Below are 57,671 nucleotides of genomic sequence, written 5' to 3'. Positions count from 1 at the left end.
GACGTCGCCCCAGCGCTCCATGTCGATCTGTTCGGTGCCGATGTTGAACACCGGACTGGGGCGCTCGATCCGCTGGTAGTTGTAGGAGTGGATATCAAACACGATCACGTGTTGGAACATCGACTCCAGCTTGGCGATCAACGCCTCGTACAAGCGATAGAACTGGCAGTGCTTGTGCTGGCTAAGATCCCGCTGCTTACGGCTCAGAGGCTTTGTCCACACCCGCTTGCCCCAGGCCGACTTATAGTAGGTCGACAGGGTCATGGAGCGGTTCAAGTCATACTCGAAGCGTGAATCGCAGCCCAACAGGGTAATGGGCTGGGAGGCCAGCATCTCGTCGGTGAAGGGATCCTCCTCGAAATAGCGCTCCTCCTTGCTCAACAAGCAGTTGGGCAGCAGATCATCTCGCAGCCGATGGCCGGCGTGGATCGCCGTCGCCACCACCGGCAGATAGGCGTCGATCTTCAGGTAGAAGCTGCCCTCCTCGATGTGCCCGGCGAAGATCTCTCCTTTGCGGATCAGGCCAATGGCCTGCTCCAGGCTATAGGTTGGCATCTTCTACCGCGCGACGGAATTCGGTCTTACGCTGGGCCAACAGCTCCCGGGACTGGACAATGTTCTCGGCAAAATCGATCACCGGACGCTGCAACTTGACCCGGTTGAGTTTGTTGATCCGGGCAATGCCGCCGGGGCTCAAGACATTCACCTCAACCAGCTTGGAGCCGATCACGTCCAGGCCGACAAAATAAAGGCCATCGCGCACCAGCTTGGGCCCGATGGCAGCGCACAGTGCCTTCTCCTCTTTGGTCAGGGTGTGTTTCACCACTGTCCCACCGGCGTGCACATTAGAGCGGATATCGCCCTTGGCCGGCACCCGGCGCATGGCACCGATGGGCTCACCGTTAAGCATCAGAATGCGCTTGTCGCCCTGCTCCGCCCCTTCGATGTAATCCTGCAAAATCACATAGTTGGAGTTGCCACCATGACCGATGTAGAAATCCAGCAAAGAGCTGAAGTTCTGCATCGCGCTCTTCTCGATAAGGATCACCCCCTGGCCACCGTAACCGTTGAGCGGCTTGAGGATCATCTTCTCCTGTTCGCTCTCCTCCAGCACCTTCATCAGGTGTTCCTTGTTCTTGGAGACGTGGGTGGTGGGGATAAACGCCTTGGCCGCGCCGCCCATGGAGGCGGTGTACAGCTTGTTGTTGGCCAGGCGCAGCCCCTCCAGATCGTTGATGATCAGGGTGTCTTCCTTGACCGAGTCAAGGAAGTTCAAAGCCAGTGCATCCAACGGCGGATCGCTGCGCATAAAGATGCAGTCGAAACCGGCCATCGGTAGCATCGCCTTGCGAAACTGCACCTGACTGTAGAAGGTAGGGATCTTTTCGTGGATCTTCTGCCCCTTGGTGATCACCTGACAAAAGCCATACACGGTGCTGTCACGGATGGTCAGGCCGGAAGGGGTAGTGATGGCCACGGTGTGGCCACGCAGGGCGCACTCATGGACCAGGCGCAGGGTGGAGTCGTGCTCCGGCTCCACCTTGTCCCAGGGGTACATCATAAAACAGATCCGCATCGTCAATATCACTCGCAAAAGGGGCCAAGGCAGCGGGGCTGCTGCGCTCGACCAGCCCGGCACTCCAAACAGAGGGGCCAAATTAGACTGTCACGTCTTCTTGGGGAGAAAACGGACTAAGAACCGGAGAACTTCCGTTAAAACGCGGTTTATAGTCCACTGTGAGGATAAAGAGAAACCAGAAGTTTTTGTCGAAAAGGCAATTGCCATTTATCATTCCTCCGTCACCGTTTTTTCCTTTGGTAAAGCCATGGATGTCAAAGTTTTCAAAACCTTTTTAACCGTTGCTAAGCAGCGCCATTTCGGCCGTGCCGCCACCGATCTCTATATCACCCAGGCGGCGGTCAGTGCCCGTATTAAGCAGCTAGAAACCTTCTTCGACACCCAGCTGTTTGTGCGCGATCGCAATGCCATCAAACTCACCTCCGCCGGTGAGCGGCTGATCGATTATGCCCGGATCATGGTCAGCACCCTGGAGCAGGCAAAATTGGAGCTGGCACTGGAGAGCAATAAGACGGTGCAACTGGCCATCGCCGGCACCCCCAACATCTGGGACGCCTACCTGCAGCACTGCCTGAGCCTGATCACCGATGCCTTCAGCGGCTACGGCTTCAATGCTCAATCCCTGGGGCGAGAGCAGATCAACAACGCCCTGCTGGACCGAACCCTGGATCTGGGGCTGATGTTCGACCCAATGAAGTCGGATGATCTCATCTGCAAAGAGGTGGCGACACTGGAGCTGGTGTTGGTCGCAACCGCTCCCACCGACGTCGAGCAGGCCCTCTCTGGCCGTTACATCTATGTAGACTGGGGGACTCGCTTTGCCTCCGAGCACGCCCAACGCCATTCGCGGATCCCGGCCCCCTTCCTACGCACCTCGACCGGTCGTATTGCACTGGACTTCATCCTGGAAAAGGGCGGCGCCGCCTACCTGCCCCTCTCCCTGGTCCAGCCACTACTGGACTCGAACCAGCTATTCACAGTGGAAGGGAGCGAACTGTGGCAACGCCCCATCTTCCTGAGCTATCGCAAGGGCACCTCGGCGCTGGAAGCGATCGAGCGGATCGAGGCCTTGATCAGTGATACGGACCCCGCCTCCGCCTTTACCCTTCAGCAATTGGGGAATTAGTATCGAGGACTGGAGACAGGTAAGGATAGCGAAAATAGGGAAAAGCAGGGGAAAACAGAAAAGAGCAGAAAAGAGCAGAAAACTCCCGCTCTTTGCTCTTCCTGCAATCAGTAATCTTTCAGCGCTTTGTCTTATGATCTGTACTTTGCCAAGCCAGCCTCCTGCTGTTGGCACCGACCTATGCCTTCGCAAGAACCTGCGTTGAACCCTTAACTTTATCTGACCTCAAGTGCCAAAAGGCGAACCAAATGGTTCGCCTTTCTCATCTTCTTACTCCATGCCCGCCGGTGGTTCCGCCAGGGCGACACCGCTATCGCTGATACTCTGAACCAGCATATAAATACTGGTCGCGGCAAAGATCACCCCGAAAAACATCGGCAGGGACGTCAGCTTAGTGGCCCCCCCATTGGCTAAAAGTGGGCCGCTGACCGATCCGACGCTGTAACACAGCAACATCAACTCGGTAATGGAGACGATCTTGCTATTGTCTTGGCCCTGACAAGCCTGAGCGATGGCGATGGGATACAGGGCAAAAGCTGCCATGCCAAGCAGCACCAAGGCCAGGATCAGCGTTGGGACGGTCGCCGCCGCCAACAGCGCCAAAGCGCCCACCATACCCAGCAGGCTGAACATCGCCTGCAGCCAGGTGCGGCTAAAGCGGGCCGACAAACTGCCGACCAGAGGCTGCACTAACAGGCCACCGAGGATCACCATGGCCATCATCAGTCCAACCTCGGAGCCAGCTATTTGATGTTGGCGCAGATACACAGGCAGCAGGCCATAGAGGGGTCCCAGTACCAACCCGGACACCAGGCATCCGATCACTGCCGGGCCCTTGAAATGTTTGAGTGAAGCCAGCCCTAAACGATGATGCTCGGCCAGGCGCGGAGTGCCCCGACGCACCAGCATCGGTGGCAACATCGCCAAACTAAGCACCCCGGCAACGAGGAGAAAGGGCATCAACCCTTGGGTACCCATGGCGCCGATCAGAAGCTGGCCAAGTGCGTTACCCCCGTAGAGGGCACTCATGTACAGAGCGAGCCTGCGTGCTCGAGCTCGCTCATCATCCACCAGCAACAACCAGGACTCCACCACGACAAACACGCCGGCAGTTGCGATCCCTGCCGCCAATCGTGCCACCAGCCAGAAACCGACATGAGGCAGTAACGCCATGGCCAGTACCGTCATCACCAGCACACCAAGAAACAACACAAAGGCCCGCCGGTGGCCGAGACTGCGCACCACAGGCTCGATCCTCAATGCCCCCAGCAGCAGACCGGCATAATACGCACTGGCCACCCAGGCCGCCAAGCTGGCTGGCAGCCCTAGGGAAGAGAGTGATAGAGGCAGCAGGCTCATAAGAAAACCTGCGGCAACGGCAAATAGGGACAGTCCCATCACAGGAACAAGGATCCCAGTGGCGGGTTTCACAACAGCACGGGTAGGCACTGCAGACTCCAGATAAAAAGGGTAAGCAACAGATCCGAAGGGGTCGGACACTCTGATCGAAAAATCGGCGCGATGGTGAAGGGAAATGAGATTCGGGTAAAACGAAGATTTCTTATCGTAAAGATCACGAAAGGTATTTAGTTGAAGTAAAGCCATGCCGCAATACGCAGGCATGGCTTCAAAGTCCCCATCTAAATGGTGAAAAGCACGGTGTTGTCAGTCCATGGGCCTCTGCTGAGCCAACTGCTCACACGCCTGGATCACCGCATCATCACTGCTGAGGTAGAGATCCTGCTGCTCGGCAGGATCCGCCAGCAGGTCGTAGCAGGCGGCACTGCCCTCCTGGCTCAGGGCCTTGAGTTCCCCGGTACTGACCGCCCAGCGATCGATCCCGGCGCTGTCACTATAAAGCTCTGAATAGACACTACTGCGCGGCTCCGGCAGGAGGATCCCGGCATTGAGGTAGCCAAGCAGGCTTTGCCCATCGATGATCGAGGCCTTGGGCGTGGCGTTACCCACCTGGGCCAGGGTGGCAAACAGATCCTGAACTTGGACCGGTGCCCCCACCTCGGCGCTGCGGATCCCCAACCGATCGCCACCGGCAATAATCATGGGCACCCGAACCCCGCCCTCATAGACGGTCCCCTTACCATGATCCTTGGCAAAGGGCAGGCCCGCCTCTTCGATGATGACACTGCCCGGCGTGCCGTTATCACCAAACACCACCACCAGAGTATTGGCCAACACCTCGGGAGCCATCCGGTCGAGTAACTCCCCCAGATAGCCATCCATGGTGGACACCATGGCGCGATAACAGTCTGCTACCTTGTCCTGTCCCTCTTTGCACAGGGTGCCTGCCGGATCCTGCAACTCAACGCCTGTGTAGCGCCCCGCCGGAGGGACCTGGAAGGGATCATGGGGCGCATTGAACGCCAACTGCACAAACCAGGGTTGATCCGGCTCCTGCGCAGCGATCCACGCCTCGGCCATACGAGCCTGGGCAGCGGTGGCATATTCCGTGGTCGTAACCGCGATCGGCAATTCACCGGCATCAGCCTGTAACAGTTCCCACTGGAAATAATCACTGACGTTGCCTGCCGTCCAAGCGGCATGATCGAAGCCTCGATCCGTGGGATAAAAACCTTCACGATTGCCCAGGTGCCATTTACCAAACAGCGCGGTGGCATAGCCCTGTGGTTTCAACGCCTCGGCCAGTGTCTGTTCGGACAGGGCCAGGGTCCCGACGCTGCCTCCTGCATGGGTCACGCCATGGCGGAATGCGTGGCGACCGGTCAGGAAGCCAGCCCGAGACGGCGAGCACATGGGATTGGCCCAGGCGTAGCGAAACAGCACGCCCTGTTCGGCCAGGGCATCGATGGTGGGGGTCTGGGCACTGTGGTTGGGTTGCTCACCATAGCCACTGACATTATCGACACCCAGATCATCGGCGATCACCACCAGCAGGTTGACACTGCCTTCGGTGGGCACCACCACGGACTCGGCCTGGCGCACGCAACGAATTGGGTTGGCATGACGCAGGATGTCGCCCTGGGGGCCCTTGTAGTAATAGGTGCCCGTGGCTCCACTGCCCTGGCTGACACCGCTTGTGGTGGCAACATCCAGTTTATCGTTGCTGCGCTGGGCACCGGCGCCATGCACATCCTTGAGCGCACCATTGTGGAACCCCATGGCCTGACCGAAGGCGTGATACACCCCGTTGCGGCCCAAACCTTTGAAATTTTTGTGCGTCGTGCTGCTCCAGTAGTAACCCCAGTCGGTCTGACCCGCCTCATTGGTGATCGCCATCGCGCTAAAGAGCGGATCGATTGCCGCACTGTTGTGGGTCTGGGGCGAGCGGGAGTAATCCAGGATGCTGTGCAACTCCTTGGCATCGGGCAGGCGCCAGTCCCTGTGGCCGCCAGTCTGCGCCGCCGCACATTGGGCCAATGCATTCTCCCAACTCGTGCTCTGACTGTCGGCTTGCTGCCACATCAGGCCGGTGGCCCTGTCCGTCACCGTACCATCGCCGTGATCCACCAGATCATTCACGCCATAATCAGGCTCTCCCGCCACACAGCGCACATAGTACGCCTTGTTATTGAGCGGATACCCCTTGATCCGGCCATCAACAAAGTTAACCCCGAACAGGGTCGGGCTGTCGTTCATGGTGGTGCCACTGTAGACGGTACTGGTGACATACTGGCCGTCGATCACCCGTTCACCGGCATCGAGATCCCCAAAGGCCCAGTCAAACTCCGGCGCCAGGAAAGGGTTAAGGATCGAGGTGTCCGTGCCTTCGTAGCCACTGGCATCCTCCCCGGTGAACAGGATCAGCGAATACAGTTCCTTGATACCGGGCAGGCGCCAGTCTTCCCGACCATCCAGGCTCAGGCCATCGCAATAGCTCAGCGCTTCGGTCTGGGTCAGCTTGTCCGACACATTGACCACCCCGTTGCCATCGAGATCGCTACTCTGCTGCCAAATAAGGCCGGTCACAGCGTCAGTCACCGTCATACCACTGGCGGAAACCTCATAGCTTGGTCCCCTGCCCAGGTGATCACCATCCTGCCCCTGTCCACTGCAGGGCACCACCGCACCGCTGGCGGAATCAAAGCAACTCTCCTGACCTGTGCCGACGATGGCATAGCTCAGCCTGAGATCCGCCTCGGCGGCGGTGATCCTCACCGTCACGGGTGCACTGTCCTCGGTGCCATCGTTCACCACCAGGCTGACCCGATACTCGCCCGGTTGATCCGCCCGGAAACGTACCTGTACGCCGCTCGCCGCGGACAAGGCGGCGGAACTGCCCTGGGGCCTGATATCCAGAGTCCACCGGAAGGTGAGGGGATCGCCATCCTCGTCGCTGCTACCCAACGCGGACAGGGACACCCACTGTCCGGAATTCACTTCCTGATCGTCACCGCCATCGGCTATCGGCGCTGTATTCACCGGCGGAAGCGGTTCTGGGGACGACTCGGACGACTCGGACGACTCGCCGCCACCGCAGGCGGATAACAGGGCCAAACTGATGGCAATACAAAGGGGGGAATGAAACTGGGGCTGCGACGCCATGACAGGCTCCTTCTGAACGACGTGGTGCTTCGACTATGACACGCAGTCCCCCTAGGGTGTGTAATGCTTTGTATCAAACATTCATTCGAACGTAATCAGGCCTGAAACCCTTCCTTTGAGCTCTCCCATTCGCGACAAAGCGGTGTGTCAACCAACGTCAAGAGATTGCAACCAATGCGTAACACAGACTGAAACTTTTTATCCTGCCTATTCGCTTATGCATGGTCATAACCCACTACAAATACAGTTTTGCTGATTATTTCACGCCAAAGTCCCCGCAGGTTGACGCCGGTCACATTGCAACAAAATAAAACGCCCAAAATTGATAGCGGAATAATTCAATAATAGGGACAACATTATGAAAAATCGGTGGCTAATCGCAGCCTCGGCAGTGGGAATTCATATCTCCATTGGCTCGGTCTACGCCTGGAGCGTATTCAACCTGCCGCTCGAAAACGCCTTTGGCTGGTCCAAGAGTGAAGTGGCAACAACCTTCAGCCTGGCCATCTTCTTCTTGGGCCTGTCCGCCGCCATCATGGGCCACTTCGTTGAGAAGCACGGTCCACGCCGCTCCGGCCTGGTGGCCGCCAGCTTCTTTGGCCTGGGGATGATAGGGGCAGGCTTTGCCACCAGTTTGGGCAGTCTGCCACTGCTCTGGCTCAGTTACGGGGTCTGCGGCGGGATTGGCCTGGGGATCGGCTATATCACCCCGGTTTCGACCCTGGTCAAATGGTTCCCCGACCGTCGCGGTTTGGCGACCGGGCTGGCCATCATGGGTTTTGGTTTTGGTGCCATGATCGCCGCACCGGTATTCAGTGAGCTGATGCAACAAGTGGGGATCCCCACCACCTTCTTCTCCATGGGCACCCTGTATCTGGTACTGATGTGCAGCTCTGCGCTCTATCTGCAACGTCCACCGGAAGGCTGGATGCCCGACAAGATGCGTGCGGAGATCCAGTCTGGCGAGCGGGAGCAACCCCAGGATCTGTCCCAGATGACCGCCAACGAAGCGGTAAAAACTGCCCCCTTCTGGGGCCTGTGGCTGATGATGTTCATCAATATCAGTTGCGGGATCGCGGTGATCTACGCCGCCTCGCCCCTGGCCCAGGAAAGCATCGGCCTCAGTGCCACCGAAGCCGCTGCCATCGTCGGCCTGATGTCCCTCTTTAACGGCATTGGCCGTTTGGGCTGGGCCTCCTTATCCGATTACCTGGGGCGCCCCATCACCTACATCGCCTTCTTTCTAATTCAGATCGTCGCCTTCTATCTGCTGCCCAATATCACCTCTGTGCTGGTATTCCAGGTGGTTCTCTACCTGATCCTGACCTGCTACGGCGGCGGTTTTGCCACCCTGCCCGCCTTCATCGGCGATCTGTTCGGTACCAAGCAACTGGGCGCCATCCATGGCTATGTGCTCACCGCCTGGGCCTGTGCTGGCCTGGCCGGCCCCCAGATCGCAGCCTACGTAAGGACCACCACCGGCAGCTACTCCGCCACCCTCTACCTGTTTGCCGGCGTCTTCTGCGTGGCCCTGCTGATCTCACTCCTGATGCAGCGATACGTCGCCAATCAACGCAACCAAGTGGTACTCAAGGAGCAGACCGCCTAACGCCATCCGGACCCCACGACCGTGGGGTCCCCGTGCTCAACGCGAAACCCGCTCTATCTTCCAGCCTGGAAGCTTCTCGCTCAGATCCATCTCGATGCGATCCGCATCCCCTCGCAACACGATCACCGGTACCGGGCCGAGCAACCTGCGGGCGGTCTGTTGCAGTGACTGAGGGGTCATCGTTTGCAGATAGTCCGGCCACGCCTGGGCCGCCTCGCCTTTCTCCCGAGCATTGAGCCAATGGGTTTCGATCCCGGATGAAGAACTCTGTGCTAAACGCAAACGGCTCTGCTCGTAGCGTACCAGGGCCTCAAGCTCCGCCTCGGACACCGCCTGCTCGCTGGCCAACGCCAGATGATCCAGGACCCCCTTCACGAACGCCCCCGTGTGTTCCAGACGTGTACTGCCGTAAAATTTCAATGTTGTGGAAAGGGGATGATCGAAGCAGCGGCCATAGATCCCATAGGTCAGCCCTCGAACTTCACGGAGATCGTAAAACAAACGCCCCGAGTAACTGCGCCCCAACAGGCTCGCCAGGCTACGGCAACCCATGCGTGTATCACTGGATCGATCCAGCCCATACCCGATCCGAACCTGGGTCTGTACCGCCCCCGGTACATCCAGCAGCCGGATGAGCGGCGTCACGGGCAACACTTGGGGAAGAGCAGGCGCGGCGGCCTGATCCGGTTCAGCCAGGGCAGCCAACGACGACGCCCCCTCGTCCGGCCCAAATGGACTGAGGACCAGCCAGTTCGACTGCGTCTTAAGCCGTTGCTGCAGGGCCTGCAAGTCAGACAGGACCAATGACTTGAAGGCAGGCTCAAGCGCTCGACTGTAGGGGTGGCTCTCTCCCAACACACTGTGCATCCAGAGTCGCTCAATCTCGGTGCCACTGAAGGCTCGAATGTGTTTATCCAGCTTCAGCTCTCGCCGAACCTGGGCCAACTCGATGCCGTCAAAGATCCCTGGCTGCCAAAAGGAGACCAGCCAGGCGAGGACCTCGGTGAACGGCACGGGATCGGGGCACGCCACCCCCAGGCTCAGCCGATGCAAGCTGGCCGAAAACGTCAGGGTCTGGGCACAGGGGGGAAGATCCGACGTCGCCAGCCAGCGGATCCGGGCCAGCTCCAACGCCTTGAGTAGCGTCTCCACCTGGTCGAGGGGCTGCTCCGGGCTCAGGGCCACCAGATGGATCCGATGTCGGTTGCTGGCCCCCCCTGGCAACCCTACCCACTCCACCCCCTGTGCCCAAGACACCTCGGGTTCAACCTGTGCCAAGGGGCTCAAGGGGCCCACCTCGGGGGCCTGCTCGAGTTCGGTAAAGATCGGCAGGCTCGGGGGACTGACCGGGGTAAAATCGACAGAGGTCTGCTGGCAGCCTGACAACAAAATAAGACACCAGGCCGTTGCCGCAAAAGGCCGAATCAACCAGCGCCATGCCTTGTGTCGCTCGCTCATAACAGCGCCGCCTCCAGAGCATCGGCCCAGGGGGCGGGCAGCCATTGCGCCACTCCCTTAGCCAGGCGGAGATACCAGGGAGGGAGCAGGGCTAACTGCACCGATGGCTGAGCAAAATATTGCTGAGCAACCCGCTGCAGATCCGCCGGGGTGACCGCCTCAATCCGCTCCCAGGGCGCGGTCAGGGGGTGATACGTATCTTGTGGCCGCACCGCTGCCAGCATTTTTGCCAGGGCCTCGGGCTGCTCCAGTGATGCAATGGTTTGTTCCAGCCATATCCCCTTGAGTTGATCCAGCTGGGCCGCTTCCAGCCCTGATCTGCGCAGCGGGACCAGCAGATCCTCGACACTCGAGGCCAGCTCCTTCAGGGAAGTCCTTGCCCTGGGCACCAGAACCAGATTGCTGATCCCATAAAGCTCTGCGGAAACCGGCAGCGACAGGGATAGCAGCTGATCCGGATCCCGCAAGCGGGTCTGGGCCAACAGGCTATCCAGGTTGTGCAACAGATGGGCCTCCAGCAAGCTCACGGCGGCGGCATCGGGGTGGTCGATCCCCACAGTTTGCCATCCCAGCACCAGTGCGGGCCAGGGCGCGCGCCTGTCCACCACCCTGCCCCGAACCTGTGCATCACCCAAGGATAAAGTGACGAACTCCGGCTTGGCCAAGCCCGGCACCGGCCAATCCCCCAACTCCCTCTCGATCCAACCTTCGGCCTCATCAGGTACGGCACCCACCAGGCTCATCTGCAGGCCATCGGGCCGGTAATAACGGCTATAAAACTCACTCAAGGAGGCCACACTCGCCCCTCGAATATCCTCTTTGGAGCCAATCACTGCGTGGCCATAGGGCGTCCCTTCCAGCAGGGTCAGCAGGAAGCTCATCGCCTTGCGCACATAAGGGGGCTGCTCGATGGTTTGGGCCATCTCCTCAAGCACCGCCGCCTGCTGATTCCGCACCGTTTCATCGGTCAACAACGGCCGACGAAAACGATCCGCTTCCAGCCATAGCGCCAGTTCCAAGGCTTCGGCGGGCACTATGGCGTGGTACAGGGTGTGATCAAACCAGGTCTGAGCATTGAATCGCCCCGAGTAGGCCCCAAGGCGCTGCACGTAACTGTCCCCTGGAGCGCGTTCGCTGCCTTTAAACAGCAGATGTTCAAACAGATGGGCATAGCCATGCTGCCCCGCCCCCTCGTTACGAGAGCCCACTTCAAATTGACTGGCCATCGCAACCGTCTGACTCTCGGCCAATGGCAAGATCCGAAGCACCAATCCGTTATCCAGTGTCCGAATACGGATCCGGGACTCCATGACATACAGGGGATCAGCTTGCTGCGCCGAGAACCCGGCGTGTACTGGCGACACACTGCCAGCCAGCAATACCAAGCCCAATGCTCCCAGTCCTGTCGGGCACACGCTTGCCATCCTCACTCCCGTCCCGTTCCTTGTGCTTCATGTATATCAGGCAGCCAAGGACGCAACAAGGCATGATACGTCTCAGCCAGCGCCAGGCACTACAGGGAAAGGGAAGCAGGATTGGCACAGGGCAAAGCGGAGAAGGGGATCGAGGTTCGCTGGCAAAAACGAACGACCCCGGTATCGAGATCGATACCGGGGTCGTATTAAAGGAGACAACAGCTCAAGGTTCAGTCTTCACTGCCCTGGATGCGATCCTTCTCGCGCAGTTGATCGAACTCGCCGATCCGCTTGATCATGGACTCCACCACTTCCGGGTACTGCCTGGCGATATCATTCTGCTCGGCAATGTCCTTGGACAGATCGTACAGCTTGGGAGCCAGGTAAAGATCTTTACGATGGTACAGGGGCAGGTCCTGCTTACGCTGCTTGCGACCGTGCTCCTGTTGGAACGCCTTCTTCAATGCGTTCTTGTCCGACTCCCAGATCAACTTGAAATTGCCGTCACGCATGGCGTGTCCACGGCTGGCCCGCCAGTACATCGCAGTACGTGGCGAGCCATCAACCTCACCGGTCAGGAAAGGGACAAGATCGGTGCCATCGAAGTCACGATCCGTCGGCATCTTGGCACCGGCTGCGGCAACGGCCGTAGGGAAGATATCCAAGTTGGATGCAATCCCATCCTTGTAGACTTGTCCGCCCTTGAGCTTGGCCGGCCACTTGACGGCGAAGGGCATGCGCACGCCCCCCTCGTTGAAAGTGGCCTTGCCACCACTGAAGAGGCCATTGGGGTGGAGCTTGGTGCCGCCGTTATCATTGGTCAGAATGATGAGCGTGTTATCTTCCAGTCCCAACTCTTCCAACTTGTCGGTGATTTTACCCACCTGGGCATCGAAGGCTTTGATCATGGCGTCATAGACGATCTGCGCATCGGCAACTTCCTGGCCCTTACCGGAACTCTTCGCCTTCTTGGACACCTTGACCTTGGTCTTGGTAAAACCCTCGGGCAGATATTCGGCGCCGACCTGGTAAGGCGAATGGACATTATAGGTGGCGAAGTACATAAAGAAGGGCTCGTCCTTATTGTCCTCGATAAACTCGACCGCCTTATCCCCCACGGCGTCTGTGGTGTAGCCCGAGCCCTGCACGGGTTGGCCATTTTCCGCCAACTTGCTCCAATCCGTGTAGCTGCAGCGGCCGGGGAAACCGAAGAAGTAATCGAAGCCCCGGTTATTGGGCTGGAACTGGTCGTTCAGTCCCAGGTGCCACTTGCCGAAAGCCCCGGTGGTGTAGCCGGCATCCTGCAGCACGTCAGACAGGAAGAGCTCCTTGGTGGAGACGCCATGATCCAGCTCTTTCGCTTCCTTGTCATCGCCACTCAAGGTCTCGTAGCCAAAACGGGCCTGGTAACGACCGGTCATCAGGCCGGCACGAGACGGCGCACAAACATGGTGGGTCGCGTAGGCTTGATCGACGAACACACCGTCGTTGATCAACTTATCGACATGGGGGGTATCGATATTTTTGTTGCCGGTATAGCTGTAGGCGGCATAGGTAAGATCGTCGGTGATCATCACCACGATATTGGGCTGACTGGCCATAACAGCCGGGGCAAAACCCGTCATGGCCAAGGTGGCATATCTAAACGTATTTGAGTTCATTGCACATCCTGTCACTGGACAAAGCTATCCGTAAGAGTCCTTCTGTTATTCGGCGCTCACTGTGACAAAATTCTCAGCCGCACCTTAACCAAAATGCTACCTTCTTGAACAATTGGCGTAACCGAGCTTTGCGCTCATTTACCCAGCTAAACATGAAAAACCTTCATCAAGGGGATGATGCACTGTATTTCTCCCCCTTCCTACGCCCTTGTAAATTACCGTCATGAGCGAGTCCATCTTGTCGTGATGGCTTCCAAGCCACGCCATAAGTCACGTGGGGATCCGACCTGGGGCCGAACCAAGCCCAATAGAGCCGCCAGACTCCGGCTCCAAGAGACAGCAAGAGAGGAAGATCCCTGTCGTGGCTGCAGATGGATGAAGTGAGACAAACGACAAAGCTCCCTTGGGCACTGGCACGATCTCACGGCACCAGAACCCACGGGAGCTTTTATGACGATGACGCCTTGGACCAACGGGCCTCAGCCCTGCACGGAGTGCCTGTCTCCAGGCACCCACATGGGGCTTAGCCTTTTAAGGGAGTCGATCCACCTTACCCTTGAAGCTACCCCAGGCTGCCGGTCCCACCTCGGCACTGATCTCGCGCCAGGTTTCACGCATCTGTTCGGCACGTTCTGGATACTGACGTAGCAGGTCATTCTGCTCCCCAACATCCTCTGCCAGATTAAATAACATCATGGGGCTACGGCCGGACTTCATCAATTTCCAGTCCCCTTCACGCAAGGCCCAGTGGCTACCGAAACGCCAGAACAGGCGATCGTGGGGGCTGATCTGGCTCTCCCCGCTGAGTACCGGGAGGATATCCTTGCCGTCCAACTGCCAATCCGGATCCAGGGGCTGACCAGCCAGTTTTACCGTGGTGGGGAACAGATCCAGGGCACTGATCATCACGTCAGACCGGCTGTCCGCCGGGATCACCCCAGGCAAGGTCGCGGCAAATGGCACCCGCAGAGCGCCTTCGAAGGTACTGGCCTTTTGACCACGCAGCACCCCATTGGTCCCACCGGTAGAAAACTTGCCACCATTATCCGAGAAGAGCACCACCATGGTGTGCTCGGCGACACCCTGCTCCTCCAGAGCATCCAGGATCAGACCTATGTTGTCGTCCATGCTGGAGATCATCGCCGCCAGCTTCTGGCGCTCGCCCAGGTGTTCAAACGCCTTAAGCTTCTCCTGGGTCGCTTCCATTGGTGCATGGGGGGCGGTAAAAGCCACCTCAAGGAAGAAAGGCTTGTCGGCATTACGCTCGATAAACTCAACGGACTCCTGGCCAAAAGCATCGGTCAGATAACGCTCTTCCCGCTCGATCAACTGATCATTACGGTAGAGGAACTCCTCTTCGTTGTCGCCAACCCAGTAGGTCAGGGCACCGTTGTTGAAACCATAATATTCATCAAAGCCCCGGTTCCAGGGCTGATATTTCTCCGCCTTACCGTCGTGGAACTTGCCCACCAACCCGGTGCGATACCCCTGAGTCTGCAGGTACTCCTGGATCATCAACTCATCCAGCGGCGTTCCCATACCACTTTTACCCACCAGATCCTCGTGACCGAAGCGGTGCTGGTAGCGGCCGGTATGGTACCCGGCCCGGGAGGGGCCACAAACCGGCGCCGACACATAGGCGGTGGTCATGGTGACACCGGATGCCGCCAAGCGATCCATATGGGGGGTCAGGATCTCTTCCGATCCATTAAATCCAGTATCCCCGTAGCCCAGATCGTCCGCGACGATCCAGATAAAGTTCACCGGTGCCTCGGCTGCCTGAGCGGGGGTTGCCGCCATCATGCCCAGGGCACAGGCCGATAAGGCCATGGATTTGCTTTTATTCATTCTTTGTCCAGTTCGGTTCAACAACGCTTTGCCAAGCTTAGCGTTATGAGCGACCGGCAAAGAAGGCCCCCGTCTCGCAACTGTGATGCAGAGCGAGGATCTCCATTGTCTATCAAGCACCTGGCCGAATTTGACGGTTAGCACGAGTCACCATATAGATACCGGTTCGGCGGTGGATAAGCCCATCGACGTACCTAGACTCAACGGAAACAAAAAAGGGCTGCAGGTTTCCCTGCAGCCCTCGGTACCCGCTCAGCGTTACAGCAGGTAGGGGATCAGGGCGCGACGCTCCTGTGGGTAGTCATCGAAACGCTTCAGGTACCAGCGGTGGGTCGCCAATGCCCTGGGACCCAAATTGGCAATGGTGATCAACAGAATGAACACCCCGGCCAGTGACCAGGTCAAGATGGCAAAACCCAGCCAGGAGAGCATCTCACCCAGATAGCTGGGACTGGTAACCAGGCGATAACCGCCCCCCTGGGGAATGCGGTAACGGGGGGCGTTGGGGTCCGGCTGCTTGGGCCGCAGATTGCGCAATACAGAGTCAGAATGAACATTGAGCACAAAGCCACACAGGTAGATACCCAGGCCAATCAGGAAACGGGGATCGGTCAGCCAGGCCTGGGTGAAGTGTGCGCCCCACTGACTGATGAACGCAGCGCTGAAATATCCGTGAAGCCCGGTGACGATCCAGCCAAACAACACGACGGAAATATTAAAGGAGGCCTTGGTGCCCGGATAGACCCGCATCAGCAGGGGGTTGATGAAGCCCCGGTTGCTGTAGTGCACCAGCCATAAGCCCAAGAGGAGCATAGGCACCAGTTCGGCCCGATTGTCCCCTTGGAAAAACACCAGCACGAAGACCAGGGGCGCGGGCAACTCCATCAGCATCCAACCGAGACGAGGTGGGAAACTCACCCCCTTGGCTTTACTGCCAAACCGGCCGTAGGCGGACTGGCCGAACAGAGAGCCAATAAAGATAAAGCCCGCCAGGACAAATCCGCCCAGCAGCAGCGTGTCATACAGAGGATTGCCGGTATACCAAGTGATCATGCCAAGTCCCTTCCATCATCGTGAATTGAAACCATCGTCCCTCTATGGACGGTGTCTCACAGGGTGTCACACTCCCTTGGGGCTGGCATGATCAAAAAGGACGATGCGAAAAATCGCACCGCTCGAGGCAGTCCGTCCCAAACCCTGCTATCAAGCGGTATTGAGGCGAAAAAGAGGGCGAAACGAGATCCCCTATCGGACCTTAAAAACGCTCCAGCCACTCAGGCTGGAACTGTTCAGGAGCAATCGTCAACGACAAGGCGTCGATCTGAGCCTTCAGCTCTGACAGAGCTTTATCCAGGGTGGACAGGGTCAGGGTATTGTTGTCCAGCAGGTAGACCTGCTTCTGACTGGTGTAATAAAACATAAGGATAGTGAGCGCGGACGCATCACCCCGGGCCGCCGCGGCCTGGATCGGCTTGAGCTTACGATAGATACGATTGTGCAACTGTTTGAGCCGCCAAACATAATACACCTCATGCAACCAGGGATGATGACGCAGTCCATGCAGTACCGCAGTGCAAAAAACCAGGGCCAGAATCACCCCGGCCAGGTTCAGGTGAAAATTTCCGGTGGGCTCGCCCGCAACGCCCTGTGTCGAGCCAAACAGGGCGATCAGCGCACTGCCTAAGCCCACCGCCAGCGCGGCCAGGCTGCCGACGAAAACCATGATCACCCGGTTTACCCGTTGCCGATAGCGTCCCTTATCGATCTCAATCAGGGTCATAAAATGCCTTCCTAGTGCTTGCCGCGAGGCGCCCATCATGGCCCAAGTCGCAGTCGGCATCAAGATGACGACTTATTTTACCGAAAATCATGTAGTTAATTGGAACTCCACCAGCCAGACAACCCCTTATGAAGCGTCATGCACACCCCGACCCCAGACGTTGTCACCGGCACCCGTTGCAACCGAAAGTCCGCTCAGTGACCGGCTTGAGCCGTCTTTCGGATCCCGCGCATGCCCAGCAATCTGCTCGGTGAAAACCGCTCATTGCTTGAACCGGCCACAGAATCAAACATGAATGGCAGCACCCGATTCTTGGAATCAAGGTTTCGATATACTGCCCACTCTCCCGGTTGGCATCATCCCGTCAGCCGGCTCCCACGATAAAAGATGAAGGATGGACCCCTTGCTCAAAAAAGTAACCCCTCACGTTCCCGCCCTGCTTGGTGCCGGGATCGCGACCCTTATCGCCCTCAACAGCTTCACTATCGTTGCCGCCGGCACATCCAAGGTGCAAAGTACCCTGGGCACGGTTAACCCGGTCCATTACGGTGAAGGATTTCACTTCCCCGTTAATCCCATCTCCAGCTTCGATGTGTTCGATACCCGAAACCAGCGCTACGAGGTAAATGGGCTGAATATCCCCACCCAGGATCGCTTCAACAGCACGGGAAATGTGACCGTGCTCTACCGAATTGATGATGCTCGGACCCCCTATATCAAGCAAAACTACGGCTCCGCCACGGAGTTCATTGATAAGACGCTGCGCCAGCATCTGCGTTCCATCATCCGTGACGAAGGCCGTCGCATTGCAGACAGCCGAGGGCTGGCTCAGTCCGCCAACATCACCACCATGCAGGAAAGTGCCAGGGTTCGTCTGATCGAAGCCCTGTCCGGCACCGGCATCGATGTCCAGGAAGTGCTGGTACAGGACATCACCTTCGATCCCCGCATTGCCGATCAGATCCTGCAGACCCAGCAACGGATCCAGCGCGAAGAGGCGGAAGCCTCTCAGCTGCGGATCATCGAAACCCAGGCCCAACAGGTTGCCGCGGAGGCCGCCGGTGCGGCAAATGCCGCCCGTGAACGCACGGATGCCGAAGCCTACAAGGTCCAGGAGCAAGCCAAGGCGGAAGCGGCGGCCACCCTCGCCAGGGCCCAGGCCGAGCGGGATGCCATGATCGCCATCGCAGAAGGCAACCGAGCGCTGGATGCCTCTTTGACCCCATCGGTACTGCGCAAGCAGGAACTGGACAACGAAGCGATCCTGTTCCAGCGCAGCCAAGGCAAGGTCCCGCACACCATCATCGGGGAGACCAATCTGCGCGCCTATGGCATGCCTCTGCTAAACCAAAGCAAATAGGCCCATACGGGCTTCAAAAACGGCAGCCCTGGGCTGCCGTTTTTCTTTTCAAGGAGTCCCAACGCCGACGGCGGCATCAACCCCAGCGATGGGCATTAACCCCAACTTGCCCTATGTTAATAACGGTTAGTGAACAGGATTTATCGAATGACTGGCCAGGATGGCCTGGACGGCGATCAGCAAGGATAGCGCGATGGATAAGGTGCATGGGCCACAAACGCCCGACTCGACTCTCCCCCCAAGGCCCCAGGACCCTGAGGGGAACTGGACCCGACAAAGCCTCTACGAAACCCTGACACTAGCGGGACAGGTCGAGGCAGAGCGGAGGCAAGCTGGTGCAGCGGCCTCGGCCGATGATCCCCGACCCGTTGAACCACCGCCCCGGACAGCTCGGCCAATGACGGCTTCCCAATCCCCGGTCAAGCCAGGAGCGCTACTCGAACACCTGGAGCGGGAGTGCCAGGCCATGGCGCGCCATGCCTACTCCAAGGGGGTTAACGTCCCCGCCAACATCGCGCAGATCCTGGCGGCCAAAGAGGCCTACCTCGATGTCCCGCTCCATCAAAGGCACCAGGCGATCAGCCAGCGAGCAGCCAGCCTGAGCAAGATCCACGGCCGGTTGAGCCAACTGGTCGCCCCCGCAAAACCCGAAACCATCGCACTGATGGCGGACGAAGTACAAAGAGGCTCCCTGTTTCTCTTTATGGGCCGGGTACCTTTGATCAGAAGGATGATGTTGGTCGCCGTGGCTTCACTTGTCACCCTGATGACCCTCAGCCAATCCCCACTGATCAACAATCAGAATATGGTGGCCAGCATGTTCGATATGGAGGGCCTGACTCTGATCCTGGTGCAAACCGTCCTGCTGGCTTCGGCAGCCATCGGAGCCTCCTTTGCCGCCCTGTTCAAGGCCAATCATTATGTTACCGCCGGACTCTATGATCCCAAGTATGAAAGCTCCTACTGGGTGCGCTTTGTCGTTGGTCTGATCTCCGGCATCATCCTGACCCAACTGATCCCCATTAACCTCAAAGAGGTCGCCCAGGTCGCAGGCGAGATGGCCGATACCGGCAAATCCAGTCATGCGGCGATCCGCATCACCCTGGCTCTGCTTGGCGGGTTCTCGGCCGATCTGATCTACAAGCTGCTCGATCGACTGGTGGAAGCCTGTCAGTCCTTTATTGCCCCCAAGCAGCAGGCCGATCCCCTGATGGCCCAAGCCGCCCTCAGCAACCAGTTCGAGCGGGCCCGGCAACAACAACTGGGGGAGTTGCAGGACGATCTGAGCCAGATCCAACAACGCCTGCTCAAACAGGAGTCGGTCACGCCTCAGGAGATCCAGGCCCTGCTGGGCGAGTTTGCCAACAAACTGCACAACCGCAGGGACTTGGACTGAATCCCGTAACGCCTTGGGGGCATCAGGCTATGCCGGGCATTTCAATGGGTCGAGACACCTAAGGTTTCAGATAGACATAGCCTTCCTGGCTCTGTAGCCGAATGATCTCGAAGGTTCCGGATGGAACGAACTCAATGCCAGGCAGAACCCGCTCCACGTCGATCTCTCGAAAAGCCAGCGTCGCTGAGCAAACCCGGAATGTCACGCCCTTGGCCAGTAACGCAACAACCTCTGGGGCATAGGGCCGCTGGTGCCCATCAAACGCCCCTTGTAACAGGAAATCCACACCCGCGGCATAAGCCACCAGGGTGATCTGGATATCGGGATCGATAGACAGATGATCCTGCGCCAGGTGCAGGGCGAAACGGCCATTGCTTGCATCGTCGATATGGTACACAACCCGATTTTGCAGCTCGCCGGTCGCGTTGACACCGCTGGCCAAACCCAGGGCGAGGAACAACAACAAGGCGTATCGAGCCTGATGGGTCATCATATCAGCACCTCCGCATACCGCTTGGTACGCTGTTTGCCACCACCAAGATTAAGCATAGCGCTCCCCACGCTTCCCCCGGGCCTGTCACTTCACTCCAGTGCAGTAACGCATACAGCCTGGCTGACCAAACGAAGAGAAAGCCCACAAAGAACCGGATCTTTGCTTGGGGCCAAGCGCCCCCTCTAATCGGCCCGCCTGTGCCTGTGCTCCCTAAAAAAGATGTAACAAAGTGACCCCTTCATGGGATCTAGCAGCAAAACGGCTGCACTCCCGGCCCTTCGAGTTCCCTTCTGACAAAAAATAAGCCCGGCAAGAGATGCCGGGCTCGCAATCAAGCTGGGGGAATTCAAAGCATCACTGGCTGGCTTCCAACTTCTCCGCCTCCTCGGCGATCATCTCACCCAGCTTGTCGATGTTTTCCTGGACTTGGTACATGCCGATCTGCGCACCCTGGGTGCTCAACTGGGGCATCATCTCTATACTCTTGGCCCCCACAGGCGTCTGATAAAACGCAGCCAGGGCAATCAACTCTTCGGCAGTAAAGGCTTCAGCGTAGATCTGAACAAAATCGTCCTTTAACCGCTCATACGCCATGTACTCATTAAAAAACTTCAAAAAGACATGGCGGTATGGACGCATGGCCGGATTCTGTTCCATCTGCACCGCCAGCATCTGCTCAATGGTTTGTTCCAGGGTCTTTTCAACTTGCATGCTCTCCAGCAAGCGCTCGGCTTCCTGGTAACGCGCCTGTTGCGCCTGGGCAGTTGAAAACAGAGACAGGGCGATCCACAGGGCGGCAAACTTCTTCATTAAACGGGCTCTCGGTCTTTGGCCTCACGGCCAATAGTTAACTTTCTCAATAGCTTACCATTAGCTACAGACAATAACTGTGCCCTATCCGCCACTGAGCCCGCTTGACGGCTCTCACCGAGCCTGACCACCAAAGCAAAGCGTCCCTCCCTGCCAAAGAGCGCCTAACCTTGGCTACGACCTCAATCCAGCTAGGTGTGGGAGCGGGCAATCGGCTCGAGAAATGCCGTCAACTCCTCTTCCGTGGTGGGCACACCACCCAAATCGAAAACATCGTTGCACCCAAGCATGTACGCACTGGACTGACCGTGATCGTGATGAAACCATTTTCCATGAATGCACAGATCCGTATAACACTTTGGCAGCATCAATAATTTCATCTTCCTCTCCTTTCGATCTCTATCCGGGTGCCATCACGCCAACCCTCTCGCCTTCATAACATCGGATCCGACCGAAGAATATATTGATCCTGATCAAGCCGACCAGGATCTAGCCAACTTTCATCAAATGAAAGAAACACACATCGCGCCAATTGAGTGCCCTTTGTCAAAATAATCTTTTGAATTATCAACCCTGACAGCAGGTTAAGCCCCCAAGAAATGTGCCATGTTGATCGCGAAAGGCAAAACAACCAACTGAGCAAAAACTCAACGCCAGCCATTCTCCCTGCAGCCAACGCATTCAAGAGCCGTCCCTGCGAGCCCAGATTGAAGGCTTCCTTCGTGCCATAGGGGAAAAACAGGGTTCAAAGTCCAGGGCAAAAAAAATCCCTTCGAAGCCATAACCTCGAAGGGATCCTATTTATTCCTTATGATCTATTGCCCAAAGGCACCTGACTCATTGCTGACCCTGGATCCGATCATTCGCCTTGAGCTGATCAAAGTCTTCAATCTTCCGGATCAGGGTTTCCACCAGTTCCGGATGCTGACGGGCAATATCATTCTGCTCGGCAACGTCTTCGGTCACTTTATAGAGGCGCGGCTCGTAGTAGTGCTCCTTGGTATCGAACAGCGGCAGATCCTGCTTCTGGCGCTTGCGTCCGTGGCGTTGGCGAAACTCCCGCTCCATGGCACTCCGATCGGACTCCCAGATCATCTTGTAGTCATCCCAGCGGACCGCATGGCCGCGACCGGAGCGCCAAAACAGGGTTTCCCGGGGTGAAGCTGTGTTGGCCCCGCTCAGGTAAGGCAGGAGATCCACCCCGTCGTAGTCCCGGTCGTTCGGCATGCTGCCACCTGCTGCAGCCACGGCGGTCGGGAAGATATCCAGGTTAGAGACAATACCGTCCGGGTAGACTTGCCCGCCCTCCAGCTTCGCAGGCCATTTCACCGCAAACGGCATCCGTAGACCGCCTTCATTCAAGGAAGCCTTACCGCCACTGAACTCACCGTTGGGGTGAAGCGTCGAGCCACCATTGTCATTGGTCAGGATCACCAAGGTATTCTCTTCCAGCCCCAACGCTTTGAGCGTTTCGCTGATCTTGCCAACCTGTGCATCAAAAGAGCGGATCATCGCGTCATAGACGATTTGCGCTTCCGCGATCGCTTTCTCGCTGGCCTGCTCACCTTTGGGCTTAGGCACCCGGGTCTTGGTGAAGCCATCCGGCAGATATTCCGCACTCACCTCATAGGGAGCATGGACACTGAACGGCGCGAAATAGAGGAAGAAGGGTTCTTCCTTATGTTCTTCGATAAAGGAAACCGCCTTATCACCCAATGCATCGGTGATATAGCCCTCTCCCTGTACCGGCTCGCCATTCTCCACCAACTTACGCCAGTCGCTGTAACTGCTGCCCCCGGGAAAACCGAAGAAGTAATCGAAACCACGTTGATTAGGCTGATACTTTTCGTTGATGCCTAAATGCCACTTGCCCAACGCAGCGGTGCTGTACCCCTGCTTTGCCAGCACCTCAGAGAGAAAAATCTCCTTCGTTGAGACACCATGATCCAGCCTGCGGCCCTCTTTATCATTCCCCGTCAGGGTTTCATAGCCAAAGCGTGATTGATACCGCCCCGTCATCAATGCTGCCCGAGACGGCGCACTGACCGCGTGCGTGGCGTACGCATGTTCGACAAAGACCCCGTCCTGGATCAACTGGTCCACATGGGGCGTAACAATGTTTTTATTACCGGTATAGCTGTAACCGGCGTAGGTTAAATCGTCCGTGATCATAACGATAATATTGGGCTGTTTTGCCATGGCCAGGGGCGCCATCCCCACCATCGCCATCAGGGTGGCACCGCTTATCATTTTCTTTTGCATGGACGCTCCTTTACTACTAGGTCCGTATCTCTTGCCATTGGCGCAAACCAATAGCAGCCCATAAAGGAGAAACCAATGCTCCTTGCGAAGGTTTGCACCGATATTCGATGGAAAACACTGTTTGAGCTGTCGGTGTGACATTGGAGAAACGCAGCTGGGCCTAGGTGGTTGCTAAATCAATCAGATATCTGGCTATTGATAAAGGAAACCGGCGTCTTAACGGCGAGGGCACAAAAGGACTGGGGCCCGGACCAGTGTTGAACGAACCCATTCTGTTGTTTTACATCGTTGACGCTGATGAACCCGTGGCTTGTCGCCGATTCTGAGTAATCCGAACGACAGGGGTTGAGCCGAGGCCTCAGGCCAGGATGAAAGCCGAAGACTTGAACACGCAGGCGGGGACGCCGAAGCCGGACTTCGACGCGAAGCAGCGGCAAGCCAAAGTGGTGCGTGGAGCATCGACGTTATTTCCCTTCAGTGTCGCTCAATCACTGAAAGAGAGGGTGGCGATTGAAGGCAAATGGAGCGTGCTTAAGAGGGGCGCGGCCCAAAGAAGCATTGCAGGGAAGGGATACTGAGATACCAGCCGCAGCGGATCACCAAGGCAGACCCATCAACAGAAAGCGACGGCATGAGGCATCACACGGGCAATTCCAGATCTTTTGCCACCACCTCCAGCACCATAAGTTCCTGCTGTATCGCCGCCGAAGTTGCACCAGCATGATCCAACCCATGCACCATCAGACGGGCCCGAAAATAGAAACGCAACAACGCACATGCCTCGGGATCTCCCTGGCCGGTCGCCCGCTTCAGGTTGGCCACTCGTGGTGCCATGCGTCGAAGTAACGCTTTCAGTTTCCAGACGTAAGACAACTCGCGAAGATAGGAGTGATGCCGAGCAGCGTATAAAAACATGCCGCAGGCGGACAGGGCAATCAGTCCAGCAGCCAACCAAAGGCGCAAGGGATCGATTGACACCCCCAAGGCAACCAGAAGGTGGCTGAACAAAAAGCAAAGTGATGAAGAAGCAAGGGTAAAGCCACCGACTACCTGACTGGCTCGTCGCCGGTAAAGCCTCCTGTCGATAGAGATCAACTGCATCACTGCCTCCTTTGTCGATAACACTGGACTGATCTATGGTCAGCCAATCAACACAACCCCGACGAACACTGCGTCTCCCATGGACGCCAACCCACTCGGGAGTGCTTCGCAGCCCTGCGGCAACAACCCAAACTTAACACCCCCAACATTTACGAAACAACCCTTTGTTGCCAGCAAGGTATTGGGGGCCCCCCCGGTCCTTGGCGGATCTTCACCAGCGCCAGGCCCCTTAGCACCCATCAAAAGGAGCCAAAGACGCGTCAAGCCGGGCTTCAACAATATTGAGTGCGCTATGACGTCCCCTTGGATGGCCAAGCCTGGAAACCTCATTCAAGGCTTAGGTTCTTCACCTTTGCACACCATGCTAAACTCCCGCGCCTAGCCGTTTGGGAGTGTTCATGTCTTTTGCAGCCTTATCATTACGTGCTGATCTCGTTCAGCGTTTAACCCAGCTGGGCTATCAGCAGCCCACCCCGATCCAGACACAGGCGATCCCTGTCGTACTGCAGGGAAAGGACGTCCTGGCTGGCGCACAGACCGGCACGGGCAAAACCGCAGCCTTTGCCCTGCCCATCCTCCAGATGCTGCTGGAACCACGATCCGACACCGGGGTCTCCGCCGAGCCAACGCCCCAGATCCGCCCGCTGCAAGCCCTGGTCCTGGTGCCCACACGGGAGTTGGCCCAACAGGTACAACAAAGTGTTGAACGCTATGCCGGTGACAGCGGAGTGATCTGCGCCACCGCGTTTGGCGGTGCCAATATCGAGGCACAGGCCCAGCGTCTGAAGGCGGGCGTCGATCTGCTGGTGGCCACCCCGGGCCGGCTGCTGGATCACCTGCGCCAGCGCAACACCTCTCTCTCCCAGCTGCGCTATCTGGTGTTCGATGAAGCGGATCGCATGCTGGATATGGGCTTTCGGGATGAGATCCTCGCCCTGCTCAAGCAGATCCCCAAAGCACGCCAGACCCTGCTGTTCTCCGCCACCCTGGATGAGCGCATCTTCCGCCTGAGCGAACGCCTGCTGCGCAGCCCCCAAAGGATCGAGGTAGCCCCTCGCAACACCACGGCGGCCAAGATCCAGGAGCGAGTGTACAACGTCGATGCCAATAGAAAATGCGCCCTGCTGTGTCACCTGATCCAGAAAGAGCGCTGGCAGCAGGCCCTGATCTTCAGCCGCACCCGGCAAGGCGCTGACACCCTGGTCAAACAGATGCAACAGGCGGGCATCAACACCGAGCCCTTCCATGGGGATCTGACCCAGGGCAAACGCGAGTCGGTATTGAACCAATTCAAAAGCGGCGAGGTAACCGCCCTGGTGGCCACCGACGTCGCGGCCCGTGGCCTGGATATTGAGCAACTCAAGTATGTGGTCAATATGGAGCTGCCCTTCCGGGGAGAAGACTATGTCCATCGCATCGGTCGTACCGGCCGGGCGGGCCAGGAGGGGCACGCCGTTACCCTGCTCAGTGTCGATGATGAGCCAGCCCTGGTAAAACTTGAAGCACTGCTGGACAGGCGCCTGCCTCAGCAATGGTGTGAGGGTTTCGAACCGGATCTCACCCAAGTGGCCCCCACCACCCGAAAAACCAAACGGGGTGCCCTGAAGCAGCAGGCACGCAAGAGAGCCCTGGCTCAATCTCGGTCAGGCAAGAAGCGCTGATCCCATCTCCATAAATCAACAGTCCGCAGGCCGGCTCACCCGGGCCGAGCCTGCCTCCGCACTTGCTTTGATCCGACGGCATTTGACACCCGAGCGCCACCCATTGCCTTGTCGCCCCACCCCATCAAGCCACCAAGGATAACGTTCGAGACCATTGAGCCCCCACCAGGACCCCATTGGCCTGGGAGAGAGGCGCCTCAGCATGAACTCCCTTCCCTTAACGCCCGTTAAATTCATGTAAAGATCGAACAAAAATCCGACATCATTGTGTTAGGTTTTTCAGCAATATCTGAACGATAGCCAATTCAACAAGCCAGCCAATCGCCTGGGGGAAGGCCAACCGAAACTGTCCAGAACCCTACCCTTTTGAGCTTGGCAATTGACTCAAAAACAAAGGATAAGCTGATGGCGTTAAAAGGGACTTTTGCGACGGCAGTGGCCATCGCCTTTACTCTAATGCTTGCTGCCTGTGGGGGTGGCGAAGAGACAGAGGGAGACCAAGCGCCAATCCAGACACCGGTCGAGTCCGAGCGACCCGAGACCGAGCCACCGGAGACCGAGCCGCCCGAGACCGAGCCGCCCGAAACCGAGCCACCGGAAACCGAGCCGCCCGAGACCGAGCCGCCGGAGACCGAGCCGCCGGAGACCGAGCCGCCAGCTCCTCAGCCCATTATCCTCACTCAGGTGCAGGCCGCCCGCCTGCTCGGTCAAGCCACTTTCGGCGCCAATCGATCCACTAGCCTGGCATTAAGCCAGCGCGATCTGTATGGCTGGATCGATGAGCAGATGGCCATGCCGCCAAGCCAATACCTGGCCCTCACCCGACACCTACGGGATCTCAGCGGACGGGACATGAGCAACTCTCGCCAATATCGTCCCAGCCCGACGGATTTTATGGATGCCTGGTGGGATCGCGCCATCCATGGCCAAGACCAGTTACGTCACCGGGTGGCCTTTGCCCTGAGTGAGATCATGGTGGTCTCCTTCAATCACCAGCAGCTCAAGGCGGTCGGTGAACCCCTGGCGCACTACTACGACATCCTCTCCCGCCATGCCTTTGGTAACTACCGTGAACTGCTCGAGGAGATCACCCTCAGTCCGGCCATGGCCATCTACCTCTCCCTGTCTGGCAGCCAAAAGGCCAATCCCGCCAAAAACACCCTGCCCGATGAAAATTACGCTCGCGAGGTGATGCAGCTTTTCAGCATCGGCCTCTACCAGCTCAACGACGATGGCACCCTCAAACTCGACGCTCAAGGCAATACCCTGCCCACCTACACTCAAACCGATGTGGAGCAGTTAGCCCGAGTGTTCTCAGGATGGAAACGAGCCAAGGAGACGGTGAACGTCGATGCCGACACCATCAGCGAGGTTTTCAGTTGGACCCTGCCTTTGGTGCCCTCCGGCAAGCATGAAACCGGTGACAAACGGGTACTTGGCCACTACTTCCCCGCGGGCCAGAGTGAGCAGGAGGATCTCGAGCAGGCGATGGATCTGTTGTTCGAGCACCCCAATACGCCCATGTTTATCGCCTACCGGCTGATCCAGCGCCTGACCCACTCCAATCCGCCTCCGGCCTACGTTGAGCGGGTCGCCAATGCCTTTAAGGACAACGGCGAAGGCATCCGGGGTGATCTGGGGGCCGTAGTAACCGCCATCCTCACGGATCCCGTCAACCTCAATTACCAACCCGGTGAGGCGCGGAAGATCCGTGAGCCCCTGTTGTTGATGGCCGATCTGGCCAAAACCCTGGGCCTTACTGCCAATGGCGAACGCATGAAGGACTTTATGAAGAGTCGAACCAGCTATGGCCAGGCGCCCTTGGATGCCCCTTCGGTCTTCAACTTCTTTGCCCCGGACTACAGCCAGGGACTGCTGGCCGATGACGGCCAACTGGCGCCTGAGCTGGAGGTCCTGAGTTGGAATAACTACATCACCACCCATAATCGCTTTTGGGCCGTGATCACCGCCGACAGCAACAGCAAGGCAGGGCAAGCCCACTTTGATCGCAGCGAGTTGGAGCTGCTGCAGGCGGATGACGGGAAACTGCTTGACTGGATCGATGGCAACCTGCTCCATTCCCGCATGAGTCCAGCCCTGCGCGCCAGCCTGGCCGCCAAGCTGGCCGAGTTTGACGCCAGCGAGCCCGACGCCCGGATCCGTAGCGCCCTGATGATGGCGGTCACCTCGCCGGAATACATGTACCAGGAGTAACCCATGCACAGACGAACACTACTTAAGGGCTTGGCGTGCGGTACCGGCCTCAACCTGGTACCCGGCGCTCTCGTTCGATCGGCGCAAGCCGCAGCGCCCTTCACCGACTATAAGGCACTGGTGTGCATCTACCTGTACGGTGGCAACGATGGGACCAATATGCTGGTGCCCCAGGCCGATGCCCAGTATGCCGAGTATCAGCAAGCCCGCTCCGATCTGGCCCTGAGCAATATTCCTGCCGATCCGGACCTTCAAGATGGCTTGCATGACACCGGGATCCTCGACGACCTCGGCAATCCACTGGGACTGCACTGGGCCATGCCCAGGATCGCCAGCCTGATGCGCGATGGCGACGGAGCGGCCATCTTCAACTGCGGCCCGTTGATCCAGCCCACCACCCAGGCACAGTTTCAGTCCAACTCGGTGCCCCGCCCGGACTATCTTTTCGCCCACAACACCCAGAAAGAGACCTGGCAGAGCAGCAGTGATAATCCAACGGCCGCCCAGGGCTGGGCCGGTCGCTTGATGGATCTGCTCGACAGCACCGATTCCGAAATCGCCCCGCTGTTTTCCATCACCGGCAATGAGCGCTGGGTGCGTTCCCGCCTCAGTGGCCTGAATCTGCTCAAGGCCGGCGCCATTCCCACCTTTTCTGCCCCCAATGCGGCAGAGAATCACGACCTGTTCGAGCGCCTGTTTAAGCTGGATGCCCCAACCCTGATCCAGCAGGAACTCAAAAGTATCCAGTCCGATGCGGTCCATACCAGCCAAACTCTGGATGGGATCCTTGCCCAGAAGCCCGCACTGGGGGATTACCCCGGCGGCTACTTGGCAGGCCAGCTTAAGACCGTTGAACAGATGATCCAGGCCTACGCCACCATGGGGCACACCCGGCAGGTCTTCATGGTCGGGCTGGGCGGATTCGACACCCACGCGTCCCAACAAACCGATCAGGCCCAGCAGCTGGCCCAACTCGATGATGCCCTGGGTGCCTTTCAAGGCGCATTGCGTGATCTGGGACTCGACGACAAGGTAACCACCTTCACCATGTCGGAATTTGGCCGACGACTGGGCACCAATGGTTCCGGGACGGATCATGGCTGGGGCTCCAACCAGTTGATCATTGGCGGTGCCGTCGCGGGGGGAGGCTATGGGATCTGGCCGTCGTTGCGACTCGATGGCCCGGATACGGTGAGCAATGGGCGAATGCTGCCCACCCTGGCGGCGGATCAGATCAACGCCACACTGGCCAAATGGATGGGAGCAACGCCAAGCCAGTTAGAGCAGCTATTTCCCCTGCTGGCCAACTTCAGCAATGGCGCAGGCCACGCCCCGGCCGAAACCGATGGTACCCTGCCGCTATTTCGTCAGATCCCCGCGTAACACGAACATCGGCAACAAGATCCGGATGCCAATGCCAGGCTTAGGGCTCCTGGGGCGCAGAGTCCACGCTCCCAGCCCCTCGTTCCCCCCAGGAGCGTTCTGCACATCAAGGCAACCCTGGTGTGCAGGCTTTAAGCCTTTTGCGGTCGCGCAGGCGATGGCGTGATGTCAGGCATAGCCAATTCGGGCAACTCCTTGGCCGCCACACACGAACGGCCCCTGCTGGCCAACGCCATTGCCCGCCCCCGCTACCGAGTCGATCAGCGACGCGGCGTGAGCCCTGGCCTGGTTCGCCTTCGAGCAGCAACAGGGGGTCAGCAATGCCGAGTCCGCCTGGCGCTTTACCAGGGTGCGGCCCGGCAGCAATCCCCCCCGTTAACATGCCTCAATAAGGACAGCGGCAAGGCGATTCCAATGAGTCCGATATCATTGATTTTCATGTCTATACTCAGTTGTGGGATCATTAACTTTGGACTCTCTATGAACAAGCTACTCCTCGTCATCCTGGCGATCCTGCTGCCGCCACTGGCGGTATTCCTGAAAAATGGCGCCGGCAAAGATCTGCTGATCAACGTCATCCTGTGTCTGTTCTTCTGGGTGCCCGGGGTGATACACGCCCTCTGGATCGTCACTCAATAGGCAAACCCGCGTCGCCAGCGCCACCTCGGCCATGCCTTGGCGATAGGGGCATAAATCAAGTCGGAGGGGGCCTTGCCGCCCCGTCCTCTCACACCACCGGGTGTACGGTTGCGTGTCCAGGCGGCTCAGGCCAAACCTTTGGGCCGCTGGTCGTGCCCCACCGAAAGGTGCAAACAGCGTCGCCGGTAACGCCAAACTCAAGTGCGATACCGCCGAGTCCCACCAAGGGCCACGACCATCACCTTCACTTCACCCAGCCTGGCTATCTCCTATAGGGTCTCTGTTCGGCAGGCCTGTGCTTTGCCCGGGGCTTCTTTCCGATCCCACCTCGCGGTGGCCCCCCTTCTTTGACCCCGGTGCCGTCTGTGCTGAGACAGGCAACTGGGCGTGACTCCTGGTTCCTGGTGTCTAAGCAATGAGGGCGACCCCTGGTGTGTGCCCACCACAAGGGAGCGGGTGCAGCACACCTCGCAACGGCATTTGAGCGTTCGATTCCGAACGCCCGTCGGCCAGCTCTGTCGCCCCCCTGGCCGAGCAGCTCCGGCTCAAGAAGAAGCCGGAGCTGCTCGGCCCAAACGACACCTTGACCTACAAAAAAGCCCGGACCATCGGGCCCGGGCTTTTGGGTTTACAGAAAGACTCAGTCGCGTTCTACCTGGCCCTTGTAGCGGCCCCAGGCGGCACCGCCGACTTCGGCGCTGATCTCATTCCACGCCTTACGCATCTGCTCGGCACGCTCCGGGAACTGACGCACCAGATCATTCTGCTCACCGATATCCTCAGCCAGGTTAAACAGCATCATGGAGTCCTTAGGACGGCCACTCTTCATCAGCTTCCAGTCGCCCTCACGCAGCGCCCAGTGCTGATTGAAACGCCAGAACAACCGCTCGTGGGGCGTCACATCGCTTTGCCCCGACAGCACAGGAAGGATGTCTTTACCATCCAGCTCCCAGTCGGGATCGATCTCGCCGCCGGCCAGTTTCACCGTGGTCGGGAACAGATCCAACGCACTGATCATCACATCAGAACGACGCTCCGCCGGAATGTGGGTCGGCAGTTTGGCCACAAACGGCACCCGTAAGGCGCCTTCAAAGGTACTGCCCTTCTGGCCCCGCAACGGACCATTCTGGCCACCGTGCTCAAACTTGCCGCCATTGTCGGAGAACAGCACCACCATGGTGTGCTCGGCTACACCCTGCTCCTCCAATGCGTCCAGGATCAGGCCGATATTATCATCCATGCTGGAGATCATCGCCGCCAGGATCTGACGTTTGCCTTCCACGTGCTCATACTCCTTGAGCTTCGCCTCGGTGGCCTGCATCGGCGCATGGGGTGCGGTGAACGCCACCTCCAGGAAGAAAGGCATCTCGGCGTTGCGCTCAATAAAGTCCACCGCCTCCTGTCCCATGGCATCGGTCAGGTAGCGATCTTCACGCTCTACCGGGACCCCGTTGCGTTTGAGCATCCCATTTTCGTTGTTCCCCACCCAATAGGCCGAAGCGCCGTTATTAAAGGCAAAGCTCTCATCAAAGCCGCGGTTATGAGGCTGGTACTTCTCTGCCTTGCCGTCGTGGAATTTACCGATCAGCCCGGTGCGGTAATCCAGCGTCTGCAGGTATTCCTGGATCATCAACTCATCGGTCGGCGTCCCCAGATCGCTCTTGCCAACCAAGATCTCATGACCGAAACGGTGCTGGTATTTACCGGTATGAAAGCCGGCCCGGGAGGGTCCACAGACGGGAGCCGACACATAGGCGGTGCTCATGATCACCCCGCCCGCGGCCAGGCGATCCATGTTCGGCGTCAGCACATCCGTGGCGCCATGGAAGCCCACATCGCTGTAGCCCAGATCATCGGCCACGATCCAGATAAAGTTGGTCGGTGCGTCCGACGCCATCGCCGGCGCTGCCATCAACATGCCTGCGGCACAAGCCGACAGCACGATGGGATTCTTTTTCTTCATTTTATTCTTCGCTTTTCTCTAGGAGCTTTTACTCATTGTCGGCCTTAGCGCCACCAACGAGTACCACTTGATCCAAACGCAATACAAAAGCGGATATTGATGCGATTCAACCAAGATCATTGCCGCAGCATTATCAAACATTCCGAATGGGAGAAAAGTGAAGAATTGTCATCAAATCGCAAAGTGGGAGGCCCCCCAAGAAGAAGAGAATTCGGTGACTCAAACGTCTTAATTCGCCGGGATGGAAAATGGAGAGCCGAGCCATCCGTCAGCATCGCCATCGGCAAAAAACGAAAGCCCGCCATGGGATGCATGGCAGGCTTTTGAAGCTTCCCAGGGAAGGGACAGAGAGGGATTATTCGGACTGTTCGCCCTCGAAGTCCACATGCGTGATCACGCCGCCTTCAACCTGGATACCACCCAGGCTGGCGTGGATCCGGAAGCCATCACCTTCGATCTCAGGGGTATCGTTCTGAGTCGTGCAGGTGTAACCCAGGTTGTATTCACCGGCTTCAACGCCGTGGAAGGAGAAGTAGCCCAGGTTGTCGGACGCTTCCGGGGTCACCAGCAGCGCGTGATCCTTTGGACGGTTCTGTACCGTATGCCCAGCACGGCTGTGATAGCCCAGCATCTCGTGCTGTGCGGTGTTTTTAGGGTATAGGTACACCGCTTCGACGGACTCGCCACGTTCACGCAGACAGAGATCACGCACCTCAGAGCCGGCCACGGTACCAAGGATATCACCGTACTCACGCTCGACGTGGCGGATCTCGAAGTTCTTGTTACCCAGGAATCGCCAGCCCTTGTTCTTGTTGTACTGCAGGCTCTTCTCCAGATCGAAGAACACCGCCAGGTTGTTATCGCCGCTCACCAGATCGAACCGCTTGCTGACCAGGCGACCACTGTCACGGGCATCGGCAGGAGGCTTGGCACCGGCACAAGCGCCCTGAGATGGGGTAGTCAGGTGATCCACCACGCCACTGTGCTCAACTACGTGGGAGTCTTGACGGATGTTCGGCTCGACACCGGCTTCGTACTTGCCATTGATGTACAGACACATCTCATAGCTTCCCGGTTTCGCCACCAGGCCGTCAAACAGGCGATCGGCACTGCCGCCATTGGCTTCCTTCACCTCCAGCATGCGCAGGTGATTCGGGTGATCCTCGAAGTACACGTGGTACGGTTCACACTCGCCAGTCTGATCACAGGTCTCTTCCTCGCCCGGCAAGGACGCAACCTTCTTCAGGAAAACATAGTTAAAGGCGATATTCACCTTTTCCAGGTCATCCAGACACTTGTCATGATGACAGTCGCCACGCAGTGAATCGATCGCCTCGTCGGCAAAACCCTGATCCCAGCGATTCATGACAGACAAGTTCAAGGTGGCCGGTCCAGTCGCTGGCGGCAGCACACCACCGCCATTATCGTTGCCATTGTCACTGCCCGGATTATCAGAACCACAACCGGTGACTACAAAGGCAGAGACCAGTAAGGCTAACCATTGCTTCTTCATCGTTATACCCCATCAAGAACGGCATATGGAATGCTTATATCCCATATGCAAAAGGTTGAATTTCAAACGGATAAAGGCGGCAAAAAAACACCGACCTTGAATCAGGTCCAAAACACTAGCAGAAGCCCGGACAGCCCCAAATGAGCAATATTCATTTGAAATATAAAAGGTGTGCTAAAAATAAACAAATGCCGTTCAAGTAGCAGCCAGGAGCTATGCCAAAAAAGGTCAGAGCGGAATCACACCAACACCTAAGTGTCCGACACAAAGGAGTTTTCGGGGATCAGAACCAATTTTCGGCCGGGCGTTTAATAACTCGTCATCGTGATGGGTGAACGGTTAGGTAAAACTTGATACCTCTCACAAAAATCAACCGGATGAATAATTGCTCCACCCAACAAAACCCTAGCGCCGAATAACAAACAAACAGTTAAAGTGGTAATTTTAAGCAGTTGAACTTTGTTAAATTGGAGTCACCAAAGACAATAAAACAAATCCCCCACCAATACAAAACAACCGACAAACACAAATGCATAAATACAAACACAACACGGGGTAATATCTGGCAATAAAACACCCTATACCCTCAGCAAAAATATCTCATCGCGACCAGCGGCTCATGGTCGAATCGCAAGAGACAAGCCGCCATGCTCTCCCTTGCAATATGACCCAAAGCTTTCCTCCCTCCTGGATCGATCCGTTAGGGCCAAACAAACAGGCTGGCTCTTCACAAATACGGAAAAGCGAGACGCCTCCTCGCTTCAACCCACGACAGCAAGACACTCGGCTGAACAGCACGACACTCGAGTGCCCTCCTCTAACCCAACCTGAAAAATTTCAGGCACACAAAAGTAAGGCGGCAGAGTCTTTCAACTCTGCCGCCTTGGGCGCGAAGCAGGATGTCCGGGACTGTTCGGTTAGAAGCGGAAGTTAAACCCGAAGGAAGCACCGCTGAGATCAAACTCACTTTCGCTGAAATAGGACACATATTCGAAGGTCAGCGCAAAGTAGCGACTGCTGGAGAGAGTCACACCGGCCCCGTAGGAGAAATCGGTATTGCTTCCAGAGCCGTAGGAACCCGCGCTAACGCGGCCTCGCGTCACGCCCAGCAGAACATAAGGCGTAAAGGGCGAAGGGTTGGCGTATCCCCCCTTGAGGTAGCCTCCGAAGTAGTAATCCAGCTTGGCTCTCACTCCGTGGCTAGACCTGTCGGTATCCACATTGGTGCCCGCACGGCCCTCCAGCGAAAAGTAATCGTCGAACTGGTAACCGGAGATCAGAGTAACCGCCCCCGGACTGGCGCTACGCATATCACGATGATCGTAATCCAACCAGTTGTACTGGATCCCTTTATAAGAGCCCCGGTTGGAGTGCCTGCCATACTCAGGCAGCTGCCCGGCGTTGTTGTTCGACGCAATCACATCGCCATTGGCCGGTGCATTAACCTGGATGGTAACCTGGTTTTGACCCTGGGTTTGGGCCAATGCCGAAGTGCTGAGCAGGCCAAGCATAAAGAAAGGGAACAGTCTTTTCATGATCAGAGAATCGCGGTTCTAGAATGGGAAGGTCGGCCATTTTACCAGCAATATTCAAGCGTTTCTGTGATGCCATGAAACATTTTACTACCGGGAGAAACACTGCGCCCCAAGCTCTGCCCTCACTCCCCTGCGGAAAAAATGGCGCCCGTCGAAGTTGGACTTCGCCTGGACGCCTCAACCTTTGGCAAGGTGCCGTGTCCAGAAACGATACGCCTGCACTGAGTCAACCTTGCAGGACTCCTCTGCAGCATTATGCTGCCCACTCTGCTACCTTTGCCCCAAAATATCGAAAGCAGCGCTCAACCAGGCTAGGCTTGCGCAGACGAACGGCTTGCATCATCGCGATGCAGGCGTTTCCCCAATCCCATCTACCACCAACGAGCGGCAATCCAGATGATCACTCTGAGCACCAACGTCGGCGATATCGACATCGAACTCGATATTGACCGGGCCCCCGTCAGTTCAAAAAATTTCCTCAAATACTGTGAAGACGGCTTCTATGAAGGCACCATTTTTCATCGTGTGATCAAAGGCTTTATGATCCAAGGTGGCGGCCTGACGGCAAAAATGCGGGAAAAGCCAACCCGCAACACCATCGTCAACGAGGCCAACAAAGGACTTAAGAACCTGGTCGGTACCATTGCCATGGCCCGTACCGATGCCCCCCACTCCGCCACCGCCCAGTTTTTTATCAACGTGGCCGACAACCCCTTTCTCGATCATACCGCCACCACCAACGCCGGATGGGGTTATGCGGTGTTTGGCAAAGTCACCGCAGGCATGGACGTCATCAAAGCGATTGAAAAAGTGAAGACCACCACCATTGCCGGTCATGAAGATGTCCCCGTGGAGCCCATCATCATCGAAAAAGTAACGATCACCCCTTAACCTCTCAAGGGTATGGCCCTGCTCACCGTCAGCAGGGCCATACCCTAAGCATCAAGCCCTTGGCCGAACGCTGCACAGGGCACAATCCCTCCGTCATCGCCTCAGCCCTTATGGTCATCACACTGAGCCATACGCTTCGGGCTCTCCCACTTGCCCCGTCCAAAGGCCCCTGGCGCCGCCCCACTCGTAACAATAAGAGGTAGAGGCCAATCACAAGATCGGAGCCATCAAGATGAAGCGCCTCCTACTCGCTGTGACACCGGCGGAGCTTGTTTGCGAGGTGATCGCAGCGGCTGAGTGTTTCGCCCCCCTTTTCCTCTTCGGCACTAAGGCGCCTCTGTCCACTTGGCTTCCTTCCGCTGGCAGCAAGGACTCTGGCTTAACCGCCTTGAATGTGAAAGGTAGGGCTCATCATCGCCCCCAGCTCAACGCCGGCTGTTAAGCTCAAACTCAGCTCCCGGCGCCGCCGACCGGAATGTTTTCTCCTCACCCCCTGACAGATACCTGGAGGGCACTTGGTAAAAATAACGGGAGACAAACGACACGGTTCGGCCGGCAATGACGTCGACACCTTCTTTACGCGAACCCAATTCGGCCGCTAGGGTCATTTTGAACCCCCTTACCGATCTGGAGAGTACCCAATGAGATCCTCTGTTTACCTACTGCTTTACAGGCTGTAGCCTTTCCACCCCGGAACAAGCCACGGCCAACGACCCCCGTCGCCCCAACGTCGTCCTGCTGTTTTCCGATGATCTGGGCTACGCCGATACGGGTTTTCAAAATCAGAGTACCGACGTCGAAACTCCACACCTGGACAAACTGGCCGCCCTGGGTGCCTCATTCTCTGCCGGTTATGTCACCGGCACCGTTTGTGGCCCCTCCCGCGCAGGTTTGATGACCGGCCGCTACCAGCAACGCTTTGGTTACCACGATATTGTGACGGCCTACTCCCGTGATGCCGAGGTGCCCGCCGGTCTGGCTCTGAACACCCCGATCTTCGCCAACTACCTGTTTGATGAAGGCTACCGCACCGGCATGATCGGCAAGTGGCATGATGCCGATCCCGCCGAGTACTGGCCACACAATCGTGGCTTCGAGGAGTTCTTCGGCTTTAACAACGGTGCCGCAACCTACTATGTGGGTCCGATGAACGAAGCCAAGTTCGACTACAAGCCGGAAGCGGCCATGTACCGCAACGGCAAGCTGGAAGGGAACTTCGACGAGTACCTGACCGACAAGTTTGGCGATGAGGCGGTCGACTACATCGAGCGCCATAAAGAAGATCCCTTCTTCCTCTACGTGGCCTTCAATGCCATTCACAGCCCGATGGAGCCGCGTCAGGTCGACATGGAACGCTTCGCCCATATCGAGGATGAGAACCGCCGCAAAGCCGTGGCCATGAACTACAACATGGATGAAAACATCGGCAAGATCCTCGATAAACTGGAAGCCGAAGGCCTGATGGAAGACACCCTCATCTTCTTCCTGTCCGACAACGGCGGCAAGCTCAACGACAACTTCTCCCTCAATACGCCCCTGCGTGGCGAAAAGGGCAGTTTCTGGGAAGGCGGCATTCGCATTCCCTTTACCGCCACCTGGAAAGGCACCATCTTACCGGGCCAGCGGGTCGATGAGCCCGTCATCGCCCTGGATATTCTCGCCACCTCCCTGGCTGCCACAGGGATCGAGCAACAGCCACATTGGCAACTGGAAGGCGAAAACCTGCTGCCCCTGCTGACCGGTGAGCAGGAGCAACTGCAAGACCGCTTCCTGTTCTGGGCCAACTCCCGAGGCTGGGCGGTACGGGATCGCGACTGGAAGCTGTACAACGAGAACTTCCGCAACCAGCAAGCGCCGGTCCTGTTCAATCTCGGCACCGACATGGAAGAGCAACACGAGTTGTCCCAAACCCAGCCAGAACAGGCCGCTCGACTGCTGGCCGCCTACCAGGCCTGGGATGCGGACAATGAGCTGCCGCGCTGGGGCCGCAACCGCACCGAATACCCGCACTACAACGGCCACCTGGTTCTGGAAGCAAGAAAGAAGATCCCGCAGGACCTGTTGGATGCCGCGATGGCAGCCAATGAAGTGCGCCGCGCCAAGGCCCGCGCCACCATCGACGCCCTGGTACGCGACTAAGCAAACCAACCGGGGGCCAACACAAAGCGATCCCTGACGAGCCAAGATCGAAAAGACCCAGGCAGGTTGCCTGGGTCTTTTCGTTTCGCTACTGCAATGTGCGTCGCTTAACAGGGGGCAACGTTCGGCCCCCCTTCACATCACGTCACGCAGTCAGAGCCTGGCGCCACAGGATCAGGGGTCGATGCCCCACGCCTTGTTGGGCTCGGCACCGAGCCAGAGCTCCAAGACTCCGCCCGCGGCAAACGCTTCGTGGGAGAACCAGTAGGTGTTCAAGGGCTTGCCATTGAGCTTGGCCTTTTGAATGTAGGGATGCTCCGGGGCGTTGTTGTAGGTTTTGATGGTGAACATCTCGCCGTCATAGTAACGGGGATCCAACTGAATGCGGATCTCGTCAAACTCCGGTGCGGTCAGCTCATAGCGCGGCTGCGCCGAGGAGGTGCCGCGCAGACTGAACAGGCCCATCTTCATCAGTGCACTGACGCCGCCCATCTGGCCCTGATCCTCGTCGTGGCCGCCATAGCCGATATTGGGGTTAATGCCGCCGTAGGCCTGCTGGCTGACGCGACGCACCCAGTACTGGCTGAGCCAGGGGTGATTGACGTGGTTGAACACATGGGCACTGGAGAGCCCCGGCTGGTTGGCGTAGCTGATCTTGCCTTCGCCATAAGAAAAGACAAAATCAGAGCCCCTTTCGGTCTCAAACGCGTGGTTCAGCATCTGGGCCAGCACCTCATCGCCGCCCATCAGCGCACTCAGCCCGGGGATATCGTGGGACACACCAAAGGTGCCCTGCCAGTCGTTGGCTTCCATCCAGTTGCCCGACAACAGTTTCTTGTCCGGATCGTAGAAGCGTTTCCACTCGTGGGACTGGGCCATAAACTCGGCGGCGTCTTGGTCACGCCCCGTCTTCTTGGCCATCTGCGCCAGCGCCCAGTATTCGAAGGAGCCCTGCACCGCGATCCCGGCGTTGCGCATCTTGATGCGGCGCGGGTGGGTGCGCTTCATTGCGTCATAGGCCTCATCGGCGTCCACCTTGGTCAGCAGGCCTTTTTGCCAAGTGGCGGTGATCAGGCTGCTGGCCGGGTTGCCGGACATGATGTGGGTGTAGCCACCAGCAGACGGCCCCCGCGGCAAGGTGCGTCCATGGCGGGCGTACTCCACCATCGAGGCGGAAAACTCATCCATCACCTCCGGCCAACCCAGGCCCCAGAGAATATTGAGGTTCCACATGGTCAACCACAGCGAATCGGAGTTGTACATATGGTGTTTCGGACGGCCATCCTCGTCCAGCGGCACGCGCTGAACCGTGAGCGGCACGATCCCCCGCTCATCCCCCGGGCCAAAGTAGCTGGGGTATTCGCCGTTGATGTCGTCGATCTTGTGGCGACCCAGCAGCACATGCCAGAGATCGGTGTAGAACTTGATGCGGGTGTCTTCGCTGCCGCCTTCGACGGCAACCTTGCCAAGCCACTCGTTCCACTCGTCCCGGGACTCCTGCCGGACCCGATCAAAATCCCAGTGCGGCAGTTCCGCTTCGAGGTTTTTGCGCGCGTTTTCCAGGCTGGTGTAGGAGATCCCGATCTTCACCTTCACCTCCTCCCCGGCCTTGGCGTCAAACGCCAGCGCCACGCCCGCCCGCTCCTCGGGCACATCCTGGAACATATACTGGGTGATGTGCTCACGATGGTTGTCTTTGACGATGCGCCCCTCGGGCAGCGGATTGTCAAAGGATTGGATATCGCTAAAGCGCTGCTTGGGTCCGATCCAGCCGTCCATCCGCTCGACGGGGCGATCCAGCTCGATCACAAAGAACACGTGGGACAGTCGTGGCCCGCCCCACAGGCGATCGGTCATGCCGTGGGAGCCCTCCAGTCGGGTCGGCGATACCAGCGTCACCTTGGGATCGACATAGCTGGCCGCACCGACAAAGCCCCCCAGTTGCAGCAACAGATTGGCCTTGGCGTCCTGCTCATAGTTCAAACGGTAAAACGCGGCCCGATCGGTGGAGGTGTACTCCACCTGGGTCTGGTAGCGGTCGAGGAAAACCTTGTGGTAGCCCGCCTCGATGATCTCGTTATCGTGGGAGAACTTGGACTTCCAGCCCTGCTCGCCGAGGCGGGGATCCACCTCACCCGTGGTGGGCATGATGTTGATCCCGGACATGATCCAGTTGTGGATCTGGGTAAACCCCAGGATCTCATCGCTGTTGTAGTTGTAGCCGCCACCGCCCTGGTTCTTGTTGCGGGTGTACGGCGCGGCCGACACCATGCCAAAGGGGCGACTGCCCGGAGTGCTGAAAAACCAGCGACCCCGGCCGGATTCGATGGTGGGATCCACATGGGACACCCAGTCGCTCAGCTCAAGGCGCGGCTTAAGCACGGTCAGCGGGGCGCCGCTCTGGTGATACACCTCCAGCTCGGAGAGGCCGATCTGAGTCCCGACGCCGTCGACCACGTCCAGTCGCATCCACTCCACCGTGCGGGGTTCAAATACCAGCTCCAGGGGCGAGCCATCGTTGGGCACGGCAAACAGGTGCTCCTTGCTGCCATCGCTGAAAGTGAGCACGGCCGCCGCCATGTGCTCATCCAGCGTGGGGCGATCGTAGATCACCACGGTGTTGACGGTCTGCGGCTCGGGCCAGGTCAAGGTGACCGAGGGGTAATTGATCTCGCCGTGCCACTTGTTGGGGCTGCCGCCGATCCACTCGCCCTGGCCGTCCTGCTGCTTGATGCCATCGATCAGGGCCCGCAGGTGCTCGCCATCGCCGCTCACCTGAGCCAGCGGCGCCAGATTAAGCGGGCGATTCGGCGCGTCGGCCACGGCAGAAAGTGGGGCCACCAGCCCCAGGGTTAAGATGCACCGGCGCAACCATGGGCCGGCAAGGTGTTTATAGAGAGCTTGTTTCATAAAGCATTTTTAACCTTAGAAAAGGGAGAATACGGCGTGTTAAACACGCATTGTTGGTTCTGGGTTCTTCGCCCCGCTGCGCCATGAGCAAAAGGAAATGCCTTGGGCTCCTTATGGGCGGCCACCCTGTCCGCAGATCCCATGCCGGGCTGCCGCAGATCCGCATAACCGCCCCACTGACGGCACCCGATACGATCGCCCCGTAAAGTGGCGACGTTCACGGCACACCCGTCCGGAACAAAAATGGCGGTGGCCTGCGCCACCGCCATCTTGGGCTGATTGATTACATGATCTCCTCTTCCCGGATCTCCCGCTGCTTCTTGCCCTTGCTCCGACGCTCCAGCCACTTGTCATATCTGGGCGACTGCGGATAGGGGGTTCCCATGACGTCACGGTAGGGCCGGGTCTGCCGGATGTACGCCCCATCGGTGTACACCCGCTCCAACTGCGCACGGTACTTGGCATGCATCGCCTGGGCGGCCTCGACGCCGTTGGCAAAGACACTGGCGTAGTCGTAATCGCTGCGTTCGGTCCGGTTGATCCAGTCGATCTCCCATTCGGTCAGTTCGGCCAGGAAGGGGGTGGCACGCAGGGCATGACGATCCTGGGACAGCTCAACATCGGTATCCTGATAGGTGGTGCCCTCGATCAGGGTCTGACGCAGATGCGTGTGCAGCTCCCGCCAACGGGGCAGGTAGTAGGAGCCGATCAGCCCCTGCCACTCGCGCCAGCCGTAGTCCCAGGCACGCTCCATCTCCAGCGGTCCCCAACGGGTCAGCAGCATGCGGGCATTGCGCTCGAAGTGATCCGCTTCCGCCGGGCTGGCCGCACGGGCGCGAGCCCCTTCGATCCAGTGCTTCAGACGATACGGCTCGATGGTCCCGCTGACGTCATCCATATCCTGGATCGCCTCGAGGAAGGCCGCACTGGCCGCATCGAAGGCCGCAAGCTCGCGGCTATCGTAGGCGGCACGTAGCTGGAAGTGGAGTTCAATCAGATAGTTGGACAGCACTTGTCGGGTGATGTCGGCCGCATCGACATGATAAGCCGGGCTGCTCTTGAGCCGCTCACTGTCCTGCAGCAGGTGATCCCAGCCCTGGACGAACGCCAGCGGCTCATAGAGCACCTCAATTTTACACTGGGGCGTGGTCTTACGAACATCCAGTCCGGGGCGGGCAGCCACGATGGGATCGCGCTCCAACCCCTTGCTGCGCGGGCCATAAATGGTTTCCGAGAACAGTTGCCACGCCTTGTCGGTGGCCTCGGTGGCCTGACCGTAGCGGCGTCCGGCGTACTCCTTTAACCAGGTCGTTTCATCGGGCGCACGGTCGCGCCAAAGCAGATCGAACCAGTAGTTATAGTACGCCGGGTTATGCTCACTGCCTTCGTTGAACAGGCCCAGACCGGTGGAATCGTGCTCGCCCAAACGGGTCTGTTCGTAGCGCGCGGTGATCTCCTCGGGCACACCATGCAAGGCGGTACGGCCGCCAAAGCTGTGCAGGGTTCCCACCACCTGCTCGAACCCTTCGTAGCTCTGCCCCGGGTTGCCTCTCAGGTTCAGCAGCAGCACCCGCTCTTTGTCAACGTCGCGCAGCAACTCCATTTTCAGGCCCCAGGTCTGCTTGGCCCAGATCGCATCAGGGTTGTGCTTGCTGAACATCTCACTGACGGCAACCCCGACGGCGGCCATGTAGTCAGCGGTTTTGATCGCCGGCCGCCCTTCATGGAAAGGATCGCTGCCGTAATAGGTGGCGCTGCCAAACAGACGGTCGCTCTCCGCCAGGATATCGGCGCCCAGGCTGGCGAACAGCGGATCCAGCGGATCGACCTCCGCCAGATCTATGGTGCGCCCGGCCCAGTCGCCCTTGTTGCGGATCGCCGCCTCGGGGAACTTGTCGATCATGGCCATCGGCACATGCCCCGAGAAGCCCTGTAGGATCGGATCCATCCCCAGCGCGCGCTGGGCCATGAGGATCTGCTGACCCAGCTCCACCTGCTGCTCGATAAACTGATCACTGACCGGTCCACCCAGCCCTTCCAGGTTGGTCATCCACTGCCACGCGTAGTAGGGAGGCCCCACGAGGAAGCCTCGGGCTTCCTCGTCGCTGAAGCCGTACTTTTCTCGCAGGACATTGAACCAGACCGCCTCGTGACCTGTGATGGCCAGCGGCATATTGATGCCCTTGAGCGCCAGAAAATCGATCTCACGCTGCCAGCGCTCCCAATCCCAAAACGCCATGGTGTAGCTGTGGGTGCAGTAGTTAAACGCCACGCGCTGCTTGGCGACGGTGCGCTGGTCGACGATCTCTTTCGGCAGCGGCAGGACCTCAGGGATCGCCAGTTGATCCCCCAGCCAGCTGATGCTGATCCCCGTACTGTCGACCAGGTATTGGTGGACGCCGGCCAGGATCGCAACGCCATTATTGCCCCGCACCCGCACCTTGCCCTGGTGACTGTCGATGATGAATCTGTCATGGCCATCTTCCGCCGGCGGGATAATGCCAAGTTCAAACTGCTTGCCCAGCCCACTCTTGAGGCGCTCGATTACGCCATACGCGGCCTCCACCTGGGAGCTCGGCGTAACGGCGGGGGCCTGGTAGTCCGCGCCCAGTCGCTGGATCTGCTGAGCGGAATAGGAGGTGCAGCCGATCCCGACGCAGAGCGTGATCAAAGCGCCAAGCGCTCGAATTTTTATCATTTTTATCTTCCTTGGTGGCCCCCGGGGTTCATGGGACGATCCGGGGTTGTCTTCGTTGTTACGGACGTGCAAACAAACCGGAGGGAAATGGCGTTGCTCGATGTCGCGTTGCCGGCCCCGTGCGGTCCCGCCTACGAGGCGCTCGCGGGCTGGGCAGACACTGCGGCTCCAGCAGTGGCGCGCCGTTTCACAGGGCCCAAGAATACGCCAGGTCAAACCCGGCTGCCGCTCGAGTAACCTTGTTCTCAAACGTCGCCACAGATGCGTGTAAGACGATGTAAATTCACTACCTGTGCATGGCCCTGCGGTGCCCGCTGTATGAAGGTGTGGGGCGACAAAACAGGGCACCGTCCGGACACCGAACCCAAGCAGCACCGACGATCTCAGCCCCAGAGAACGGATATCTATCATGCATATAACCCGCACGCGCAACACCTTCCTTGCGCTTGGCTTGATATGAGCCGTCTCCGCCATGGCCCCTCCACAGCAGCCCGTGGGACAACCCCATAAGCCCGAAGGCACAGTCCTTAGGGCTTTTTAATGCTCTAGGCTTACAGCAAGGGCATCAGATCGGCGACGGAATCTATGATGATGTCAGGCTTTACCTTCGACGCCTCAGCCAATTCAGCGCGAAACTTGCCGGTTCGCACCAGCGCCCCCCGCAGACCGCAGCGCTGTGCGCCGCCGATATCGCTGTCAATATCATCCCCCACCATCAGGATCGTCGCTCTATCCAGGCCCAACGCCTGCACTCCCGCCTCGAAGAAGGCCGGTGCCGGCTTACCAATCAGGGTCGCCTCGACGCCCGTGGCGTATTCCAAGGCGGCGACAAAGGCACCGATATCCAGCCGCAGCCCCTCGGGAGTCTGCCAGTACCTGCCCTTGTGCAGTGCCACCAACCTGGCTCCCTCCATCACCCTCTCAAACAGCCGATTGAGCAGGGGGTAGTCCCAAGCCTGACCGATATCCCCGATCACCACCACCTCAGGCTCCGTCATCGACTCCGCGAAGGATGCGAACTCCTCACGAATGGCGTCGGCAACCACAAAGTCACCACAGCGGACTCCCAGCTGCTGCAGGTATACCCGAGCCGCAGCTGGGGTGCTGAGGATCACCTCCGGCTCGATAGCAAACCCCATCGCCTTGAGCTTATCCGCCAGGGCCTGACGGGAATGGGTAGTGGTGTTGGTGACAAAGCGATGGGGGATCTCGCGCTGCTGCAACTGACGTATCGTCTCGACCGCTCCGTCGATGACCTGCTCACCCACATACAACACACCTTCGAGATCGAGCAGAACTCCACCGAGTGGGATCTGTGCACTCATGATCTAACCCTCCTATTCCTCCAGGCGTTTCTCCACATCCTATGGATAGTGAAGCACACCCTCATTCAAGGATCAGCGTCATGGGCCAAACAACCTCAGAGTGATTGGAAACTCCGATCCCAAGCGTAAGATCTCCCGGCTTAGCCTGACCAATCGCTCTCGCTTTATGCCTGGTGCCATGATCCCCGATCTTGTTTTATTACATCACAGCAGTAAAAATTATCGCGCCATCAGCGCAACAGCGTGCGCCCCCACACACAGTTCACATTCCATTTACCTCCGGAATTGACCGCCGTATTTCTGACCAATACCGTAAATTTCTATTTAGGAGGCCTTTTATGTCATCACATATTGACGTGTTAAGCAGCGCTATACGCATGCATCAGAATGAAACTTTACTACGACTTTTCTGCCAGGATGCCTTGGGAAATGGGATCCCCGCACACGCACTGATCAGTACCATCGCGCTAGGTCGCGGACAGATCGGCTGCCCCAATTACCGCAAAACCCTGGGCGAGTTAATCGACGTTCTCGCAGCCTAAGGTTTCTGGGGCTGGGCAGCAGAGTCCTTGCAGCCCCTCCAGAAAACGCTGAGCCTCGCTGTGTTCATCCCAGCCTGTACGAATGGGCCACATAGGTAGCGTCAATGCGCCAACATAAACATACAAGCCCGAGGGGAGCAACTGGTCGCCCTTCGGGCTTTTTCTTGCTCGGTTATCGGCGCTGAACTGCGGCTGCCCCCAAGGTGCGCAGCCCTCTACGCCATGGCGGAGGTTTCCAGAGAGTTTGCGGCCAGCCCAGGGGGCTTCATTGCATCCTCCTTTCATTCGCAGTAATGAGGTCACGGCCCAACCATTCATCAGAAACTCTACGGATAACCCATAAGGCCTGAACGAAATAGGGATCATCAGGAACAAAGTTCACGGCATAAACTGGCTTAAAGTTCCCAAGGGATGCCCTGGTCAAGCCATTAACTCACTGACGGCATTACTTCTGAAGCAGACTGCGTCTGCCAATCAATCTGAGACTCTAGTGAAGTCACATTTGAAGATGTCTTGCAGTTACCATAAATAATTCAAACAATCTTACTTATCATTGCATCACTCCAATCATTCTCTAGAATGACAGCCTGTCAAGAATAATAAAATAATACCTAGCGCATAAAAGGAAGAATGACGACATGAGTGCCGACATTATAAAAGTTTCCAGAAATACAAAAAATGCCCCCCTAAGTTCTGTTTCCACACAAACAGTGGCTTTCTCCCACTACAACAATATTTCAGCGCAATTACCGGTTGATCCTGAAACGGGTAGCATCGTCGTTGGCAGTGTTAAAGAACAGGCAAAACAGTGCCTCACCAACATTAAGGCGATCGTTGAAAGCATTGATCACGTTATGGATGACGTGGTTAAAATCAACATCTTCGTTAAAAATATCGAAGACCTTGATGCCATCGACGAAATCTATCCTGGCTTCTTCCAGGGTGCGCTCCCGACACGCACGACAGTGGAAGTGGCAGCCCTGCCGATGAGCGATGCCCTGGTGCAGATGGATGCCCTGATCTCAAACGGTGAAGGCACGGCTCCACAGGCGCCTTGCGAACTGATCAAAGTCTCCAGAAGTACCGACAACGCCCCCCAGGGCCTGTACTCGCAAAGCGTCGCTTTCTCTCACTACAATAACCTCGCGGCTCAATTGCCGATTGATCCCACCACGGGTCAATTGATCGCCGGAGATGTGAAAGAGCAGACACAGCAGTGCCTGAATAACATAAAAGCCGTTTTAGAAAGTATCGACCACGTTTTGGAAGATATCGTTAAAACAACAATCTTCCTGAAAGACCTGTCGGACGTTGACGCCGTCAATGATGTTTTTGAAAACTTCTTCCCAGGCTATGTTCCCGCACGTACCGTTATTAGTGCGGCAGCCTTGCCTATGGGTGCACGGGTACAGATCGATACCGTAGTATCACACGGAGATGGTACACCGCCACAGCTCCCTGAAGATGCTCGTCTGATCGTGATCGAAGCCAATAATACGGACAACGCCCCCAAGGCGCCCTACTCGCACACGGTCGCATTTTCTCATTACAACCATATTTCAGGCCAGCTTCCTTTATTGCCAAAGACGAATGAAATCGTTGCAGGCGGCGTGAAAGAACAGGCCAAGCAATGCCTGAACAATATTAAGGCCATTGTCGAAAGTGTTGAACATGTGATGGATGATACCGTTAAGGTGAATATCCAATTGAAGAATGTTGACGACCTCGATGCCGTAAATGAAGTATACAAAACCTTCTTCAACGGCGATCTCCCCGCCAGAACCGTGGTCGGCGTTTCAGCTATCCCTATGGATGCGTTAATACAGATTGATGCCGTCGTATCCAACTGTGAAGGCACACCGCCACAGGCCTGATCGCGCCAGGGGCTGGGAGTGGCGACATAGGGAGCCCTTCCCAGCCCCTAAACCGAGAGATCAAAGCATATTATTTTGTTTTCGCTCATGGCCACGCAATGAGCGATGCTCACCGCCTCGTCCTCTTGCCGAGGTAAGGCATCCCGCCAGGGATTGGATCCCTACCCTGAATCGCTCATCCCCTCCTAGCCTGTCTGTTACTTACCGGACTCACCCTAAGCCCGCTTCGCAACCGGTACATACACAATCACGATACGCCTCCGCCCAATGAAAAGGGCCTGATCTCAGGGTCCGCTCACAATCCTGCGACTGAAACAGGAGCAAAGGCTTATCGGCCGCAACACAGGTGAATGCTGCGCCTCAGTACACTAAAAACAAAGGGAATAAAATTCAACGCTTTGCGCATTAAAACCGGTTTGATAGAGTCAAGGAATACCCAATCAAAACCCAACCCGAGCCATCGGAGTGCCTGACGCTCAGAGAGAAACCGGGTCGGAGTGAGGCTTGGCTGGCCACAGCAGCTTGGCGGTCTCTACGGCTCCACTTTGCTCCCTTGGGTCCCAAACAGGTCTAGAAAAATGCTAACAAGGCAACAAGAGCAGCGGATCGCCCTTGGCCGGCGATGGGCAAGGCTCAGTCGACTGGAAACCCGACTTTCTCGAATAATGGATCGGATGAGCACGGGAACCGTCTGGAAACTCGTCATCCCATCCATAGTGTTTGCACTGCTCTTCTATCCGGAGCGGCTTCAATACGGCCTTTTCATTGGTTGCACCATCTATCTCCTACTGGGCCTATCCCTCGTCGGAATTAACCTTGCGCTCGGTGAGTACAACTACCGCGTCTACAACCGGGTTTCCGATGGCTATCAAGCAACCAGGGCCGAAGGCGAGCACGCCTTCAACTCGGGTCTAAGCCCGGACGACTGCCCTTACGCACTCACTTGCGCCATACAAAAGAAACTCACCAGAGAGTGGTTACAGGGCTTTGAGCGCGCCGAAAAAGCGCAGGTGTCGGCAGAGATCACCCTTTTGCCGATAACAAAAGCCCAGTAACTCAGGTTCCTTGAGCCTTGATCTCAAGTTCCAATCCGAGTCGCCCCTTTGCTCGATGCCCTTGGTTGCCCCCCATCCCTGATGCAATGCTTATCGAGCCAGCGTCATCGATCTTTGTTCAATACGGCGCTTCCAGCGGCTCGCCACCCATTGCACCAACAGGGTATTGATCATGGCCAAGGCAAAGGTACGGGCCAGCCCCAGCTCCAGCAACAAAGTTGCTACCGTGAAATAAAAGACCGTCAGCGACAACAGGGTAAAGGTGACGTTCTTATAAAACAGCGTCACTGCACCTGTACCAAAGCGGGCATGAGTAAAACAGGCGATCACGATAATGGCGACCGGATAACAGGAGAGCATGCCGCTAAGCTCGGGACTCAAGGTTGCTGCCAGAGAAGTGACCACCAATACCAGTGCGCCACCGGATAGTGCCCTGTACAACAACTCGTTGCGAGCCGGACGAACCGTTACAGGGCCCAGCATGTGAGTATCGATACTCCACCAGGCCAGCAAAACCGCCATCAAGGCCAACACCAGACTGATGGACAGTGTGGGCCTGAACAAGGCATAGCTACAGGCCAATCCAGCAAAGATCAGTGTCGCTATCACTACACAGCCCCACCACGCCATCCGTCGCGCCAGGAAGGCATACACACCGCAGAAAACGGCGATCGCCGCCACCCCAAACACGGTCGCCCCGGCGGCCTGCGCCCCGTACTCCAGCCCGTACTCCAGGCTGAGTAACAAAATAATTGGCCCCGCTACCACGGGAAAACCAGCGGCAATCCCACTCACGCCCGCACCGTAACGCCTACCCAGCAGGGAGATAAAAACGATAATGGCCGGTACCAAAATCAACTTGAGTAACAACAGCATAGACGACTCCACAATGCCAACGCAGGCAGCGGAGCGTCTCACACTCAAGCCGCTCGACGCAAGATTCAGGGGGCTCAAGGGGTCAGAAGCTGAAAAGGCGATTCAAGGCGAAGTTCATGGAGCCATGAAACGCTGTAGCTGAGTAATTCAAGGGGTCCGGTTCAAGCGGTTCGAGGTTCAAGGCGAGGTTCAAGGGGTTCAAGGGGTCAGAGGGGTTCAAGGGGTCAGAGTTATTGAAACAACGCCCGGCAGATCGCCGGACGTTGAGCAAGCCATCGAAAAGATTAATAGCCCAAGGGACTCAAAGCGACCATCATCTTCAGAGCAATATCCCGGCCCAATTGACGATGATTGCCGCCCTACGCAACCCTAGCGTCTGGCTTCCCAGTCTGCATCCCCTTCACGAGCTTCCCAGTCTGCATCCCCTTCACGAGCTTCCCAGTCAGCGTCCCCTTCACGAGCTTCCCAGTCGGCGTCCCCTTCACGAGCTTCCCAGTCGGCGTCCCCTTCACGAGCTTCCCAGTCGGCGTCCCCTTCACGAGCTTCCCAGTCGGCGTCCCCGTATCCGACGCAGTTGTAATAACCAGCAGTTCGCTCATAAGAACCGACGTTACACGGCATATTCGCGGCGGCATATGAACTCATAAAAACACTGGCTACGACCAACTTGGATAAAACTTTCATTCCTATACTCCCTTGTGATGAAGGCTGCCAACCTTACCGGATTAGAGCTTTAATTCAAGCAAAACAAATGCTTAAGCAGATTTCGCTTACGTAATCAGAGTCATTAAAACCGGAGGACAAGAGCTAACACTATTCATGGGGTCAAAGTGATTGCCCCCATGAGTTAAAGACAGGAGTTCAAAGGCTCAGAGCGAATGATCACCTTATCGCGTTCGATAAGCCTGCGAACGACGGTCCCCGCCATGGCCGAGGGAACGCGTGCGACGCTGAGTATGCGCTTCGATTTCGGCCTTAAAGCGATCATTGCCGATCACCCAGAGTTTATTCGTTGCCTCACGGATCTCAGCCAGTGTCTTGGCCGGGATCGCATCATCAAACAAAGCGCGATAAGCCTGTGCACGCTTTACTGCATCGCTAGCCAAGGCGAGGACACTAGCATGAGGCGTCACCATTAATCGACTCGCCCGGTTATCCGCCAGCGCATTCGCTCGATAGCTCGACCAGGGATATTCAGCAGGGTGAGACACCATCTCGCCGCGCACCGGATTCAGCTCAATATAGCGACTGACCGTCAACGCGTAACGGTCCGAGTCCACCGGGGCTGACTTGTAGCGCCCCTCCCATAGCGACCCGCTTCGCCGGTAGGTGCGATTAATGTACTGCACATAAACCCGCCCCAAACTCTGCATCATCCGCCCCACCCCACCCTCTTCCCTCGGGGTCGCCAGCAGATGGACATGGTTGGTCATCAGCACGTAGGCATGGACAGCCACCTGGTGCTGCTCGCACGCCTCATTTAGTTTGTCCAGGTAGCAGTGGCGATCTTCATCATCAAAGAAGCACGCCTGACGGTTGTTGCCCCGCTGGATCACATGCTGGGGGAGCCCCGCAAGATCGAGGCGCCGTAATCTGGCCATCCCTGCCACTCCCTTCTCCAAGTCATCGCTGTAAGCCTAGCAACTCGTGCCCATAGTCACGCTTCACTCATCACACCCAACTGAACGCCAATCATTGCTTTTTACATACAAATCAGTTTGTTACATTAGAGGTTTAACAAACCAGACCAAGGGCAATGGGCGGCCGTAAGCCAGGGGCGGAAGCGTGTCTAACGCATTGAGCAAAAATTACTCAAACCAACATTTTCAAGGCGTCCCGGATGAGTGACTACTAACTCTGTGGGTACAGATCCTTTCAATGACTCTGACCCTTTAAACCCTCCAGAAAGAGCAAAAGCATCGGGGCCACCGTGCGAACATGGAAAAAGCCCCAGGCTCAATGCCTGGGGCTTATTTAGGTCCGGAGAAATGATCTCAAGAGTTCAGTCCCGCTTAATGGTCGCCCGATCCAAGGGGATCAGCGTCATTGAAATCCATCACTGTTACTGTGCCGACAACTCCAGTTTGCCCATGGCGTTGGTGTTCAGCGGGGCACGGAAAGACTTGCCCATCAGTTCATAGACGTTAAAGTGCACGGTGTTCCAGTTTTCGCCGAAGTTGTATTCAAACACACTGTCACCGGTCTCCAAGCTTTGTGAAAGCGTCCACTCGGTCGCATAGCCGGTCATGCCCTGGCCAAAATCCATGTAGGGGGCGTCGGCAGGTACACGATAAGCTACGGTGGACAGTTTCATCATGCCGTTCATGGCGCTGCTCGGCTCATCCAGCCAGTTCAGAAAGTAGCTGGCATGAACAAAGCGGCTGCGTGAGGCGCTGTTGCCGTTTGAGCCAAAGGCCAGATTACGATCGGCGGATTCCCAGGATGGCTTCACCTCTTTGAGGTTATCGATATGCGCCTGCATCGACGGATCGTTGGTCATGACCGCGGCGTCTTCGCCACGGTAGATCTTCAGACCGTCCGGATCCATTTCAATCACAGCGCGGTCACCACTTTTGTCGGTAATGGACCAGTGCAGAGTGATATCGACCGGCATCGCCTCCAACTGCATCGAGGCATAACCAAGCGTTGGCAGAGCGTTGACGACCTCTTCAACGGAAGCGTAATTGGTCAGGAAATACTCACCCAGGGTGAACTGAGACACCTGCTCCGGGCTTGAAACCGGCTCCATCGTCATCGGACGGTAGAACAGGGTGTTGACCTGCAAGCCTTCGCTGTTGACGCCGTCATGGACCAGATCCAACTCGCCGTAGGCGAGGATGGCGACCACGTCGTACTTAACGGTATATTGACTGCCGATCCCCGGGCCCTGGATGTGGCGCTGTTCACCTTTAACAATACCGCCGAGGCGCGGGTTGGTGGACTCCATCCAATCGTTGGTACGGGTCGTGATGGTACCGTGGTGTTCGGTGTTCCAGGCGATGGAGGTACATGCTTGTGCAGCACCGATGGTCATGCCAGCTACCATAATGCCGAGGGCAAGAGCTTTCATTTTCATTGATATGGTGTTTCCTAATCGGGTGTCATTCGCTACTTGGCCTATCCTATCCACCCAGTCCTCGGCAACAAACTCAGTATGTGAGGATCCCGTCATCACATTCATTCGCACACAGCGGCGCACTCTTTGAACAACTCGATGACGTAGGAGGCCACCGGTCCCATGGACAATGATGCCTGCCAGATCACCACGGGAAAGCGCAGTGGCGTGTTGAGTTGTTTCAGCGGGATCGCTTTCAGTTGCTCCTGCTCAATCTCTTTTCTAACGCTGTGTGAAGGCAGCACGGCCCAGCCTTCGCCGGCTTTTAACACTTGCAGCAGCAGGTGCAGACTGTCGTATTTCTGGATGTGATTTGAGGTGCAGATCGATCTTGAAATTCCCGAATGGTAGTAATCCGTTAATACCAACTGGTGCAGATGCTGTAACGCCGCCAGGCTGGTGGGACCCTCTTTTTGAATAAACTCTGGGCTGGCACAAAGGGTAAAAGGGATGTTGGCTAAATAGGTAAAGTCTATCGAGCTGATGGCATCCCCGGTCGGACAGATCACAATCGCCAGATCGGCGCTGTTGTTTTGCAGTGCAACCAGGATCTCCTCATTATTGCTTTTAAGCCAATGGATCCTTACCTGTTTATAGCGCTGACGCAGCATGATGGTAACGTCAACAATGAGTTGCTCTGGAAGTTGCTCGGAGTAATAGACAATCAGCTCGGTTTCAATGCCTTTTTCCTGATACAGACACAACTGCTCGAATGCACTGCTCGCCGCGGTTAAGGCTTTGGCTTGCTGATAGAGTGACTTTCCTGCCGGGGTGAGTGTTGGATAACGACCGCTGCGGTTAAACAGGGTCATGTTAATCTCGATCTCCAGATTGGTGATCACCTGACCCAGCGTCGTCCTGTGCTTGCCAAGCTGCTTTGCCGCAGCACTGAATGAGCCAGCGTCGGCCACCGCCACGAAGGCCTGGATCTGCTCGTAGCTGAATTTCATCGTTGCCTGGTTAGTTCATCTGCTGTGACGCCATACTAGGTCCCATGCCATGCCCTGTCCACTTCGGCTGGGTTCAACGGGTCACTATGACCCCTGAGGAGCTCAGCCAATTCTAATTGGCGTAGTAATGAGACAACTTATGAATTGCTTAATTCTTGCACCATATTTACTATTAGTTCAGTGGTTTTTCATGGTTATCATATGGCTGCTGGCATGCTGGGGAGTTGTTGCCAGAATAAGAAAATGCAACGAAATTGATAAAAGTGCCGCCAAATACCCAAAGGAACGCTTGAGAAATATTGTCTTGGTTGTGCCCTTTGTTTTTATGACTCTCACTTTCATTACTAGCGTGTATTCATCATGTATGCATATAGAGATACAGGACAATTACGACAGTATGATCAAAGAGTACAGAGATTATTTAATAAGATAATTAATTGAAGTTAATAAATCCTACCACCAAGGATTTCTCCAAGCCCTGAGCAGCGGTGGCTTACGCTGCGCCAAGCCCCCCTGCGGCGCAGGTTCAAGGCGCAGGTTCAAGGGGTCAGAGTCATTGAAATCTCCTCCATGGTTCAAAGGATCAGAGTGATTGAGCCCCAAGCTAATTACTTTGTGAGCAACAGCAGGAACTTTGGTAAAGAAAATAAAATGGGTTTGGGGTGGTTTTAATAAATCTGCCACCTTGGGCCTGAATTATGAAAAAAAGGAAGAGACATGAGCAATGTTTCAAGGTTGTTGCGACTGACACCCGCGGCTGCACTAATCACTGCAACCTATGCGGTTGCACAACCACATGTTGTTTTTGTTACGTTCGACGACTTGAATCTCAACAGCCTTGGCGCTTACGGGAATCAACTGGAAGACATTACGCCAAACCTCGATCGTCTGGCCAATGAAGGGATGCGCTTCAATAACTTTCACGTTATGGCAGCCAACTGCACCCCTTCCCGGGCATTCATGATGACTGGCATGTATCAGCAAAATAGTCGCATTTTTTCGCTGGGCAAAGCGGGCGCCGGTAACCACACGCTGCGCAATACCATGCCCGCTGTGTTTCAAGCCGCCGGCTATCATACAGGTGTGATGGGCAAGAACCCGCACCAGATGCCTTTCGAGCCACACAGCTCGTGGGATGTCGAATACGATGGCTATGGCTCAACCCGTGTGCCCAGTAACATCTACGACAAGATGACGGTAGCCATTGAGGATGCAAAGAAGAGCGATCAGCCGCTGTTCTTTAACCTCAACATCTTTGACCCGCATACCCCATTTTATGGTTGGCACCCACGCAAAGGGCCGATTGAGGAGACTGGCAATCATCCAAGCCGGATCTACACCGCGGATGAGGTTCCCTATCCGAGCTGGTTCCCCGTTCTGCCGGAGCACGCCCGTGTAAGCACAACACGAGATGGTGTCGAAAACGTACACATGCTTGATGAGGTTGCCGCTTACTACAACACGGTAAAGCGTGGGGATGACTCAACGGGCGCCATGATCCAAGCGCTGATCGATGGGGGGATTTATGATGACACCATGATCGTCGTCATCTCCGACCATGGTGCACAGCTGCCTGGCGCGAAAACCTCGCTCTACCATCATGGCACCTCTTCCCCCTTGATCGTCCGTTGGCCTGGCGTGGTTGAAGCCGGATCGGTGAACGATGAACATATGGTGGGCGCCATCGATCTGCTTCCGACCTTTAGCGAGGTGGTGGGGCAGCCCATTCCTATGGAGGTGGATGGCCGCTCCTTCCTGCCGATGCTGCAGCAGGAAGAGGTAGGGGCCTGGCGTGAGTTTGTCTACAAACAGCAGAACGACCGCAACCCATCTCGGGCAATCCAGACAAAGGATTCGCTTTACATCTTAAACGCATGGGCTGATGGCAACCGTCGATTTGGCAGCGTGACCATGGGCATGTTTACGTGGCAGGTGTTCAAGCAGGCAGAGGCCAATCCGGAGCTTGCCCCTATTGTTGGCGACTGGGTCGAACGACAGGAATACCGCATGCCGGAAGAGTTCTATGACGTCGCCAATGATCCCGACAACCTGCACAACCTGATTGATGATCCTGCGTATGCAGATGAGATCACCCGCCTGCGTCAAATGATGCTGGATGAAGCGGTGACCACTGGCGACGACCTGTTTGTGCCCGCCATCAAAGATCCACAAAACCTTGAAGTGCTTACCTCCGTTATTGACGCTCAGAAGCAATTCCACCAGGCTCAGAGCAACGATCCGACCTATTTGCGCGTCGTGAACTATGACCCTCTGGATGGATGGATGGTGATTGGTAACACCATTTTCGAGCCCTTTGGCGAGTGGGGGATCTGGAAATCTACCGGTGCCGGTGTGGGCTTAAGTAGAAAGAACGGAGACCGGAACATGGGCTCGTCTGCCGTCGAGTTCGATGGCAAGAAACTGACTGAGAATGCCTTCCTTGCAACGGAAGAGAGTTTTGACGGATCTGTTTTTGAACAGATCAAACTCGAACTTCTGGTACCGAATCACCAAAAACTGGATCGGAAAAGTCGGGCCGATCGTAAAACGGAGTTGTTCAAGTCATCACAGCTGAACTTCGTGTACCACGATGGCAATGAATGGAAAGAAGCGGCTTCCGTCAAAGGGAATCGTATTTTAGGCGAGCACAGCTGGACTCTTGATGCACCGGCCGGCGGCTTCCCGAAGGAGATGCGCATTGGCATTCAAGTCCAGTTTAACGGCGACGGCGGCTACGTCACCGTCGATTCTGTCCGCCTCAGTGGCTGGCAGGACTGGCAGGAGGTGACGGGTTGGAGTGCTGCGAAAAAGCCCTTTGATAACGCATTTACGCTCACTAGCTCGACTGCCGAAGTTGAACTGTCAAAGGCTTTGGACGGACAGAAGATTGGTCAGTTGGAACTCAGCTACGACTTTGTAGGCCAACATGTCGGCGGCTCCGACCGCCTGCTTATTGAGATGGCCGATGAAAATGGCTGGAAGAGCATTCAGGAGCACAACTTCAACTACGTGATGCTGCCAGGCAGCACGTACAAGGGGATGATTGATCTCACTGGGCCACTTCCCGCGCAAACCAAGCTTCGCTTCCGTTTGGATAGTAATGCGGCAAAGGCCGCGATCGCTGTGAACGAGGTCAAACTCAAGACACGCACAGCTTTCTAAGCGGCAGGGCCATTCTCACGTCCCAAAAGACGTTGATGCATTTTGATTGGAGCCAGCTACCCATGTAGCTGGCTTTTTCATGGAGTATGTCCCGTCCTGAAATAGGTTTACACATTGGAGACCTATTGTGGAAAAGCGAGAAACGACAAGGCTTAGGCGAAACCTCTCATGGCACGCTGGATCTTTCCGCCCTGAACTCCGGTATTGGCCTCTTCACCGATGCAGATCGCTTTGTCGCGATCTTCAACAACCCAGGGATCTGCACTGGGCTCCTGCATGTGCCAGAGCAAACCTTGGCGTCTGTATGGAGTGAAGGATAACGCACCGCTGCCCATACCCCCTGAGCAGCGGTGCCTTACGCTGCGCTAAGCCCCCCTACGCGGTAAAGCACACAGCGGGTTCAAGGGATCAGAGTCTGAGGGAGCCCCTCCACGGTTCAATGGGGCATAGTCATTGAAATTACAAAAACACAGAAATAAAGACAAACAAAGGAAGTAACCTTGAAGTACGTTAAAGCAATCTTACTGTTCTCCACTTTGACTCTGCTTTCTGGGTGTGTAGTTCGCCAAGAAGCGATGCTCACACCTGGCGCAGAGTTCAGCCAAATGGAATCGATCTATGTCGAACGATTTGCCCCGGACAAGCGAAGGCTCAACCAAACCATTGCGGATGTACTGACGCAAATGGGCTATCCCGCCATTGCAGTCGATGACCAACAGGCGCCGAAGAGTGCCGACATGGTGGTGACGTATGTCGATAACTGGCAATGGGACATCACCAACTACATGATCAAAATTAAGATAGATT

General features: G+C 56.9%; 43 protein-coding genes (2 of these 43 running past the window's edge). 15 read left to right on the top strand and 28 right to left on the bottom strand.

Annotated features, from left to right (window positions below; genetic code table 11):
- Positions 1-555, bottom strand: partial view of a flavohemoglobin expression-modulating QEGLA motif protein gene (locus tag AC2D8U_RS11170; protein WP_484619132.1) — the beginning only. The gene continues 1,434 nt to the left of window position 1, outside the view; only the first 555 of its 1,989 coding nucleotides appear in the window; it begins with the start codon at positions 553-555; its stop codon lies beyond the left edge, outside the window.
- Positions 542-1,576: a glutathione synthase gene (gshB, locus tag AC2D8U_RS11165; RefSeq protein ID WP_484619131.1), complete on the bottom strand. Its 1,035-nt coding sequence runs from the start codon at positions 1,574-1,576 to the stop codon at positions 542-544. The genes AC2D8U_RS11170 and gshB overlap by 14 nt, the downstream gene beginning before the upstream one ends.
- Before the next feature lie 250 nt (positions 1,577-1,826).
- Between gshB and AC2D8U_RS11160 the strand changes: the two genes are divergently transcribed.
- Positions 1,827-2,705 carry a LysR family transcriptional regulator gene (locus AC2D8U_RS11160; RefSeq protein WP_484619130.1) on the top strand — a complete coding sequence of 293 codons (879 nt, stop codon included), beginning with the start codon at positions 1,827-1,829 and terminating at the stop codon, positions 2,703-2,705.
- A gap of 270 nt (positions 2,706-2,975) precedes the next feature.
- Here the strand turns inward: AC2D8U_RS11160 and AC2D8U_RS11155 are convergent, their stop codons facing one another.
- Both AC2D8U_RS11155 and AC2D8U_RS11150 read right to left on the bottom strand, forming a co-directional pair.
- Entirely contained in the window at positions 2,976-4,154 is a 1,179-nt protein-coding gene (locus tag AC2D8U_RS11155) for an MFS transporter (protein WP_484619129.1), read from the bottom strand.
- A 216-nt stretch (positions 4,155-4,370) separates the two neighbouring features.
- Positions 4,371-7,226 carry a sulfatase-like hydrolase/transferase gene (locus AC2D8U_RS11150; RefSeq protein WP_484619128.1) on the bottom strand — a complete coding sequence of 952 codons (2,856 nt, stop codon included), beginning with the start codon at positions 7,224-7,226 and terminating at the stop codon, positions 4,371-4,373.
- Between the two features lie 358 nt (positions 7,227-7,584).
- On the opposite strand from AC2D8U_RS11150, the gene AC2D8U_RS11145 reads away from it, so the two are divergent.
- Entirely contained in the window at positions 7,585-8,835 is a 1,251-nt protein-coding gene (locus AC2D8U_RS11145) for an L-lactate MFS transporter (protein ID WP_484619127.1), read from the top strand.
- Between the two features lie 36 nt (positions 8,836-8,871).
- Here AC2D8U_RS11145 and AC2D8U_RS11140 read toward each other — a convergent pair whose 3' ends face one another.
- The 6 genes from AC2D8U_RS11140 to AC2D8U_RS11115 form a co-directional block, all read right to left on the bottom strand.
- A complete protein-coding gene (locus AC2D8U_RS11140; RefSeq protein ID WP_484619126.1) occupies positions 8,872-10,293 on the bottom strand; it encodes a M16 family metallopeptidase in 1,422 nt (473 codons plus the stop codon).
- Positions 10,290-11,717: a M16 family metallopeptidase gene (locus tag AC2D8U_RS11135; protein ID WP_484619125.1), complete on the bottom strand. Its 1,428-nt coding sequence runs from the start codon at positions 11,715-11,717 to the stop codon at positions 10,290-10,292. The genes AC2D8U_RS11140 and AC2D8U_RS11135 overlap by 4 nt, the downstream gene beginning before the upstream one ends.
- Positions 11,718-11,938: 221 nt before the next feature.
- A complete protein-coding gene (locus tag AC2D8U_RS11130) occupies positions 11,939-13,369 on the bottom strand; it encodes a sulfatase family protein (protein WP_484619124.1) in 1,431 nt (476 codons plus the stop codon).
- 531 nt (positions 13,370-13,900) lie between these two features.
- On the bottom strand, positions 13,901-15,217 hold the full coding sequence (locus tag AC2D8U_RS11125; RefSeq protein WP_484619123.1) for a sulfatase-like hydrolase/transferase: 1,317 nt from the start codon (positions 15,215-15,217) through the stop codon (positions 13,901-13,903).
- A 258-nt stretch (positions 15,218-15,475) separates the two neighbouring features.
- Entirely contained in the window at positions 15,476-16,270 is a 795-nt protein-coding gene (locus AC2D8U_RS11120) for a methyltransferase (RefSeq protein ID WP_484619122.1), read from the bottom strand.
- A 202-nt stretch (positions 16,271-16,472) separates the two neighbouring features.
- Positions 16,473-16,997 (bottom strand): DUF3087 domain-containing protein, encoded by a 525-nt coding sequence (locus tag AC2D8U_RS11115; protein WP_484619121.1) that lies wholly within the window; start codon positions 16,995-16,997, stop codon positions 16,473-16,475.
- 403 nt (positions 16,998-17,400) lie between these two features.
- Here AC2D8U_RS11115 and AC2D8U_RS11110 point away from each other — a divergent pair, with 403 nt between their 5' ends.
- The gene (locus AC2D8U_RS11110) at positions 17,401-18,357 is read left to right on the top strand and encodes an SPFH domain-containing protein (protein ID WP_484619120.1); all 957 of its coding nucleotides are present in this window, start codon (positions 17,401-17,403) and stop codon (positions 18,355-18,357) included.
- A 193-nt stretch (positions 18,358-18,550) separates the two neighbouring features.
- The gene (locus tag AC2D8U_RS11105; RefSeq protein WP_484619119.1) at positions 18,551-19,753 is read left to right on the top strand and encodes a hypothetical protein; all 1,203 of its coding nucleotides are present in this window, start codon (positions 18,551-18,553) and stop codon (positions 19,751-19,753) included.
- 58 nt (positions 19,754-19,811) lie between these two features.
- Here AC2D8U_RS11105 and AC2D8U_RS11100 read toward each other — a convergent pair whose 3' ends face one another.
- The 5 genes from AC2D8U_RS11100 to AC2D8U_RS11080 form a co-directional block, all read right to left on the bottom strand.
- Entirely contained in the window at positions 19,812-20,246 is a 435-nt protein-coding gene (locus AC2D8U_RS11100) for a DsrE family protein (protein WP_484619118.1), read from the bottom strand.
- 354 nt (positions 20,247-20,600) lie between these two features.
- A complete protein-coding gene (locus AC2D8U_RS11095) occupies positions 20,601-21,056 on the bottom strand; it encodes a DUF2059 domain-containing protein (RefSeq protein WP_484619117.1) in 456 nt (151 codons plus the stop codon).
- A gap of 191 nt (positions 21,057-21,247) precedes the next feature.
- Positions 21,248-21,436, bottom strand: a complete 189-nt coding sequence (locus AC2D8U_RS11090) for a hypothetical protein (RefSeq protein WP_484619116.1) — start codon at positions 21,434-21,436, stop codon at positions 21,248-21,250.
- 457 nt (positions 21,437-21,893) lie between these two features.
- Complete coding sequence (locus tag AC2D8U_RS11085; protein WP_484619115.1) at positions 21,894-23,318, bottom strand: sulfatase family protein; 1,425 nt, start codon at positions 23,316-23,318, stop codon at positions 21,894-21,896.
- A 639-nt stretch (positions 23,319-23,957) separates the two neighbouring features.
- Complete coding sequence (locus AC2D8U_RS11080; RefSeq protein ID WP_484619114.1) at positions 23,958-24,419, bottom strand: DUF3087 family protein; 462 nt, start codon at positions 24,417-24,419, stop codon at positions 23,958-23,960.
- Positions 24,420-24,817: 398 nt separating this feature from the next.
- Between AC2D8U_RS11080 and AC2D8U_RS11075 the strand changes: the two genes are divergently transcribed.
- From AC2D8U_RS11075 to AC2D8U_RS11065, 3 genes are all read left to right on the top strand, one after another.
- The gene (locus AC2D8U_RS11075; RefSeq protein ID WP_484619113.1) at positions 24,818-26,080 is read left to right on the top strand and encodes a DEAD/DEAH box helicase; all 1,263 of its coding nucleotides are present in this window, start codon (positions 24,818-24,820) and stop codon (positions 26,078-26,080) included.
- Between the two features lie 405 nt (positions 26,081-26,485).
- Complete coding sequence (locus tag AC2D8U_RS11070) at positions 26,486-28,294, top strand: DUF1800 domain-containing protein (protein WP_484619112.1); 1,809 nt, start codon at positions 26,486-26,488, stop codon at positions 28,292-28,294.
- 3 nt (positions 28,295-28,297) lie between these two features.
- Positions 28,298-29,677: a DUF1501 domain-containing protein gene (locus tag AC2D8U_RS11065; protein WP_484619111.1), complete on the top strand. Its 1,380-nt coding sequence runs from the start codon at positions 28,298-28,300 to the stop codon at positions 29,675-29,677.
- Positions 29,678-29,845: 168 nt separating this feature from the next.
- Here AC2D8U_RS11065 and AC2D8U_RS11060 read toward each other — a convergent pair whose 3' ends face one another.
- Positions 29,846-30,043, bottom strand: coding sequence for a hypothetical protein (locus AC2D8U_RS11060; RefSeq protein WP_484619110.1), 198 nt, complete (start codon positions 30,041-30,043; stop codon positions 29,846-29,848).
- Positions 30,044-30,157: 114 nt separating this feature from the next.
- Between AC2D8U_RS11060 and AC2D8U_RS11055 the strand changes: the two genes are divergently transcribed.
- Complete coding sequence (locus AC2D8U_RS11055; protein ID WP_484619109.1) at positions 30,158-30,316, top strand: YqaE/Pmp3 family membrane protein; 159 nt, start codon at positions 30,158-30,160, stop codon at positions 30,314-30,316.
- A 640-nt stretch (positions 30,317-30,956) separates the two neighbouring features.
- On the opposite strand, the gene AC2D8U_RS11050 is transcribed toward AC2D8U_RS11055, so the two are convergent.
- On the bottom strand, positions 30,957-32,279 hold the full coding sequence (locus AC2D8U_RS11050) for a sulfatase-like hydrolase/transferase (RefSeq protein ID WP_484619108.1): 1,323 nt from the start codon (positions 32,277-32,279) through the stop codon (positions 30,957-30,959).
- Between the two features lie 99 nt (positions 32,280-32,378).
- Between AC2D8U_RS11050 and AC2D8U_RS11045 the strand changes: the two genes are divergently transcribed.
- On the top strand, positions 32,379-32,606 hold the full coding sequence (locus tag AC2D8U_RS11045) for a hypothetical protein (protein WP_484619107.1): 228 nt from the start codon (positions 32,379-32,381) through the stop codon (positions 32,604-32,606).
- Between the two features lie 28 nt (positions 32,607-32,634).
- On the opposite strand, the gene AC2D8U_RS11040 is transcribed toward AC2D8U_RS11045, so the two are convergent.
- Together AC2D8U_RS11040 and AC2D8U_RS11035 are read right to left on the bottom strand one after the other, a co-directional pair.
- Complete coding sequence (locus AC2D8U_RS11040; RefSeq protein ID WP_484619106.1) at positions 32,635-33,792, bottom strand: hypothetical protein; 1,158 nt, start codon at positions 33,790-33,792, stop codon at positions 32,635-32,637.
- A gap of 917 nt (positions 33,793-34,709) precedes the next feature.
- On the bottom strand, positions 34,710-35,327 hold the full coding sequence (locus tag AC2D8U_RS11035) for an outer membrane protein (RefSeq protein WP_484619105.1): 618 nt from the start codon (positions 35,325-35,327) through the stop codon (positions 34,710-34,712).
- 396 nt (positions 35,328-35,723) lie between these two features.
- Here AC2D8U_RS11035 and AC2D8U_RS11030 point away from each other — a divergent pair, with 396 nt between their 5' ends.
- Complete coding sequence (locus tag AC2D8U_RS11030) at positions 35,724-36,218, top strand: peptidylprolyl isomerase (protein ID WP_484619104.1); 495 nt, start codon at positions 35,724-35,726, stop codon at positions 36,216-36,218.
- Between the two features lie 651 nt (positions 36,219-36,869).
- On the top strand, positions 36,870-38,357 hold the full coding sequence (locus AC2D8U_RS11025; protein WP_484619266.1) for a sulfatase-like hydrolase/transferase: 1,488 nt from the start codon (positions 36,870-36,872) through the stop codon (positions 38,355-38,357).
- A 174-nt stretch (positions 38,358-38,531) separates the two neighbouring features.
- On the opposite strand, the gene AC2D8U_RS11020 is transcribed toward AC2D8U_RS11025, so the two are convergent.
- From AC2D8U_RS11020 to AC2D8U_RS11010, 3 genes are all read right to left on the bottom strand, one after another.
- Positions 38,532-41,267 (bottom strand): glycoside hydrolase domain-containing protein, encoded by a 2,736-nt coding sequence (locus AC2D8U_RS11020; protein WP_484619103.1) that lies wholly within the window; start codon positions 41,265-41,267, stop codon positions 38,532-38,534.
- Positions 41,268-41,550: 283 nt separating this feature from the next.
- A complete protein-coding gene (locus tag AC2D8U_RS11015) occupies positions 41,551-43,965 on the bottom strand; it encodes an alpha-N-acetylglucosaminidase (RefSeq protein WP_484619102.1) in 2,415 nt (804 codons plus the stop codon).
- A gap of 551 nt (positions 43,966-44,516) precedes the next feature.
- Entirely contained in the window at positions 44,517-45,290 is a 774-nt protein-coding gene (locus AC2D8U_RS11010) for a TIGR01458 family HAD-type hydrolase (protein WP_484619101.1), read from the bottom strand.
- A 1,180-nt stretch (positions 45,291-46,470) separates the two neighbouring features.
- On the opposite strand from AC2D8U_RS11010, the gene AC2D8U_RS11005 reads away from it, so the two are divergent.
- Positions 46,471-47,706: a Rid family detoxifying hydrolase gene (locus tag AC2D8U_RS11005; RefSeq protein ID WP_484619100.1), complete on the top strand. Its 1,236-nt coding sequence runs from the start codon at positions 46,471-46,473 to the stop codon at positions 47,704-47,706.
- Between the two features lie 674 nt (positions 47,707-48,380).
- Complete coding sequence (locus AC2D8U_RS11000) at positions 48,381-48,761, top strand: hypothetical protein (protein ID WP_484619099.1); 381 nt, start codon at positions 48,381-48,383, stop codon at positions 48,759-48,761.
- A gap of 90 nt (positions 48,762-48,851) precedes the next feature.
- On the opposite strand, the gene AC2D8U_RS10995 is transcribed toward AC2D8U_RS11000, so the two are convergent.
- The 5 genes from AC2D8U_RS10995 to AC2D8U_RS10975 all read right to left on the bottom strand — a co-directional run bounded on the left by AC2D8U_RS10995 (position 48,852) and on the right by AC2D8U_RS10975 (position 53,702).
- A complete protein-coding gene (locus tag AC2D8U_RS10995; RefSeq protein ID WP_484619098.1) occupies positions 48,852-49,637 on the bottom strand; it encodes a hypothetical protein in 786 nt (261 codons plus the stop codon).
- 359 nt (positions 49,638-49,996) lie between these two features.
- Complete coding sequence (locus tag AC2D8U_RS10990) at positions 49,997-50,236, bottom strand: hypothetical protein (protein WP_484619097.1); 240 nt, start codon at positions 50,234-50,236, stop codon at positions 49,997-49,999.
- Between the two features lie 288 nt (positions 50,237-50,524).
- The gene (locus tag AC2D8U_RS10985; RefSeq protein WP_484619096.1) at positions 50,525-51,238 is read right to left on the bottom strand and encodes a transposase; all 714 of its coding nucleotides are present in this window, start codon (positions 51,236-51,238) and stop codon (positions 50,525-50,527) included.
- Between the two features lie 461 nt (positions 51,239-51,699).
- Entirely contained in the window at positions 51,700-52,713 is a 1,014-nt protein-coding gene (locus tag AC2D8U_RS10980; RefSeq protein ID WP_484619095.1) for a linear amide C-N hydrolase, read from the bottom strand.
- A gap of 101 nt (positions 52,714-52,814) precedes the next feature.
- Positions 52,815-53,702 (bottom strand): LysR family transcriptional regulator, encoded by an 888-nt coding sequence (locus AC2D8U_RS10975; protein WP_484619094.1) that lies wholly within the window; start codon positions 53,700-53,702, stop codon positions 52,815-52,817.
- 717 nt (positions 53,703-54,419) lie between these two features.
- Between AC2D8U_RS10975 and AC2D8U_RS10970 the strand changes: the two genes are divergently transcribed.
- Complete coding sequence (locus AC2D8U_RS10970; RefSeq protein ID WP_484619093.1) at positions 54,420-56,864, top strand: sulfatase family protein; 2,445 nt, start codon at positions 54,420-54,422, stop codon at positions 56,862-56,864.
- 152 nt (positions 56,865-57,016) lie between these two features.
- Here AC2D8U_RS10970 and AC2D8U_RS10965 read toward each other — a convergent pair whose 3' ends face one another.
- Positions 57,017-57,142 carry a hypothetical protein gene (locus tag AC2D8U_RS10965; RefSeq protein ID WP_484619092.1) on the bottom strand — a complete coding sequence of 42 codons (126 nt, stop codon included), beginning with the start codon at positions 57,140-57,142 and terminating at the stop codon, positions 57,017-57,019.
- Between the two features lie 222 nt (positions 57,143-57,364).
- Here AC2D8U_RS10965 and AC2D8U_RS10960 point away from each other — a divergent pair, with 222 nt between their 5' ends.
- Positions 57,365-57,671 carry the 5' portion of a hypothetical protein gene (locus AC2D8U_RS10960; RefSeq protein ID WP_484619091.1) on the top strand. It continues 194 nt past the right edge of the window, so only the first 307 of its 501 coding nucleotides appear in the window; its start codon is at positions 57,365-57,367; its stop codon lies off the right edge, out of view.

It is taken from the genome of Ferrimonas sp. YIN67 (assembly GCF_057219095.1).
Note: the sequence above shows the minus strand (reverse complement) of the source record. Positions and strands in the feature narration are given on the sequence as shown.

Bases quoted from the DNA above. Each gene is read 5' to 3' on its own strand.
- AC2D8U_RS11105 (WP_484619119.1), top strand. From the start codon at position 18,551: ATGGATAAGGTGCATGGGCCACAAACGCCCGACTCGACTCTCCCCCCA.
- AC2D8U_RS11130 (WP_484619124.1), bottom strand. From the start codon at position 13,369: ATGAACTCAAATACGTTTAGATATGCCACCTTGGCCATGACGGGTTTT.
- AC2D8U_RS11160 (WP_484619130.1), top strand. From the start codon at position 1,827: ATGGATGTCAAAGTTTTCAAAACCTTTTTAACCGTTGCTAAGCAGCGC.
- AC2D8U_RS11030 (WP_484619104.1), top strand. From the start codon at position 35,724: ATGATCACTCTGAGCACCAACGTCGGCGATATCGACATCGAACTCGAT.
- AC2D8U_RS10990 (WP_484619097.1), bottom strand. From the start codon at position 50,236: ATGAGCGAACTGCTGGTTATTACAACTGCGTCGGATACGGGGACGCCG.
- AC2D8U_RS11050 (WP_484619108.1), bottom strand. From the start codon at position 32,279: ATGAAGAAAAAGAATCCCATCGTGCTGTCGGCTTGTGCCGCAGGCATG.
- AC2D8U_RS11115 (WP_484619121.1), bottom strand. From the start codon at position 16,997: ATGACCCTGATTGAGATCGATAAGGGACGCTATCGGCAACGGGTAAAC.
- AC2D8U_RS10980 (WP_484619095.1), bottom strand. From the start codon at position 52,713: ATGAAAATGAAAGCTCTTGCCCTCGGCATTATGGTAGCTGGCATGACC.
- gshB (WP_484619131.1), bottom strand. From the start codon at position 1,576: ATGCGGATCTGTTTTATGATGTACCCCTGGGACAAGGTGGAGCCGGAG.
- AC2D8U_RS11140 (WP_484619126.1), bottom strand. From the start codon at position 10,293: ATGAGCGAGCGACACAAGGCATGGCGCTGGTTGATTCGGCCTTTTGCG.
- AC2D8U_RS11135 (WP_484619125.1), bottom strand. From the start codon at position 11,717: ATGGCAAGCGTGTGCCCGACAGGACTGGGAGCATTGGGCTTGGTATTG.
- AC2D8U_RS10970 (WP_484619093.1), top strand. From the start codon at position 54,420: ATGAGCAATGTTTCAAGGTTGTTGCGACTGACACCCGCGGCTGCACTA.
- AC2D8U_RS11070 (WP_484619112.1), top strand. From the start codon at position 26,486: ATGGCGTTAAAAGGGACTTTTGCGACGGCAGTGGCCATCGCCTTTACT.
- AC2D8U_RS11040 (WP_484619106.1), bottom strand. From the start codon at position 33,792: ATGAAGAAGCAATGGTTAGCCTTACTGGTCTCTGCCTTTGTAGTCACC.
- AC2D8U_RS10995 (WP_484619098.1), bottom strand. From the start codon at position 49,637: ATGCTGTTGTTACTCAAGTTGATTTTGGTACCGGCCATTATCGTTTTT.
- AC2D8U_RS10985 (WP_484619096.1), bottom strand. From the start codon at position 51,238: ATGGCCAGATTACGGCGCCTCGATCTTGCGGGGCTCCCCCAGCATGTG.
- AC2D8U_RS11120 (WP_484619122.1), bottom strand. From the start codon at position 16,270: ATGATCACTTGGTATACCGGCAATCCTCTGTATGACACGCTGCTGCTG.
- AC2D8U_RS11125 (WP_484619123.1), bottom strand. From the start codon at position 15,217: ATGAATAAAAGCAAATCCATGGCCTTATCGGCCTGTGCCCTGGGCATG.
- AC2D8U_RS11145 (WP_484619127.1), top strand. From the start codon at position 7,585: ATGAAAAATCGGTGGCTAATCGCAGCCTCGGCAGTGGGAATTCATATC.
- AC2D8U_RS10975 (WP_484619094.1), bottom strand. From the start codon at position 53,702: ATGAAATTCAGCTACGAGCAGATCCAGGCCTTCGTGGCGGTGGCCGAC.
- AC2D8U_RS11055 (WP_484619109.1), top strand. From the start codon at position 30,158: ATGAACAAGCTACTCCTCGTCATCCTGGCGATCCTGCTGCCGCCACTG.
- AC2D8U_RS11005 (WP_484619100.1), top strand. From the start codon at position 46,471: ATGAGTGCCGACATTATAAAAGTTTCCAGAAATACAAAAAATGCCCCC.
- AC2D8U_RS11150 (WP_484619128.1), bottom strand. From the start codon at position 7,226: ATGGCGTCGCAGCCCCAGTTTCATTCCCCCCTTTGTATTGCCATCAGT.
- AC2D8U_RS11085 (WP_484619115.1), bottom strand. From the start codon at position 23,318: ATGCAAAAGAAAATGATAAGCGGTGCCACCCTGATGGCGATGGTGGGG.
- AC2D8U_RS11065 (WP_484619111.1), top strand. From the start codon at position 28,298: ATGCACAGACGAACACTACTTAAGGGCTTGGCGTGCGGTACCGGCCTC.
- AC2D8U_RS11100 (WP_484619118.1), bottom strand. From the start codon at position 20,246: ATGATGACCCATCAGGCTCGATACGCCTTGTTGTTGTTCCTCGCCCTG.
- AC2D8U_RS11095 (WP_484619117.1), bottom strand. From the start codon at position 21,056: ATGAAGAAGTTTGCCGCCCTGTGGATCGCCCTGTCTCTGTTTTCAACT.
- AC2D8U_RS11035 (WP_484619105.1), bottom strand. From the start codon at position 35,327: ATGAAAAGACTGTTCCCTTTCTTTATGCTTGGCCTGCTCAGCACTTCG.
- AC2D8U_RS10965 (WP_484619092.1), bottom strand. From the start codon at position 57,142: ATGCAGGAGCCCAGTGCAGATCCCTGGGTTGTTGAAGATCGCGACAAA.
- AC2D8U_RS11045 (WP_484619107.1), top strand. From the start codon at position 32,379: ATGCGATTCAACCAAGATCATTGCCGCAGCATTATCAAACATTCCGAA.
- AC2D8U_RS11010 (WP_484619101.1), bottom strand. From the start codon at position 45,290: ATGAGTGCACAGATCCCACTCGGTGGAGTTCTGCTCGATCTCGAAGGT.
- AC2D8U_RS11000 (WP_484619099.1), top strand. From the start codon at position 48,381: ATGAGCACGGGAACCGTCTGGAAACTCGTCATCCCATCCATAGTGTTT.
- AC2D8U_RS11020 (WP_484619103.1), bottom strand. From the start codon at position 41,267: ATGAAACAAGCTCTCTATAAACACCTTGCCGGCCCATGGTTGCGCCGG.
- AC2D8U_RS11015 (WP_484619102.1), bottom strand. From the start codon at position 43,965: ATGATAAAAATTCGAGCGCTTGGCGCTTTGATCACGCTCTGCGTCGGG.
- AC2D8U_RS11080 (WP_484619114.1), bottom strand. From the start codon at position 24,419: ATGCAGTTGATCTCTATCGACAGGAGGCTTTACCGGCGACGAGCCAGT.
- AC2D8U_RS11075 (WP_484619113.1), top strand. From the start codon at position 24,818: ATGTCTTTTGCAGCCTTATCATTACGTGCTGATCTCGTTCAGCGTTTA.
- AC2D8U_RS11090 (WP_484619116.1), bottom strand. From the start codon at position 21,436: ATGAAATTATTGATGCTGCCAAAGTGTTATACGGATCTGTGCATTCAT.